The sequence below is a fragment of the Microbacterium testaceum genome (genome assembly GCF_020781835.1).
In the GTDB taxonomy this organism is placed as follows: domain Bacteria; phylum Actinomycetota; class Actinomycetes; order Actinomycetales; family Microbacteriaceae; genus Microbacterium; species Microbacterium testaceum_H.
The window spans coordinates 225,731-283,401 of the sequence record NZ_JAJGNJ010000005.1 but is presented as its reverse complement, the minus strand read 5'-3'; the positions used below and the strand labels follow the sequence as shown (position 1 = coordinate 283,401).

The following is a 57,671-nucleotide window of genomic DNA, read 5'->3' as shown; positions in this document are numbered from 1 at the left end:
GCTGTTCGGCGGACGGCTGGGGACATACCAGTACCTCGACATGCATATGGCGATCGGATCTGCGCTGTCGATGTGGAACAACACTCTGGCCGAGGTGTGACATGAGCGATACGACTCGTCGCGTTTCAGTCAACAACGTTGTCTTTCCCGTCGAGGGCGTCGCGGAGGTCTCATCCCTTTACGTGGACACCGGGACGGGGGATGGATCGCAGCCGGGTGAGGCATACGAGATCCTCGGACGACGCTCGGTGCGCGTCTTCGCGCACAAGCGGATCTCGATGGGGACGTTCTTCAACGCGTTCCCCGCGAGCTTCTGGCAAAGATGGACCTCGGTGCGGGACATTCATCTGCGATTGAAGCTCGAGGGCGAAGGACTCGTCTCCGTCTACAAATCCAGCTCTCGTGGCCGCTCCTCCGCTGTCGCCTCCCAGCACTTCGTCAACGAAACGGTGGAGTTCGATCTTCCCGTGCGCTCGTTCGTGGACGGGGGGTTCTACTGGTTCGACCTCGCGTGCGCGCAAGCCGATGCGACGCTCGTCGAGGCGGAGTGGTCCGTCGAGGTGGACGAAGAGTGGCGGGGCGGCCGAGCGACCGTCGGTATCACCACCTTCAACCGTGCGTCCTACTGCCTCAATCAGGTGCGTACGGTCGCCGAGAACGCGTATGTCCGCGAAGCGCTCGACCGGGTAGTCGTGGTGGACCAGGGCACGGACCTCGTCCAGGATCAGCCCGGTTTCGCGGCGATCGCGGAGAAGCTCGGTGACGTGCTGCACCTCGTCCGCCAGCCCAACTTCGGCGGCTCCGGCGGTTTCTCCCGTGCCATGCTCGAGTCGTTGGCGTCGGAGAAGAGCGACTACGTCCTTCTCCTCGACGATGACGCGATCAGCGAGCCCGAGGCGATTCTGCGTGCCGTGCGCTTCGCCGACTTCGCGGTCACCCCGACGATCGTCGGCGGCGGAATGCTGCATCTGGATGAGCGTGCCGTCCTCTACACCCAGGGCGAGGTGTGGAATGCGCGCAAGTCGTGGATGGCGGCATCCGGTGACAGCGAGTACGACCACGACTTCGTGGAGGACACCCTCCGGGAGACCCCCGAACTCCATCGGCGCTTGAACGCGGACTTCAACGGCTGGTGGATGTGCCTCATCCCCACCGAGATCCTGCGCACCATCGGGCTCTCGCTGCCCGTCTTCCTCAAGTTCGATGACATCGAATACTCCCTTCGTGCGGCACGCCACGGGTTCCCCACGGTCAGCCTCCCCGGGGTGGCCGTGTGGCATCTCGCCTGGCACGACAAGGACCCCACCCGCACCTGGGAGGAGTACTTCATCCATCGCAACCGGGTGATCACCGGCCTCCTGCACTCGGATGTCTCCCGCGGTGGATACCTTCCCCTTCACGCGTTCCTCGGCGACCTCAAGCTGCTCTTCATGCTCCAGTACTCGACGGTTCGGCTGCGTCACCAGGCGCTCGCCGACGTATTCGCAGGACCGTCGAAGCTGCCCGGGTGGCTGGGGACGCGACAGCGGGAAGTGCAGCAGATGCGGTCGGCGTTCGTCGATGCGCGTGTCGTCGAGGATCTGTCCACCCTGCCTCCCGTGCGGCGTTCGTCGCGCGCCTTCCTCGGCGCGGTACGGCGACCGACGAATCCGCTCTCGGCCATCGCGCTCGCCTTGCGCGTCTCGTTTCGACAGGTGATCGTCCGTGAGTCTCCGGGCAGCAAGGAGTACCCGGAACGGGTGATCCCCGCTCCGGACATCACCTGGTGGCGTTTCGCCGACATCGACTCGGCGCTGGTGACGGCACCGGACGGCATCGGGGTCGCGTGGTATCAGCGCGATCGGAAGCAGATGCGCCGCTCCCTCGTGCGCGGCGCGATCCTGAGCCTCAGGCTCGCTCTCCGCTGGAACGATCTGTCGCATCGTTACCGAGCCGAACTGTCCGACTTGGTGTCGCCGGAGGCATGGCAGAAGATCCTCGATCACCCGGCTCGATGACGAGCGGAACGCCGGTCCGCACTCGGAGCACGCCCGGCCGGTCCGGTTCCCGCACCGAGTCGCCGCGATATGCGTACCGCGGCGACATCGATGGTCTGCGTGCGCTGGCGGTCCTCCTCGTCGTCGTCTATCACGTGTGGTTCGGCCGGGTGTCCGGCGGTGTGGACGTCTTCCTGATGCTGTCGGCGTTCTTCTTGACGTGGACAGCGCTCAGGCGGATAGAGGACGGTCCGCGTGTGTCCCCACTGGCACGGATCGTGGGCGTCTTCCGCCGGCTCGTGCCCGCGATGGCGGTGACCCTCATCGCGGTGCTGGCGGTCGTGTACGGGGTGTATCCCGCGTCGCGGTGGCCGGCGATCTGGGAGCAGACGTGGGCGTCAGTGTTCTACGTCCAGAACTGGGCGCTTGCGGGCGACGCCGTCGACTATTACTCCCGGTCAGACATTCCCAGCCCGCTGCAGCACTTCTGGTCGCTGTCCGTTCAGGGCCAGGCGTTCGTGCTGTGGATCCTGATTCTCGCGGCTTGCGAGTACGTCGTCAGGCGCTGGTCGCTCGCCCCGGCTCGCGTCGTGGCCTCGGTCTTCGGCGTGGTTTTCGCGGTGTCCTTGGTCTACTCGATCGTGCGGACCGCAACCGCCCAGGACTCAGCCTATTTCGACACCTTCGCGCGTCTCTGGGAGTTTGCGGCCGGTTCGCTTCTGGTCGTCCTCCTCGCTCGGCTACAGCTGAGCTACGCGCTACGCACCGCATTGGTCCTGGTGGGCCTCGTCGGCCTCGTCGCGACCGGCATGGTCCTGGACGTTCGGGGTGGATTCCCGGGGTTCCTCGCGCTCTGGCCGGTGCTGTGCGCGGCGGCTGTCGTGCTCGGTGGTTCCGGCCAGCGGGCGACGCTGCCCTCGCGAATGCTCGCCTCCCGTGGGATGCGCAGGCTCGGAGCTGACGCCTACGCCCTCTACCTCGTGCATTGGCCGGTTCTTGTCACGTGGATGGTGCTGAAGAAGGACGCCCGGATCGGGGCGGTGGACGGACTCGCCGTCATCGTGGTGTCGCTCGCATTGGCCCGGATGCTCACCGCGTTCATCGACCGCCCCGTACGTGCGTGGAAGCGAGACTCGTCCTCTCTTGCGCCTGCGGTCGCCGTCATCGTGGTATCCGTCCTCGCGGTGACGTCGATGGTCGGCGCCTGGCAGATCACGGTCGCCGTTCACGAGCGGCGTTCGGCTACAGCTGATGTCCGTGACAATCCGGGCGCGGCGGTCCTGCGCAATCCCCTTCTCGCGGTGGAATCGTCCGAGGCGCCCATGCTTCCGTTGCCCACCCAGGTGCACGCCGATTGGGTTCAACTGGACGAGGTCTGTGACGCTCGTCTGGGCGTGGAGCCCGACGAGCCGCTTTACGGGACATGCTTCTTCACCCCTGAAACGCTCTCCTCGGACACCGTGATCGTGGTGGGGGGCGACTCGCACGCGCAGCAATTCACCGCAGCCGTGCTCGAGGTCGCCGCGGATAACGGTTGGGGTGTGGTCACCCTCATCAAGGGGGGCTGTGCCCTCGGTGCGGATGAACCTGAGGACGATCCCGTCGGATGCGGGGAATGGCGCGACTCCGTGCTGGACTACGTCGCACGACTCGCTCCAGCCGCCGTCATGACCGTCGTGACCCGGGCAGATGCCGGTGACGGGGAAGAAGTCGTCCGTCCGGGGATGGACCGCACCATCGATCGCATCCTCTCGGCGGGGATCGACGTGATCGGTCTGCGCGACAATCCGCGTTTCACCTTCGACATGTTCGAGTGCGTGCAGGAGGGCGATCCGGACGCGTGCGCCGTGGCGCGTTCCGCTTCTCTCGCGTCGGTGAACCCGGCGGAAGCTCTCGAACGGGATGGCCTGCACCTCGTCGATCTGACGGACCTGATCTGCCCCCAGGACATCTGTTCGGGGGCGATCGGCAATACCGCCGTCTATCGCGACGACAACCACTTGACGACCCACTATTCGGCTTCGCTCGCGCCGTTCCTTGCTGAGCAGCTTCCCCTCAGCCTCGGGTGAGACCGGCCGCATAGGATTCTTCGATGACCCCCGCCACCGTCGGCGCCCCCGGATCGGCGCGGCGCTCCCTCCACTCGCTGTGGCTGCTGTCGGCGCGCGACCTGCGCGTTCGGTACGCCACGAGCGCGCTGGGATACCTGTGGTCGGTTCTCGACCCGCTCGTGATGAGCGGCATCTACTGGTTCGTCTTCACCCAGGTGTTCCACCGCACCGTGGGGGAGGAGCCGTACATCGTGTTCCTCATCACGGCGCTCCTGCCCTGGGTGTGGTTCAACTCCGCCGTCACCGACTTCACCAAGGCGTTCAAGAAGGACGCGCGGCTGGTCCGGTCGACGTCGATCCCGCGCAGCATCTGGGTGACCCGCATCGTGCTGAGCAAGGGAATCGAGTTCCTCTTCTCGATCCCCGTGCTCGTCCTGTTCGCCGTCTTCGGGGGCGCGCAGGTGTCGTGGGGCATACTGCTGTTCCCCGTGGCGATGCTGCTCCAGAGCGCGCTTCTGGTGGGCCTCGGTCTCATCGTCGCGCCGCTGTGTGTGATGTTCGGTGACCTGGAGCGCACGACGCGTCTGATCCTGCGAGCGCTGTTCTACGCGTCGCCGATCATCTACGGTGTGGGCAACCTTCCCGGGATCTTCGCCGATCTCGCCGCGTTCAACCCTCTCGCCGGTATCTTCACGCTGTATCGCGTCGGCTTCTTCCCCGATCAGTGGGATGCGCTGACCGTGAGCGTCGGCGCGGCCGTGAGCGTCGGCATCCTGGTCGTCGGCATGTGGGTTTTCCCGCGGCTGGAGCGTCCCGTCTTGAAGGAGCTCTGATGGATCGTCCCGCGATCGAGGTGACCGACCTCGGCGTCCGGTTCCGTCGCAACCGTCGCGGCGGTCGCTCGTTCAAGGACCTGTTCGGGGGAGCGGCCCGTCGCACCCGCCCCGACGAGTTCTGGGCGCTGCGAGGCGTGTCGTTCTCGGTGCGACCGGGTGAGGCGATCGGTGTCGTCGGGCGCAACGGGCAGGGCAAGTCGACGCTCCTCAAGCTCGTCGCGGGGGTCCTGCTGCCCGACGAGGGCGGTGTCGAGGTGCGCGGCGGGGTCGCTCCGCTCATCGAGATCACCGGCGGCTTCGTCGGCGACCTCACGGTACGCGAGAACGTCCGCCTCACGGCGGGACTGCACGGGATGCCACGTGCCGAGGTCTCGAGACGCTTCGACGAGATGATCGCCTTCGCCGAGATCGGCGACTTCGTCGACACCCCCTACAAGCACCTCTCCAATGGGATGAAGGTGCGCCTGGCGTTCTCGGTCGTCTCGCAGCTGGACGAGCCGATCCTGCTGGTCGACGAGGTGCTCGCCGTCGGCGATCGGGCTTTCCGCGAGAAGTGCTATCGCCGGATCGACGAACTGCTGGCCGACGGGCGCACGCTCTTCTTCGTCAGCCACAACGAGAAGGACCTCCGCCGGTTCTGCGACCGCGGGCTCTATCTCGACGGCGGGGTGCTGAAGCTCGACGCCCCGATCGCAGAGGTGCTCGACCGCTACAACGCCGACTACGCGACCGGCTGAGCGGGTTCCAGCGGCGGCATCGGCTGCCACGACGCGTCGCGGGAGATCTGCCGGCCGTCGCGCAGACCCCGGAAGAGGTGGCTGGTACCGCGCAGCTTCCGCTCCACCACGACGAGGCGGATGAGCTCCTTCACGAACGTCAGCGCCGTTCCGGCCGTGAAGGGCACCGGCCGGTACACGCCGAGCTGGCGGTAGTACTTCGCCAAGTACGCGCGGTTGCGCATGATGTAGTAGCGGTACGCGTCGCTGGAGGCGTTCATGTGGCGGATGCCCATGTCCCATTGCTTGATCTCGCGGGTGCGCCGCAGGACGAACTCGTTCACGATGACCGAGTCCGTCACGCGGGATGCGAGCCAGCCGTAGAGCTGGTCGTCCCAGTAGATGAAGAAGCGCGGGTCGGGAAGCCCGATCCTCGCGACGACGTCACGGTGGATGAACATGCCCTCGAAGCATCCCGAGTTCATCGGCTTGAAGCCCGAGGAGTCGAACCCTGCCGGGGCGAAGGGAATCGGGATCGCCATCGACTCGGCGACTCGGTACTGCCAGTAGAACTCGCTGCCGTCGTAGTCGTATCGCCGCCCCTGGATACTGCGGAAACGCGGCGTCCATCGGCCCATGCGGTCGAGGCCGTCGGAGACCACCTCGACGTCGTCGTCCATGAGCCAGATCCACTCCGAGCCCATGTCGTAGGCGACGCGCATGCCCTCGCTGAAGCCGCCGGAACCGCCGGTGTTGGTCTCCAGACGGCGGTAGACGAGCTCGGTGGGAAGGCGGTCGCGGAACGACTCGACCACCTCGGTGGTGTCATCCGTCGACGCGTTGTCGATGATGACGAGGTGCCCCGGGGCGGGAGACATCCGCTCGATGCTCTCGAGCAGCCGCGTGAGCAGGGATGTGCGGTTGTAGGTGACGACCACGATGGTCGCGGACGCCGGGTCGAAGGCGGGCTGCGAAGAGGGGCGGGTGGCTTCGGCGTGCGCGGACATAGCAGGCACGATCCTAGCCGCCCTGCCTGCGCTCACTCCGTGACCGCGTCGTCGCGCCGCTCCAACCGCTCGCGCCACGAGCGCGACTGCCCGGCCCGCACCGCGCAGAGGACGAGCAGCAGCAGCCCCGCTCCGGAGAGCACCGAGCTCTCGAACAGCGACACCGTCAGCAGCGCGACGAGCGTCAGCGGGGCCCACGTGTGCACGACGGCGCGCCGTTCTCCCGCCACCAGCCAGGCGCGGGCCAGAGCGAGGGCGCACAGCACGAGGAAGACGATCAGCCCGGCCCATCCCAGCTGGAGAAGCACGTCGAGATAGGCGTTCAGGGCCGAGGCGTGCTGTTGGTCGAGGATGAAGTTCAACGCGCTGAACGGCGCCTCGCCGGGGGCCCAGGGCCCGAACCATCCGAAGCCGACGACCGGGCGGTAGTCGGAGAACCGGAGGATCTCGCCCCACAGGTCGGTGCGCAGCGACAGATCGGCGCGACCGTCCAGCGCCGTGGCGATGGCGGACCGCCGGGCCCAGGCGAAGGCGAGGAGCAGGGCGACGCCGACGCCGAGGCACAACTGCACGACACGGCGTCGGCGCGGGGGGAGGGCTCGCACCAGCGCGAGCGCGACCGCGGCGAGACCGGTCATGACGGCCACCACGATGACCGTGGGCGACCCACTGAGCAGCGCGAGCACCGCCGCGAGGGTCACGGAGGCCACCGCCGTGGCCGGGCGGACCGAGCGCGTGCGCCACTCCACGAGGAACGTCAGCAGCGCGATGACGGTGACGACCCCGAGGTCGTTACGGCTGCCGAACAGCCCTTGCACCGGTCCGAGCTCGGCGATGTCGCCGCGGATGCCGAGGAACGGGATCGGAGTGTCCCACAGGATGCCGCTGAGCACCTCGAGCGCGAGCGAGGCGCCGAGCGCCCAGCGCAGCACGTCGCCGAGTGCGCGCACGCTCTGGTGGGCGTCCCGCACGTGCCCGATGACGATCCCGAGGAACGACACTCCCACCAGCGCCGCCCATCCCGCGGCGCTGCGCGCCGCATCCGTGCTCCACAGGACGCTCGCGCCGGCCCAGATCACGAACACCAGCAATGTCGTGGGGGCGAGGTGGAGCAACTCGATCTCGCGGCGGCGCGCGATGAGGATCGCGCCGCCCAGGAGGCAGAGCCCGACGAGCACCGTGGCGTACGTCACCCCGCCGGCGAGCCCGCGGATGGCGGAGGCCCCGAACACCGCCGCGAACGATGCGATCGTGAACGCCCGGGCCACCTCCGCCGAGGCCAGGAGGAGGCGGGCATCCGGTCGCATGCCGGGGCGTCGGCCGCTCACGACCCCGATCTCTGGAACTCGCCGCGTTCGATCGCGATGCTCTGCTCGGCGGGCCCGACACCCACGAGCGGCGACTGCTTGATCTTCGACCCGAACAGCACCACGAGCATCCACCCCCAGAGCAGGAGCGGAGCGGACTCTGTAAGCCCCTGCACGACGAGCAGGCCGCCGACGAGGGTCGGCACGAGCGTGAGGGGGGAGTACGGGCGGTCCGCGCGCAGGTCCCACCGTGGACGGTCCACCGCGAAGAACCACGAGCGCCAGACGTAGGCGAGGAAGACCAGCGCCAGCAGCACCACCCCGACGCCGCCGAGCTGGAAATACGCGTCCAGCCACATGCTGTGCGCCTGGACCACCGTCTGCCCGTGATCGACGATCCACCCGTCGATGAGGGGCTCCGAGGCCATCCACGGTGTCGAGAAGCCCCAGCCGATGAGCGGATGCTGGTCGGCGCGGGCGAGCACGTCAGCCCAGATCCCCTCGCGCCCGGTCAGGTCGGAACCCCGCCCGAGCACGCCGAACACCCCGTCGCGCCCCCACCACAGCGCCGCACCGCCGCCGAGCCCCAGGAGGGCGTACAGCACGTACCACCGGGTGCGCTCGCCGGGCCGTCGGGCGGTGCGCATGACGAGGACCGTCACCAGGACGAGGACGACGAAGGCCGCGGCGACCACGGTCGTGGCCGAGCCCGCGCGTACGAGGAGGAACGCCGAGACCGCGATCCAGCCCCACAACAGGGAGCGGCGCGGTGCGCCCGCGGCGTAGCGAACGGCGAAGACGATGATCGCCAGGAGCATCGCCGCGCCGAGCAGGTTGGCGTTGCCGAAGATGCCCTGGATGCGTCCGCCGTCGAAGAGGTTGTCGCGCGACCAGTAGACGATCGGATCCATGCGGCCCTCGGGGAGCACGAATCCGGGAAGGAGCGGCCCCCGGACGAACAGCGAGACCGCCAACTCGAACACGAGCGACAGTCCGACGATCCACTTCGCGGCCGAGGCCACCGCGCCCACCACGTCCCGCCACGTCAGTACCGCGCCGATGAACAACCCCTGGAAGGTGGTGACGGCGAGCAGCAACCACGTGACGACGGATGCCGCCGGCCAGGCGCTCCACAGCACCGACAGGCCCGCCCACGCGACGTAGCCGAACGCCAGGAACGGCAGACGCCGCACGGCGACCGGGGGGCGGACGCTCGCCCACACCACGGCCGAGACCACCGCCGAGGCGATCACGACGATCCCGGCGACGGTGGCGCCGAGCGCGTTGACCAGGCCCACGCCGCCGAGAGCGAGCACCAGGACGAAGACGCACCAGGCACGCAGCAGGAGGTGCCCGGTGGTCTCCCGCGGCGGAGCGGTCGGCGGCGCCGAGACCGGATGACTGGTGTGCATCGCCATGGTCTCCTCAGGCTACCCTCCGCGGTCGCGGGCACCGAAGGCTCCGGCGCTAGGCTGGCGCCCGTGCTGATCGAGATCTCGAACACGCCCCGCGATTACGCCTGGGGCAGCCCGACGCTGATCGCGGACCTCGAGGGGAGGACGCCCTCCGGTGCTCCCGAGGCCGAGGTGTGGTTCGGAGACCATCCCGGATCCCCGGCCCTGGTGCATGACGGCTCCGATCGCACGCTCGACGCGTGGCTGGGCGCGTACGCGGCGCAGGCGGGCGTCGCCGCCCGGCTTCCGTACCTGCTCAAGCTCCTCGCCGCCGGTGCGCCGCTGTCCATCCAGGTGCACCCCTCGAAGGATCAGGCCGTCGAGGGGTTCGCCCGCGAGGAGGCGGCGGGCGTCCCGCGCGACGCCGGTCACCGCAACTACAAGGACAACAACCACAAGCCCGAGGTCATCGTCGCGCTCAGCGACACCTTCACCGCACTGGCCGGGCTCCGCGATCTCACGGCGACGCTGCGACTGATCTCCGCCCTGGAAGACGGTGAGGGCGTGCGCGCGCTGCGGGAGCGTCTGCACGCCGCCGACCCCGCGGCCGCGCTGCGAGCGGCGATCGGCTGGATCCTCGGCGAGGCCGACACCGCCCTGGTCGAGCAGATCATCGCGGCCGCGGCGTCTGCGGAGTCGGACGAATTCGCAGACGAACTGACGCTGGCGCGCACGCTCGCCGCGGCCTACCCCGCCGACCCGGGGATCGTCGTGGCTCTGCTCATGAACCTCGTGCAGCTGCGCCGCGGAGAGGCGATCTTCGTGCCGGCGGGGGTGCTGCACGCGTACGTGGCGGGCCTGGGTGTGGAGATTATGGCGGCGAGCGACAACGTGCTGCGGGGAGGGCTGACCCCCAAGCACATCGACGTCGCGGAGCTGCTCGCCCTGGTCGATTTCCGCCCGGCCGAGCCTCCGATCCTCGCTCCCCGCCCGGCGGGTGAGGGGACGGAGGTCTTCGCCCCCGGCATCCGCGACTTCGCCCTCGCACACGTGCGCGAGGGCGATGCCGGCTCCGTGGAGCTCGACGGCGTCGCGATCGTGCTCGCGGTCACCGGCGAGGCCGTGGTGAGCGGCGCCTCCGGGGCGAGCATCCCGCTCGCACCGGGACGGGCGGCGGTGGTCACTCCCGACGAGTCGCCGCTGACCGTCGCGGGCGGCGAGGTGTTCGTCGCGATGTCGGGGGAGTGAGCCGCGACACGCCGGAGAGCGTCGTAAAGCTTCACCTCGCCCTTGAGGGTTTACGATCCGCGACTTGACCAATCGGAATGACACGGGTGTAATTACTCGTACGCATCAGCGTCAGGGGATCGAACGAGGGGGAGGGCGAGATGGCGTCATCGCAGTACCGGTCCGGTGTCCCGGACAACTGGTTCGTCGACCCGGTCGATCTGGGTGTCCCGGGTATCCGTCGTGACATCGACGCGCCCGACGAGAACACCCTCGCCTGGCAGACCGACGCCCTGTGCGCCCAGACCGACCCCGAGGCGTTCTTCCCCGAGAAGGGCGGCTCCACGCGCGATGCCAAGCGCATCTGCACGTCATGCGATGTCCGCTCGGAGTGCCTCGAGTACGCGCTGCAGAACGACGAGCGCTTCGGGATCTGGGGCGGTCTGAGCGAGCGCGAGCGTCGCAAGCTCAAGCGTCGCGCCTGACCCTCGGCATCCGCGAGTCGGCTCCCACGGATCCGCGGCGGATCGGCGCGGCTTCCGCGATCGTGAACCGCCCGGCCTAGGCTGACCACGCCATGCCCGCCCGTGTACACGCCGTCCTCGTGGTCCGCCCCGAAGGCCGCATCCCCGCCGCTCCCCACCTCACGCGCACCCTCGAAGCGCTGGCCGCTCAGACGCGCCCGGTGGACGCGCTGACGATCGTGCTGTGCGGCAACGATCCGGCACTGACCCGGATCGCCGCGGCCTCGGGGGCGGAGGGGGTCATCACAGCCTCAGCGGGCACGCCGTTCGCCGCGGCCACCGCCCTGGCGACGCCGCGCCTGACGGGGGATGCCGTGTGGCTCCTCGCCCAGGACACCGCGCCCGATCGCAACGCCCTCCTGCGCCTCGCGGGCGCGCTCGAACTCTCGTCGTCGCTCGCGGTGGCGGCTCCGAAGCTCGTGGCCTGGGACGAACCGGCGGAGATCGTCTCGCTGGGAGTGAGTCTCACCCGTTACGGCCGCACGGTCGAGCTGGCCGCCGGCGAGCTGGACCAGGGCCAGCGCGACGGCGACGCCGACGTGCTCGGCGCGGACGTGCGAGGGATGCTGGTGCGCCGCGAATCCTGGCGCGCGCTCGGGGGGCTCGACCCGGCCCTGGGCGGTGCCGATGAGGGCCTCGACCTCGGCGTGCGGGCCCGCCTCGCCGGCGACCGGGTGTCGCTGGTGCCCGCGGCCCGGATCGCCGTCGCGGGAGACGGCGTCGCCGCGATGGCCCGCGGACGCAAGCGCGCTCGGCGCCGCGCGTTCGCCGAGCGGACGGCTCAGCTGCATCGCCGGCTCGCCTATGCGCCCGCGGCGGCCGTCGTCCTGCACTGGCTGTCGTTCCTCCCGCTCGCGCTCTGGCGCACCATCGGGCATCTCGTGGGCAAGGTGCCGCACAAAGTGCTCCCCGAGTGGGGCGCCACCCTCCTGGTCATGGCCCGCATGGCCGCCGTCGCCCGCGCTCGGCGTCGTATCCGAACGGTTCGCACGGTCGGCTGGTCCCGCATCGCGCCTCTCCGCGTCTCGCGGACCGAGATGCGCCTGCGGTGGGAGAGCGACGCGGGCGAGAGCGACGCCCCCGTGCGCTCCGAGCTGCGCTTCTTCGTCGGTGGCGGCGCCTGGGCGGTCCTCGCTGCCCTCGCCGTGTCGGCCCTCCTGTTCGCCCCGCTTCTGGCGTGGCCCGTGCTCGGCGGCGGGGCCCTCGCCCCGCTGCGCGCGACGGTCGCCGGCCTGTGGCAGGACGCCGCGTGGGGGGCGCGACCGCTGGGTCTGGATGTCGTGGGCCCGGCGGATCCGTTCTCGGCGCTCCTCGCCCTGATCGGCTCGCTGTCGCCGGCCGAACCGTCTCGCGCGCTCGTGGTGCTGTGGATCCTCGCCCTGCCGCTGGCCGTGCTGGGGGGATGGTTCGCGGCCACGCGCGTCACCGAGTCGTCGTTGCTGCGCATCACCGCGGCGCTCGCGTGGGCGCTGGCGCCGACCTTCCTCGCGGCCATCGTCGAGGGGCGTCCCGCCGCGCTGCTGCTCCACCTGCTGCTGCCCTGGCTGTTCTTCGCCGCCAGCGTGGCGCACCGGTCGTGGGCTCCGGCGGGAGCGGCATCCATCCTGCTCGTCGCCGTGCTGGCCTGTTCCCCGTCGCTGGCGCCGGCGGTCGTGGTGCTGTGGTCGGCCGCTCTCGTCGTGGTGGCGCTCACCGCTCCGCGCGGGATCGCGCGCGTGGTCTGGCTGCTGGTGCCCTCGACCGTGGTCTTCGCGCCGCTGATCTGGACCCAGGTGCGGCTCGGGAACCCGTGGGGACTGCTCGCCGACCCGGGCATCCCGTTCGCGGGCGACGAGGCCACGGCCGATCCGCTCGGGCGAGCGCTGCTGGCGGTGGGATTCCCCACTTCAGACCCCGGGGGCTGGGGCGCGCTGACCGGCGGACCCGTGTGGTGGATCGCGCTGCTCGCGGCGCCGCTCGCCGTTCTGGCGCTCCTGTCGGTGCTGACGCCGCGGTGGATCACGGCGACGGGTCTGCTCGTCATCGCGGCGACGGGACTGACCACCGCGTTCGCCGTCGTCGGCATCGCGGTCTCCTTCGATCACGCGACCCCGGTGGCGCTCTGGCCCGGCGCGGGCCTGAGCCTGGCGTGGCTCGGGGTGGTGGGCGCGGCCGTCACTGCCCTGGATGCCGGGATCGTCGAACGTGTGCGTGTCCTTCGACCGGTCGGAGCGATCCTGACCCTGGTCGCCCTGGCTATCGCGGTCGCCCCGTCCCTGACCGCGATGACGCCGGAGACTCCGCGCGCCGTGCTCACCAACGGACCGGTCTCGACGCTCCCCGCTTTCGTGGCCGCGGAGGGCCGCGGCTCGACGGCGGTGGGCACGATCGTCCTGGATCCGCGTGCCGACGGCCTGCGCGTCGACGTCGTGTGGGGCGGCAGCGCGACGTTGACCGGTCAGAGCACCGTGGAGGCGACGCGGACCCAGGCGCGCCCGGCCGATCAGGAACTCGCGGCGCTGGCCGCCGATCTGGTGACGCCGTCTTCGGGGGACGTCGTGTCGGCCCTTGCGGCGCGCGGAATCGGATTCGTCCTGCTCGAGCCCGGACCCGGAGGCGAGGACGACGTCATCCGCGGCGCGCGCCTGACGGCGGCGACCTCGCTCGACCAGCGCGACACCCTGGACGGCGTCGGAGCCACCGCGCGCGGCGATCTGTGGCGCGTCACCTCCGATGTGCAGCCCCGCGCCGCTCTCGACGTCCATCAGACGCGCTTGCAGCAGCTCGTGGCCGCCGGTTCCATCGCGGTTCTTCTGATCGCGTTGCTGCTGGCCGTCCCCACCGCCGCGTCGCGCCGCGTCGCCCGCCGCACCCCGCGCACCGTCGGGCCCGTCCGGGGAGGTACCCGATGAGCGATCGTCGTCTGGTCCGTTGGGCCACCACCAGCGCTCGCATCGTCGCCGGCAGCGCCGTCGCCGCGGCGGTCGTCGTCGGAGCAGTCGCGGGGATCGCCGCCCCGTGGCCGACCCTGGTCGCCGAGCCGGTGCGCCTCCAGGTCACTCCCGCGCCCTCGGACACGGTGCTGGCCTGCGACGGTCCGGTCTTCGCGCTGGGCCGGACGGCCGAGTCCGCGGGCGCGGTGACCGTTGCGGCCGCGCAGGACACCGTTTCCGGCCCCGACGCCGCCGAAGCCCAGGCGACGAGCCTCACCGGCGCGACCACCGACGGCTCGGGGGATGCCACCGTCTTCCGCGCGCCGCCACGCGACCGTATCGCGACGCCGTATGCGGCCGCGGGTTCGGCGACGGCGGCGTCGGACGACCTCATCGGCTTCAGCGCCTCGGCTTGCCGTCCCCCGCTGGCCGAGTCCTGGCTCGTGGCCGGTGCGAGCACGACGGGTGCGAACGACCTCGTCGTCCTGGGAAACCCCGGAGACGTGGCTGCGACCGTGGAGCTGTCCGTCTACGGAGCCCAGGGGGCGTCGACTCCTCCCGCCGGGTCGGGCATCGTCGTGCCGCCCGGAGGTCAGCGCGTGATCCCGCTCGCGGGTCTGCTGCTCGGCGAGGAGAGCCCGGTCGTGCGCGTCGTGGCCACGGGTGCACCCGTCCGGGCATCCCTGCAGGCGAGCCTCACCCGTGTCCTGCTTCCCGGGGGCAGCGACCAGGCCGCACCGCTCGGGCAGGCGGCGACGTCTCTCGTCGTGCCGGGTGTCCAGGTGCTCACCACCGGGGAGGGGGACGCCGGCACTGTTCTGCGACTGCTCTCGCCGGGTGCGGAAGCCTCGGCGACCGTGACGGTCACCGCCGTGGGTGCCGCCACTCCCGCGGAGGATCCGCGCACGCTGTCCCTGCCGGCGGGGACTCCCACGTCCCTCGACCTCTCCGGACTCGCCCCGGGTGCCTACACCGTCTCGGTCGCGGCGACCCAGCCGATCGTCGGCGCCGTCTGGTCGACGACGGGATTCGGGGAGGGCGCCGACTTCGCCTGGTACTCCCCGGCCCCGGCGTTCACCACCCCGGGTCTCATCGCCGTCGCTCCGGGCGCGGGCGGGTCAGTCGTCTTCGCCGCCGATCCTGCCGGTGGACCGGCGTCGGTCACGCTGACGCCGCAAGCGGGGGGAGCGCCCGTGACCGTCGCGGTCCCCGCCGGGGGCACGGTCGCGGTGCCCGCCGACGCGGGAGTGTACGAGTTGGCCACGGATGCTCCGGTCCATGCCGGGGTGTCGTACGCGGCACCGGGTGCTCTCGCCGGGTATCCGCTGTGGCCGGCGGACGCCGCAGCGGGGGAGCTCACGATCCTGCCGTGATCGGGCGCCCGGCGGTGGGTGCCGTCGCCCTCATCGTGTGACCGTCCGCCTCGCCCCGCGAGGGGGTGCGGGGCGAGCAGCGCGTGCCGGTCTCAGAAGAAGCGGAAGCGCTCGGGGCCCAGATCCCACGGGTCGCGGTCGAGGTACTCGGCGGCTGCGCGGAACACCGCGCCCTCGATCATCATTCGACGATGCAGGTCGTCGTCCACGTGGGGGTGGCCCAGCCGTTCGATCGGGATGCGGTACAGGATGATGCGCTTCTGTTCGCGCAGCACCTGCCAGCGCGGGATCGCGCCGGTCGCCGCGGGCGGCATGATGCCGATCTCGAACGACACGTCGCGCAGGTCGCTCCACGCGGAACGGAGGAACTCGGCCGCCGTGCTGACGGCGACGTCGAACCGTTCGATCCGCGTATCGAGCGGGGGCAGCGGCGGCCGGACGACCGGGCTGCGATTCTCACGGCCGTGACGGCCGTGACGCGAGGGACGCGTGATCGGCCGGGCTTCACGGGGTCGACTACGCATGCGTGCCATCTTACGTTCGTCGGCGGCCGGGACGGTGGGGCCCGACCCCACGACGGAGGGGACGGATGCCGAGCCGGATGCCGTGGACGGCGGGCGGAGTCGATCCGCCCGCCGGTCCGTGGTCATGCCCGCCGGGACGCGAGCACGACGACCTTGCCCGCGGGTCCGTGGTCATGCCGGCCGGGACGCGAGCACGACGACCTTGCCCGCGATACGCCCCTCGCTCGCTTCGGCGTGCAGGGCGGGGAGTTCGTGGAGGCCGATGCGGCGGTCGACCTCCACGGTGAGTTCCCCGGCATCCACAAGGTCGACGATCTCGGCCAGTCGCGCGCGGTCGGCGCGGACGAACACCGTCGCCGCGCGCACGTCGCGCCGCTCGTCACCCGGGGTGGCCATGAATGCGGTCGTGCTGACCACGACTCCGCCGTCGCGCACCAGTGCCACCAGGCGAGTGAACTCCTCGGGGTCGATCGGCGCGAGGTTGAGGAGGACGTCGACCGGTTCGGTCACGGCATCGAACAGGGATCGCGCAGTGTGATCGACGATCTCGTCGGCGCCGGCGGCGCGGACCGCGGCGAGGCTGCGGGGACTCGCGGTCGCGATCACATGAGCGCCGGCACGCCGCGCCAGGCGGATCGCGTGCCCGCCGACAGCGCCGCCGGCACCGACGATGAGCAGGCGCTGTCCGGCGTGGAGTGCTCCTTCGTCGAAGAGGGCCTGCCAGGCGGTCAGCGCCACCGAGGGAAGGGCTGCCGCGTCCCCGAGCGGGACATCGCGCGGAGCGGGCACGACGGATCCGGCCGGGGCGACGACGTACTCGGCTGCGCCGCCGTCGGAGCCCATCGGGAGGAAGCCGACCACCGGCTGGCCCACCTCGAGGTCGTCGATGCCCTCGCCGATCGCGTCGACGACACCGGACACGTCGTAGCCGGGGACGTGGGGAAGCGTGACGGGGATGGGGAGGAATCCGGCGCGCATGCCGTTGTCGGCCGCGTTGAACGCCGAAGCGGCGACCCGAATCCGCACCTGTCCGGCCGCGGGGGCGGGGGTGTCGACCTCCTCCACGTGGAGCACCTCGGGGCCGCCGACCTGGTGGAACCGTACTGCCTTCATGATCTGATCCTCGCGTATGCGCTTCGAATTCGAAGCATATGGGCAAGCTAACACTGCTTCGAACTCGAAGCAAGATAGAATCGAGAAATGACCGATGCACCCGCCCTCAGTCCCCGGCAGCTCGAGGCGTACTTCGCTTTCACCGAGGTGAGCAGCCTGCTGCGCCACGCCGTGGAGAAGCAGCTGCGCGAGGCCGGTGATCTCGGATACGTGCAGTTCCAGCTCCTCGCGCGATTGGGCGATACCCCGGGGGGAGCGCTACGGATGACCGATCTCGCCGACGGCGTGGTCTACAGCCGGAGCGGCCTGACCTACCAGGCGCAGCTCCTCGAGCAGCGCGGACTCGTGACCCGCGCGCCGTCGCCCGAGGATGAGCGCAGCGTCGTGGTGACGCTGACCGACGCGGGGCGGGACACTCTCGCCGCGGTGTTCCCCGGGCACATCGAGGCGGTGCAGCACCTCCTGTTCGCGGCGCTGGACGACGACGACGTCGAGTCGCTCGCCGACATCCTCGGCCGGGCCGCCGCGCGTCTGCGTGCCGACCCGCCGCGCTCGGCCGCGGCGCGGCGTCGCCGGCCCGGCGCCGCGTCCGCCTAGGCTGACCGGCGATGCGCGACAGACTCTGCTCGAAGGTGGGATGTGCCCGCGAGGCGATGAGCACCCTCACCTACGACTACGGCGACCAGATGGCCGCACTCGGCCCCCTCGGTCGTGCCGGCGACCCGCACGCGCACGACCTCTGCGCGCTGCACGCCGACCGGTTGTCGGTCCCGCGTGGCTGGGTCGTGGTGCGACACGAGACGTTGCGGGCCTGAGCCTGAGCCCGGTTCTGCGCGCGCGGGTGGCCGGGGCGTTCGCCTCGGGCAACCCGACGCGACGGGCGTCGCCGTTCAGTCGGGCTCGGTGAGCGCGGCCGCTCGCTCGTTCTCGAGCATCAGCGCCCGGTACTCCCGATCACGACGCGCGGCGGCCGCCGCGCGGACCAAGGTCTCGGGATCGACGGCGGGCAGTGGCGAGACATAGGGTCGCACGGCCTCGGCGAGCCCCGCGGCGACGCGCGCGCGGGCGGCCGGTTCGAGGGCGTCGGCACCGCGGACGAAGCGGGCCATCCGAGCGGCGAGCCGGTCGGGCAGGCGCGACACGTCCGCGACCGCGGCCCAGGCCTCCATCCCCGGCGGGATGCCGGGTGCCGCGGGAGGAAGGGGCCGGGTGCGCGTGCGCTCGGACGCCGTGCCCGCCAGCAGGTCTCCCAGGCGTTGCGCGCGCGGGGTGAACATCCCCACGATCGCAGCGATGCCGCCGAAGGTGAACCACAGCTCGAGCACCCCCACGAGGGCGCGGATGAACGCCTGGCGGAAGCCGGTCGCCCCACCGTCGACGCGCACGATGCGTCCGCCGACCGCCCACCGCCCGAGGCTGCGGCCCCGCGAGAGCGTCTCGACCGCGGTCGGGACGACCACCGTCACGGCCACCAGCAGCACGATCACGCCGATACGGAAGGCGCTGTCGGGGATGGTTCCGCCGGCCACGAGCGCCGTGAGCACCAGCGAGCCGGCCACCAGCAGCGCGATGCCCGCGAGCATGTCGATGAGGCATCCGACCGCCCGGAGGAAGAAGCCCAGCGGCTGCACGTCGAGCGCGACGGCCTCGCCGGTGAGCGTCTCGTCGGCCGCGGCGTGCACGCGCACCGTTCCCGGGGGCGGGACCGGCGAGGATGCCGCGGGGGATGCCATGCGTACAGTTGATCACATGGACCTCGACGCCCTCACGGCCGCACGCCGGCAGGAGTGGGCGCGGCTGGATGAGTTGGGCCGGACGCGCCGGCTGACCGGCCCGGAGATCGACGAGCTCGTTACGCGGTATCGGGCGGCCTCGGCCGACCTGGCGGACATCAAGACCTCGGCGGGGCGCACGCCGCAGGGCGACTACGTCTCGATCCTCCTGGCGCGTACCCGACTGCGACTGACGGGCGTCCGCGAGAACGTGCTGCGGCAGATGCCCCGGTTCTTCCTCCGGCAGCTTCCCGCCGCGCTGTACCGCGTGCGCTGGACGACGCTCGCCGTCGCGCTGGCCTTTGTCCTGGTGGCGACGCTCGTCGCGATGTGGATCTCGTCCGATCCGCAAGCCGTGGCGGCGCTCGGGGCACGCAGCCAGCTGCAGGAGTACGCCGACGAGCAGTTCGTCCAGTACTACCGCGAGAACCCCAACGCGATCTTCGCCGGCACGGTATGGACGAACAACGCGTGGATCGCGGCGCAGTGCGTGCTCTTCGGGGTCACGGGGTTCTGGCCCTTGATGATCCTGATGCAGAACGCCGTCGGCGTGGGCTCATCGGCGGCGATCATGATCGCCTTCGACCGAGCCGACGTGTTCTTCCAGTTCATCCTGCCCCACGGGCTTCTCGAGCTCACCGCGATCTTCGTCGCCGGGGCGGCCGGGCTGCACATCTTCTGGGCCTGGATCGCGCCGGGTCGGCGCACCCGTGCGGCGGCGCTCGCCGCGGAGGGACGCGCGCTGGCCACCGTGGCGGTGGGGCTCGTCTTCGCGCTCGGCCTCTCGGGGATGGTCGAGGGGTTCGTCACGCCCTCCACCCTGCCGTGGCAGGTGAAGATCGGGATCGGCGCGGTGGCCCTGGGCGTCTTCCTCGCCTACATGCTGGTCCTGGGGCGCCGCGCGACGCTCTCGGGTGAGACGGGGGATGTGACCGAGTACGAGGGCGGCACGCCGACGCTCACGTCGGGCTGAGGCATCCGCGATTTCCATTGTTCCCCGGCGCGTCATTTTTGATCTACTCAAAAGAAGCTAGGGTGGGACCATGCTCGACGATCGGACGGATGCCGTGGACGCGCTTCTGCGCGGCGCGGGGCTGCGGGTCACTGCGACCCGCGTCGCGGTCCTGGGGGCCTTGCGCTCCCGCCCGCACGCCACAGCCGACGACGTCTTCGACACCATCCGGGGCACTCTCCCGGGCACCAGCATGCAGTCGGTGTACAACGCCCTCGGCGACCTCGCCGATGCCGGGTTGGCGCGACGCATCGAGCCGGCCGGGCACCCCGGCATGTTCGAGCTGAGGGTCGGAGACAACCACCATCACGTCGTCTGCACCGGTTGCGGCCGGGTCGACGACGTGGACTGCGTCGTGGGGGCCGCACCGTGCCTCCACGTGCCGGAGGGGAGCGGTTTCCTGATCGAGACCGCCGAGGTGACGTTCTGGGGGATCTGCCCGGACTGTCGAGCGCACTCCGAAGCCGATGAACCGAGAGGATCCCGATGAGCGACGCTTTGAACGGGTGCCCCGTCTTCCACGACGGCGCCGCCCCCGACGACAACCGACTGCCAGTGGGCGAAGCCCCCGCCGACAGCGAGCCCGCAGGCGCCCTGCCCCACCCGACCCAGGGGTCGGCCAACCGTGTGTGGTGGCCCGAGTCCCTGAACGTGAAGATCCTCGCCAAGAACAACGCGCAGCGTGACCCGCTCGACGAGGGCTTCGACTATCGCGCCGCCTTCGAGGCCCTCGACCTCGCCGCCGTGAAGAAGGACATCCAGCAGGCGCTGACGACCTCGCAGGACTGGTGGCCCGCCGACTTCGGTCACTACGGCCCCCTCATCATCCGCATGGCCTGGCACAGCGCGGGCACGTACCGCGTGACCGACGGTCGCGGCGGCGCCGGTGCCGGTATGCAGCGATTCGCTCCGTTGAACAGCTGGCCCGACAACGTCAACCTCGACAAGGCCCGCCGTCTGCTGTGGCCGATCAAGAAGAAGTACGGCCAGTCGATCTCCTGGGCCGACCTGATGATCCTGGCCGGCAACGTCGCGCTCGAGGACATGGGCTTCCCCACGTTCGGCTTCGCCGGCGGCCGTGCGGACGTCTGGGAGCCCGATGACGACGTGTACTGGGGTCCCGAGACCACGTGGCTCGGCGACGAGCGCTACACGGGCAACCGCGAGCTGGAGAAGCCGCTCGCAGCCGTGCAGATGGGCCTCATCTACGTCAACCCCGAGGGCCCCAACGGCAACCCCGACCCGCAGCTGTCGGCGCACGACATCCGCGAGACGTTCGGCCGCATGGCCATGAACGACGAGGAGACCGTGGCGCTCATCGCCGGCGGCCACACCTTCGGCAAGACGCACGGCGCGGCCAGCGACAGCCACGTCGGCCCGAACCCCGAGGCCGGCGACATCGAGGACCAGGGCCTCGGCTGGAAGAACGACTTCGGCACGGGCAAGGGCGACGACACGATCACGAGCGGTCTCGAGGTCACGTGGACGTACCACCCCACCCGCTGGGACAACGAGTTCTTCCACATCCTCTTCGCGTACGAGTGGGAGCTGTTCCAGAGCCCCGCGGGCGCCCACCAGTGGCGTCCGAAGAACGGCGCCGGTGCCGACATGGTGCCGCTCGCGCACTCCGACGGACGCCGTGAGCCGCGCATGCTCACGAGCGACCTCGCGCTGCGCGTCGACCCCGCGTACGAGAAGATCTCGCGTCGCTTCGCCGAGGACCCGGCCGCGTTCCAGGACGCCTTCGCCCGCGCGTGGTTCAAGCTCACCCACCGCGACATGGGTCCGCGTGTGCGCTACCTCGGATCCGAGGTGCCGGCCGAGGTCCTCGACTGGCAGGACCCGGTGCCCGCCGTCGACCACCCGCTGATCGACGCCGCCGACGCGGCGGCGCTCAAGCAGCAGATCCTGGACAGCGGCCTGTCGGTGCAGCAGCTCGTCACCACGACGTGGGCCGCCGCCTCGACCTTCCGCGGCAGCGACAAGCGCGGCGGTGTCAACGGCGCGCGCATCCGCCTCGAGCCGCAGAAGAGCTGGACGGTCAACAACCCCGAGCAGCTGGCATCCGTGCTCTCGGTGCTCGAGAACGTCAAGGCCGAGTTCGACGCCCAGGCCGAGGGCGGTAAGAAGGTCTCGATCGCCGACCTGATCGTGCTCGCCGGCAACGCCGGCGTCGAGCAGGCCGCTCGCGCGGGCGGCGTCGAGGTCGAGGTGCCCTTCACGCCCGGCCGCACGGACGCGACGCAGGAGCAGACCGACGTCGACTCGTTCCGGTGGCTCGAGCCCGTGGCCGACGGCTTCCGCAACTACGCCTCGCGCGAGACGCGTCTGCCCGCCGAGTTCCTGCTGCTGGACAAGGCGAACCTGCTGACGCTCACCGCCCCCGAGATGACGGTGCTCGTCGGGGGCCTGCGGGCCATCGGCGCGAACTGGGACGGCTCGGACTGGGGCGTGTTCACGGCGACCCCGGGTGCGCTGACCAACGACGTGTTCGTCAACCTCCTCGACCTCGGTACGACGTGGAAGCCGCTGGATTCCGGCAAGCACGCCTTCCAGGGCACGAAGGACGGTTCGGGCGAGAAGGTCGGCATCGGTACCCGCGTCGACCTCGTGTTCTCCTCGAACTCCGAGTTGCGCGCCCTCGCCGAGGTGTACGCCTCCGACGACGCGAAGGAGAAGTTCGTCCGCGACTTCGTCGCGGCGTGGCGCAAGGTCACCGAGCTCGACCGGTTCGACCTGGTCTGAGTTGCGGCATCCGGAAGGCCCGTCCCCCGTGGGGCGGGCCTTCCGTCGTTCGACGTCGGCAGTGCCGGGGAATGTCCCACATCGTGCGGCCGTGCACGCGCGCGAGCAGCGGAAAGTGGGACATGCACCGCGACATGTGGGACGAGGGTCGTCGTGGTGGGCAGCTCTCCGAACGGATGGATGCCGAGAACGCCGCCTCAGGCGAGGGCGAGGCGGCGCAGGCCCTCGTCGATCGAGACGGCGGGCGTCCATCGCAGATCGCGGCGGATCTCGGTCTGATCGAACCAGTGCGCCGTCGAGAGCTGCTCGGCCAGGAACCGCGTCATGGGCGGCTCGTCCTGTCCGGGTCGCACGGCCCACACGCGCTCGACGAGCCCTCCCGCCGCCCTGGCGAGGCCGGCGGGAACGCTGAACCGCGGCGGGCGGACACCCGACGCGCGACAGATCCCGGCGAGCAGGTCGCCGACGGGGCGGGGTTCCCCGTTGGTGAGCACATACGCGCGGCCGCTGACCTCGTCCACGCGGGCGAGCGCCGCGACGATGCCGCTCGCGGCGTTGTCGACGTAGGTGGAGTCGATGAGCGCCGTGCCCCCGTTCAGCAGCGGCAGCCGTCTCCGCCGCGCGCGGTCGACGACGCGGGCGATGAGCTGCGTGTCGCCCGGACCCCACACCAGGTGCGGCCGGATCGCGACGAGAGAGAGCGCATCCCCGGCGCGCGAGAGCGCGAGGAGCTCGGCCTCGGCCTTGGTGCGGGCGTACTCGCCGCGTGCGCCGACGGGATCCGCGGGCTCCGCACCGACCCCGGCCAAGGCGTGCCCGGCGTGAGCGACGGACGGCGAGGACACGTGCACGACCCGCGAGACGTCGGCTGCGGCGGCAGCGTCCAGGAGCGTCCTCGTGCCCTCGACGTTGACGGCGTGGAACTCGGTCGGGTCGCCGGCGAGCGAGACCTTGGCCGCCAGGTGCACGACGGCGTCGACGCCGGCGAGGGCGGCGGCCGTGGCACCGGGATCGGTCACCGAGCCCAGACGGTCCTCGGCGCCGGGCACGCCCGAGGGACGCCGCTGCAGGGTGCGCACGTCGTGTCCGGCGGACTGTAGGGCGACGACGACCGCGCGTCCGAGGAAACCGGACGCGCCGGTGGCCAGGACTCTCACGGTGCCGTCGGCTTCGCGCCGGCGAGCACGCGCGCGGCCCACGCCGCAAGCCGCGAGCGGTCGATCTTGGAGTTGTGTCGGATGTCGGTGGGCAGCGTCGGCACGACGAGGACGGCCGCGATCCGCTGGTCCGTCGCCGCGCGCACGACCTCGGTGAGACCCGCGGATGCCACGCCCGCGCGCCGCACGCCGGGCTCGCGTTCGAGGACGACGACGACCACCTGACGTCCGACGGGCCCGACGCCGACGGCTGCGGCACGGGCGACGCCCGCGACGGCCTCGACGTCCTGCTCGATGCCGACGGGCGTGACCGGCCCCGCGGCGGTCGTGATGACGTGGGGGAGGCGTCCCTCGATCCACAGCCGTCCCGCCGCGTCGAGGTGCCCCACGTCGCCGGTGCGGTGCCAGCGGCCGCGGAGATCGCGGAGATCGCGGGTCGCCTCGCGGTCGGTGAGGAAGAGTCGGAAGTATCCGCGCTTGAGGTGGGGCGCGCTGAGGACGACCTCGCCGGTAATGCCGGCGTCCGTGGTGGGGGCACCGGTCGCGCGCCCGTCGGCGTCCAGCGCCGCGATCCGCACGCGTCCGCGGCCGATAGGGGCGCCCACGCACACCCCGCGGTCGCCCGAGGCCGCGGCATCCTCGATCTCCGGCAGCGTCACGTCGGCCACGAGCAGGCACTCGGTCATGCCGTAGGGGGTGTGCGCCGTCGCGTTCGGCATGAGGCGCTGCGCCTCGCGCAGGAGGGCTGTGCCCACCGGGGCTCCGGTGGACAGGAACGTGCGGACCCGTCCGAGCGCGGCGCGGTCGTCGGGGGAGAGTGCGCCGGCGGTCGCCACGACGTTGCGGACGGCGGCGGGGGAGAGGAACACGATCCGTGCGTCCGAGGCCCGCACGGCCGCCGCGACCGCCGCGGCCGTGAGGGTCCGCGGCGCCGACACGTCCATGTCGGGCGTCGCCGACCGCGTCCCCAGTGCCGGTCCGAGGAGCGCGAACGGGGCGAATCCGGTCACCAGCCCGGTGTCCGGACCCACGTCGAAGTGGGCGGCGAGGGCATCGCGCAGCGCGGACAGCTGCCGGTGCGTGTAGACCACGCCCTTCGCCGGTCCCGTCGACCCCGAGGTGAAGAGGATCGCGGCGTCGGCATCCGCCGGCGGCGGGGAGGGCAGGACCCTCCCGCGACCGGCGCGCGCGATGTCGGCGAGACTCGCTTCGACGCCGAGGGCGCGCATCGCCGCCGAAGGCAGAGCCGCGACCGAGAGACGGCGTCCCGGCCAGCCGAGGGCGCGCGCGGCGGCGAGCCCGGCGACTTCGCCGATCACCAGATCCGGAACCGCACCGCGGACCGCGCGGGACAGGCCCCGGATGCCGAGCCCCCGGTCGGCGACGACGACGACCGCACCGATGCGCAGGCACGCGTACAGCACGGCCGTGAGAGTGGGGCCCGGGGGCACCAGGAGCGAGACCCTGTCGCCGGCCCGGACACCCAGCGCGTCGAGACCGGCCGCGAGCTCATCGACGCGGGCCGCGAGCTGCCGCCAGCTCACCCGCAGCGGGGCCCCGCCGGAACGCGTCGCCATGTCGATGACCGCGACCTCGCCGTCGTCGCGTCGGGCCGACAGCGCCTCCCACAGGGGCGCCGGGGCGATGTCGTCGGTGTCGACCGTGTCGGCGGTGCGGACCGCCGGGGAGCCGACATCGGTCGCGACCTTCTCCGCCAACCAGTCGAGCACGGCCTCGGCGTAGGGACGCTCTTCCGCGACGAGATGCCCGGCGCCCTCGTAGCGGTGCACATCGGCGTGCGGCAGCCGGCGGACGAGGTCGTCGAGGTGTGCCTCGAGGAACACGGGGTCCTTCGGTCCGCGAAGCAGCAGGGCCGGGACCTCGAGGTCGCGCAGCCCGTCGGCCAGTCGCCGCAGCGCGGGTGTGCTCTCGTCGGCGGCTGTGGCGGGGATGTCCGCGACGAAGCCGCCGATGCCACGTCGCCGCGCGGCCGTGGAGTACGGGGCGCGGAAGGCCGCGCGCACCCCGGGGTCGAGGTCGGCCAGGGCGAGGGTGGTGTCGAGGAACGCCGTCGTGCCCGTCGTCCCCGCCGCCAGCACTCCGCGGGCCGTGGCGACCCGCAGCGGGAACGGCAGCGGTGCACCCTCGGCATGGTGCACGGCGGTGTTGAGGGCGATCACGCCGGCGAGACGCTCGCGGTTGTGCACCGCCCACCCCAACGAGACGGGGCCGCCCCAGTCGTGTCCGATGGTGACGATCGGGGTGCGGATGCCGAGCGCATCGACGAGACCGGCCAGGTCGGCGATCCGCTGCGCCAGCGATCGCCGCACCTCGGTGCGGTCGGAGAAGCCCATCTCCAGCTGGTCGACCGCGACCACGCGCCACGCGGGCTCGCCCGCCTCCGCGCGAACGAGGGAGGAGTTCACCAGCGCCCGCCACAGGTACGACCAGGTCGGATTGCCGTGGACGGCGATCACCGTGCCGATGGGATCGATGCCGCGCTGAGCGAGGGCGGTGCCGGTGTCGAGGACGTGCCACGTGCGCCGGGATCCGGCATCCGCCGCGGTGCCGTCGACCTCGATCAGTCGGGACAGGGCGGGGTCGAGCCCGGGGAGTCCGGGCGGGGGGAGGGTCGCGGACAGCTCCGTGACGGTCACCAGGCCAGCTCCAGCATCCCGGTGTTCAGCCCGGAGCCCACTCCCATCAGCAGGACGCGGTCGCCGCGGCGCAGGGTCTTCTGCTCGTCGGCCAGGGTGATCGGGATGGACGCGGGGCCGACGTTGCCCAGGTGCGGGTAGGTGACGGGGACGCGGCTGCGATCGAGCTTCGCGGCGCGGACGATCGCGGAGGTGTGCACCGATGAGACCTGGTGCGTGACGTAGCGGTCCATGCCGGTCCAGGAGAACTCGCCCTTGGCCTCCTTCCACGCGGACACGACGAGGTCGAGGCCGCCCTTGAGCAGCGCCTTTGCGTCGGTGAACATGCCGTCGACGCTGCCGACGCACAGGTCGTAGAACTGCGTCGCCGCGCGCGTGACACCGCCCACGATGCGGTGGCCCTCGGGATGGTCGCTCGCGCGTCCGAGGACCGCTGCGGCAGCGCCGGAGCCGAGCGTCAGCGACGCGAACTCCTGCATGAACGCGTCGCGGTCGAGGTCTTCCCGCACGAGCCGGTTGATCGTGTTGACCTGGATCTCGTCGGCATCCTCGCCGTTGACGATGAGGGCGTACTTGACCTGGCCGGACTGGATCATGCCCGCGGCCAGGCTCATGCCGTTGATGAAGCCGAGGCACGCGTTGGCGACGTCGAAGTTGATCGCGGAGCTCGGCAGCCCGAGGCCGTGGTGCAGCCGCACCGCCACCGAGGGCTCCAGGTGCTTGCGCGTGACGGAGGTGTTGATGATGAGGCCCACCTCGCTCGGGTCGACACCCGCCTCGGCCAGGGCCTGCTTGCCCGCGGCGATCGTGGCTTCGTCGGAGGACTCGCCCTCGGCCCAGTTGCGACGCTCCACCACGCCGGCGACCCGTCGAAGCAGACCCGGCTTCAGCCGCAGACGCGACAGCGCGGGGGCCAGCCGCTCCTCGATGTCGTCCGACGTGGTCACGCGGCTGGGCAGCACGCTGGCGACCGAGACGAGGGCCACGTCATCGAAGCGGGTGGTGGCGTTTCCTGGCAAGAGAGCTCCCGCATCCTGTGCGTAGACGGCCGAGCCGCGCGCGCGAAGGGACACGCCGGCGGCTGGAAGGGTATCCCCCAGGATAAGCCGCGACGTATACGACCGGGCGCATGGGGGAGGGTGTGCTACGGACACGGATGCCGGGGGCCGTCGTCTCAGAGGCGACCGGCCGCCTTCAGCGCGAGGTAGTGGTCGGCCACGAGCGGCGGCAGATCGTCGGCCGAGGCAGCGACGGCGTCTCCGCCCGCGCGCACGACGGCCGCCCGGACGCGGTCGGCGTCGGACCGCGCACGCTCGATGGCCGCGGCGGCGTACACGGCCGCGGCATCCTCGCGTTCGGGAACGTCGCCGGGACCGTCCGTGGCGGTCGCCACCAGGAGGCGGGAGCGCGCCGCCACGGCCGGCAGGGACGCGAGGAACGCGCGCGCGGCCTCGGGGTCGTCGGCGGCCGTGAGCAGCACCACCAGGGCCGGACGCTGCGTCAGGCCGCGCACCTGGGCGAAGGCGGCATCCCAGTCGGTGTCGATCAGCTGCGGCTCCACGGGTGCCATGGCGTCCACGAGGGCGGGCAGGAGCGGCGCGCCGTCGACGCGGGTGACGCGAGCCCGGGTCACCCGATCGAACATCAGAAGGTGCACGTGGTCGCCCGCCCGGGCCGCCAGGGCCGAGAGCAGCAGGGCCGCCTCCATGGCCGCGTCGAGTCGGGCGCCGTCGCCCACGCGCGCCGCCGCGGTACGCCCCGTGTCGATGACGATGACGACGTGCCGGTCGCGTTCGGGCCGCCAGGTGCGCAGCATCGTCGTGCCGGCCCGAGCGGTGGCGCGCCAGTCGATCGAGCGCACGTCGTCGCCGCGGACGTACTCGCGGAGGCTGTCGAACTCCGTGCCCGCGCCGCGCACCTGCACCGTCGTGTTGCCATCGAGTTCGCGCAGCCGCGCCAGCCGCGAGGGCAGGTGCCGTCGCGATGTGAACGGCGGGAGCACGCGCAGACGCGCGGGGATCGCCAGCAGGGTCTGCCGCCCGGCGAGGCGGAGCGGGCCCTCGGACCGGATGACGACGAACTCGCTGCGCAACTCGCCCCGGCGCCGGGGCAGCAGCGGGAGCGACGCGGCTCGCCGTTCGCCGGGAGGGACGACCAGACGCAGTCGCTCCGTGGGCGCCCCCGCGGTGGGCTGCCACGCGTCGCGTACGCGCGCGCGCAGCGTGCGACGACCGAGATTGCGCACGCTCAGCTCGGCCGCCACCGGCTGGTCCCGCAGCGCCCGTTCGGGCAGGCGCCGCGAGATCTCGAGCGTCCGGGCGTCCGCGGCGAGGAGGACGTCGGCCGCGCCCAGCACCGCGCACAGCAGCACCCACACGCCGGCCACGGCCCAGGGGCCGGCGCCTGCCGCCGTGAAGAGGATCAGCGGGACGACCCCCAGCGCGACGAGCAGGGCCAGACGGCCGGTGACGTACATCAGAGCGGGACGCGGGTCTGCTGCAGGACCGAGGTGAGGACGGCATCCACCGAGACACCCTCGATCTCGGCCTCGGGGCGCAGGCGGATGCGGTGTCGCCACACCGGCACGAGCATCGTCTGGACGTGATCGGGCGTGATCGCGGGGTAGCCGCCGAGCCACGCCCAGGCCTTGGCCGCCGCGAGCAGCCCCGTCGAGGCACGGGGACTCACCCCGAGCAGCACCGAGGGGCTCTGTCGCGTCGCGCGGGCGAGGTCGACGACGTAGCCGAGCACGTCGTCGGCGACCGCGACGGATGCCGCCGCACGCTGCGCCGCCAGGATCTCGGTCGGCGTGATGACGGCATCCATCCCCGCCTCGCCGAGGCGCCGCGGGTCGAACCCGCCGGCGTGCCGGCGCAGGACGTCGACCTCGGCATCGCGTCCGGGCAGGTCCACCACGAGCTTCAGCAGGAAGCGGTCGAGCTGGGCCTCGGGGAGCGTGTAGGTGCCCTCGTGCTCGACGGGGTTCTGGGTGGCGGCGACGAGGAACGGGTCGGGGAGGACCCGGCTCACGCCGTCCGAGGAGACCTGGCGTTCCTCCATGGCCTCGAGGAGCGCCGCCTGCGTCTTGGGGGGTGTCCGGTTGATCTCGTCGGCGAGCAGCACGTGCGTGAACACCGGACCGGCGCGGAACTCGAACTCGCCCGAGCGGGCGTCGTAGACCAACGAGCCCGTGACGTCGCCGGGCATGAGGTCGGGCGTGAACTGCACGCGCCGCGTGTCGAGACCCAGAGCGCGGCTGAACGAGCGGACGAGCAGCGTCTTGGCGACACCCGGGACGCCCTCCAGCAGTACGTGTCCGCGGGCGAGCAGCGCGATGAGGAGGCCGGTGACGGTGCCGTCCTGTCCGACCACGGCCTTGCCGACCTCGGTGCGCACCCGATGCATCGCCTGCCGCAGGTCGGCGTCGTCGGGGAGGGGAGAGCCGAGAGGACTGTCGGTCATCGGGGGGTCCTTTCCGTTCGGAGGGTCGCGCGCACGCTCGTCTCGAGATCGCGAAGGCGATCGCTGGCCGCGACGAGATCGCGGTCCGTGCGGGGGAGATCGTCGATCAGGATGCCGTGCACCACCGCGCGATCGGCGCCGAGCCGTTCGGCCACGGCGTCGGCGATGTGCTCGGGCGGGGTGCGGGGGGACAGGCCGAGCAGACGCACGAGACGGCGGCGGGTGGCCCGCCGAAGCTCGTCGAGCGCGTGTGCGGCGTCTCGCGAGGCGGCATAGAGGCGGGCGCGGCCCTCGGTGGTCTCGCTCGCCCGTACCGTGACGGGCAGACGCTCGGCGACCAGCGGACCGAAGCGCCGCCCGCGCCAGAGGGCGGCGGTGAGGCCGGCGAGCAGCAGCAGCACCAGGGCCGGCGTCACCCAGGCCGGGGTGAGATCCCCGATCGTGGGTGCCGCGACACCGGTGTCGGCATCCGCTGGGGACGGCACGTACCAGACCAGTGTGGGGGACCGGCCCAGAAGACCGACGGCGAGCGCGGCGTTGCCGTCGAGGGGGAGGGCGCGGTTGGTGACGACCGACAGGCCGTCGACCGCCGTCACGGTCGCCTCGCCGTCGCCCCACGCGAGGACACCGAATCCGTCGTCCGCGGGGTAGCAGCCGGCCACGTCCGCCCCCGGGGTGAAGAGCTGGCCGATCCGGGTGGGGCCGGCCGCGCGTGCGACCGGCAGATCGCACGCGCCGTCCACGGCGCGGTCTTCGGCGACCCCCGCGAGCGAGGAACCGCGCACCAGGACGTCGAGGCTGCGGGAGCGCGGCTCGATCAGCACGGTGTCGCGCGCCTTCGCCCCGAGTCTGCGCAGGGTGCCGTCGGAGAGCATCGGTGCGTCGCGCATGACGAGGGTCCCCCGATCGGCGGCGAGCTCGCGCTCGGCGGCGGCGAGGTCGCGTGCGACGACGACGCGCACGCCCTGCTGCTCGAGCAGGCGCACGAGGGCGCGCGTCCCGTCCGGCGCCGGTGACTCCGGATCGAGGGTGTCGCGCGGGGTCCACCCGCCGAACACGAGCGTCGTGCCCAGAAGCGCCACGATTGCGAGTGCGGCGACGAGGGCGATCCACCCGGCGGCGGCGCTCCGGCGGCGAGGGGGCGACGCGGTGACAGCGGTCACGGGGCGACCGCCGGGGCACCCGGAAGCACGACCCGGGCGCGCACGGATGTGTCGTCGAGACGGGCGACGAGACCGTACGTCTCGGCGGTACCGGGACGGCCGAGGTAGCGCACGTCGTCGAAGACGCCGGCGCCCTCGGCGGCGGGACCGGCGAGCCCGGGCAGGGCTTCACCGACGGATCGGGAGAACGCGCGCGCGGTGGCCCCCGGTGGAGGATCGACGATGCCGCGCTCGGTGAGACCGCGCGCGAACGCGCGGAAGCGCAGCACGACCGCGTCGTCCCAGGCGCCGTGTTCGGCGGCCGCTGCAGCGTCCGCGCGCAGCTCGTCGGCGGAGCGTTCGTCGTCGTCGTCGAACAGCGCCCGCGCCGCGGGCCGTGCCCGGACGACGCCGCGGGGCCGTCCCCAGATGAGCACTCCCACGACGATGGCCGCGACGACGATCACGGCCAGGACGACGAAGGCCCACGGCCCCCAGTCACCCGAGGCGGGGGCCGTGAGGAGCCCCTCGAGGAAGTCGCGCACGGCACGGGCCGCGCGGTCGAACGCGGTCGGCTCGGCGGCGCGGTAGATCGGATCGGCGAGCTCGCGCTGGGCCCGGTCCCGCGCCTCGTCGGCGTCGGGGAGCAGCGGCACGAAGCCCGGCCGAGACCACAGCAGGGGGTTCACGATCCCCGGGGCGGGCTGCCGGGTGCGGCCCACACGGTCGGGTCGGGCGGCGTCGGCGGTGCCGCCTGCGCGGGCGCGGCCGGTGCGGGCCAGTCCTGCGCGGGCGGTGCGGGCGAGGCCGGTGACGGCGCGGCGCCGGCCGGGGGCCACTCCGGCGCGGGCGCCGCGGGGGCGGGCCAGACCGGCGCGGCCGCGCCGACGGCGCCCGCCCACGCCGGGGCGGGCGCAACGGTGCGGCCGGCTCCCACCCGGAAGGGGTCGGGCAGCGCCGACGCGCCGGAGTCGCGCGCCTCGACGTAGGCGGACAGGTCGTGGTCCAGACCCTCGACACGCATGCGGGCGTCGACGTACACCAGGACGGCGGAGGTCGACTGCACCACCACGGCGACGCACTGCACGAGCAGAATGCCGATCTGTCCGACGAGCTGGATCACGACGAAGGCGACCAGAGTGCCGGGGCCGTCCGCTCCGGTGGGCGCGACGATCGTCGAGATCCCGCCGGACAGCAGGCTGAGAGGGATCGAGATGACCTGCGCGACGAAGCCGAACGCGAGCGAGATGATCACGATCACGCCGAACGTGGACCAGAACCGCCGACGGGTCAGCACCCACGAGCGGACGATGGCCCGGCGGATGCCGACGCCCTCGAGGATCATCGCGGAGGGGACGAGGAAGAGCTTCGTGGCCAGCCACAGGTAGAGGGGAATGAGTCCGAGGGCGAACAGCACTCCCGCGACGATCCCGAGGGGAAGGGACGCCAGGCCCAGGAGCACGGCGATCCCTCCGAGCACGGCCAGGACCACCGTCGCGGCGACCAGCGTCAGCAGCGCGTATCCGACGAGCCGGAGGAACACCGGGCGCACGCGACGCCAGGCATCGCGCAGTGTGGGCTTCTCGGCGACCACCGCGGACGCCACCTCGGCGACGACGACCGCTTGCACCAGCACGCTCAGCGTTCCGGCCAGGGCCCCCAGCACGAGGGCCGCGACTCCCGTGAGGGCGATGGACCCGGCGAGCACGGCGTCGAACTCGTCGCTGCCCTCGACGAGGGTGTCCAGCCGCGCGAAGCTGGCGATCGCCACCGCGGCGAGCGCCGCGGTCACGACGAGGTAGGCCACCGTCTGCACGACGAGGGCGAAACCGAGCAGCACGCGCGGGTTGTGGCGCAGAGCCACGAAGGAGCGGCCGAGGATGGTGCCGAAGCCGTACGGGTGCAGGGGCACGATCCCGGCGCGCGAGGCCGGCGTCCAGGCGGGGTACGCGGTCACGATGGCGCCTCCTCGGCGGTGGGCTGTGTCCTTCATCGTGTCACACACCCCCGACACGCTCACCTCGCTCGCGGGCACGTCGACTACGCTCGGGGTGATGCGCCCTACCCGCGGTGCATTGCCCGTTTCCCGCGGGGCCGAGACGGAAGACGTACACCCGATGACTTCACGGATCCTGGTTGTCGACGACGACACCGCGCTGGCCGAGATGATCGGCATCGTGCTGCGCACCGAGGGATTCGAGACGGTGTTCTGCGCCGACGGTGCCCAGGCGGTCGAGGCGTGGCGCACCGAGCGGCCCGACCTGATCCTCCTCGACCTCATGCTGCCCGGCGTCGACGGCATCGAGATCTGCACGCGCGTGCGGGCGGAGTCCGGCATCCCGATCATCATGCTCACGGCCCGTACCGACACCGCCGACGTGGTGAAGGGGCTCGAGTCCGGCGCCGACGACTACATCGTCAAGCCGTTCAACCCGAAGGAGCTCGTCGCCCGCATCCGCACGCGACTGCGTCCCGCGCCGGCCCCGGTCGACGAGACGCTGCGGATCGGCGATCTCGTCGTCGACGTCGCCGCCCACGAGGTGCGCCGCGGCGAGACCCCGATCGCCCTGACGCCGTTGGAGTTCGAGCTCCTCGTCGCCCTCGCCGAGAAGCCGCAGCAGGTGTTCTCGCGCGAGATGCTGCTGGAGCAGGTGTGGGGTTACCACTACAAGGCCGACACCCGCCTCGTGAACGTCCACGTGCAGCGGTTGCGCGCCAAGATCGAGGCCGACCCCGACAACCCGCGCATCGTGACGACTGTTCGCGGTGTGGGCTATCGCGCCGGCGCGGTGGCTTGAGGTCCTCGTGACCGGCGCGGCGCGAACGCTCCCGGTCCGGCGGGTGGGTCTGCGGACGGACTGGCGCCGTATGCGTGATCGCGTGGCCACCCTGTGGCGGCGCTCCCTGCGGTTCCGCACGATCGTCATCACGGTCGCCCTGACCGCCGCGACGATCCTCGTCACCTGCGTCGCGATGGCCCTCGTCATCCAGAACGAGCTGTTCACGGCACGGAAGGACCAGGTTCTCCTGGAGGCGCAGCGCGCCACCGCGGCGGCCCAGGCCACGCTGGACGCGGCGGTGGACTCCACCGATCCCGCGGCGGCTCAGACGCTGATGAACGGCATCGCCACGCGCCTGTCGCAGCAGTCCTCGAGCGACCTGATCGCCCTCTACCGGATCGGCCCGCCCTCGCCGCTGGCTCCGCAGCCGTTCATCTCTCCCGCGTTCGAGTCGGGGATCGTCACCGATGCGCTGCGCACCCAGGTGCAGTCCACCCCCGACCTGCAGTGGTGGCAGTCGGTGGCGCTGCCCTCCGACGACGGCCGTGAGGTCCCCGGCATCCTGGTCGGTCATCAACTGCGGTTCCCGGCCGAGGACGGTGTCGATTACTACGAGCTGTACATGGGGTACGACCTCACCAGCGCCGCCCAGACGCTCGCGTTCGTGCAGGTGCTGCTGTGGGTGGTCGGGCTCGTGCTCGTCGTGCTGATCGGGGCGATCGCGTGGGTCGTTCTGCGGTCGGTGACGACCCCGATCGCGGATGCCGCCGAAACCAGCGCCAAGCTCGCGGCGGGTGACCTCGGGGTGCGGCTCCCCGTGCGCGGCGAGGACGAACTGGCCACGCTGAACCGCTCGTTCAACGCGATGGCCGACAGTATCGAGTCGCAGATCAAGGAGCTCGCCGAACTCTCGCTCGTGCAGCAGAGGTTCGTGTCCGACGTCTCGCACGAGTTGCGCACGCCGCTGACCACGATCCGCCTGGCCGCCGACATGATCAACGATCAGCGCGCGGAGTTCGAGCCGACCACGGCGCGCGCCGCCGAACTGCTGCACGCGCAGGTGCAGCGATTCGAGGTGCTCCTGGCCGACCTGCTCGAGATCAGCCGCTACGACGCCGGGTCGGTACAGCTCGAGCTCGAGCCGACGAGCATGGCGCATCTGGCCGAGGACGTCATCGCGTCGATGGAGCAACTCGCCCACCAGCACGGCAGCGATGTCCGTCTGGTCGCGCCCGGTGGCTACACGCCCATCGACCTGGACGGGCGACGCGTGCGCCGCATCGTCCGCAACCTCCTGGGCAACGCGATCGAGCACGGCGAGGGACGCCCGATCGTCGTCTCGGTCGACAGCGACCGGGATGCCGTCGCCCTCAGCGTCCGCGACTTCGGTCTGGGGATGCGTGCCCAGGACGTCGAGCGGGTCTTCGATCGGTTCTGGAGAGCCGATCCTTCGCGCGTGCGCACGATCGGCGGTACGGGCCTCGGGCTCTCGATCGCGCTGGGGGACGCGCGTCTGCACGGGGGCACGCTGTCGGTGTGGTCCGAGCTCGGACACGGATCCAACTTCCTGCTCACCCTTCCGCGCGACGGACGCCCGCTCACCGGCTCGCCCCTGCCGCTCGTCCCGGAGGACGAGCAGGGGGGCGCGCTGGAGGCGCTGGGATTGACCCAGCCCATCTCGCTCGGACGAACGGGGAGGACACCCTCGTGAAGCGCTCACTCGCCGGGCTGAGCCTGCTGCTGGTGCTGGTCCTCAGCGCCTGCACGGGTCTGCCCACGACCGGTTACGTCAACCCCGGTCGCGGTCCGCAGGGCGACGAGGCGCAGGAGTTCGCCTTCGTGCCCGACGGTCCGCAGGACGACGCGTCGCCCGCCGAGATCGTCGAAGGGTTCCTGCGGGCGGGCTCCGGTCCCGCCGACGACTGGGCCACGGCGAAGCTCTTCCTCGCCCCGGGAACCCAGTGGGACCCGCGCGCCCGCGTCACGATCGACCGGCTCGCCGATCGTCGAGCCACCGCGGTGCCCGACGGCTCGTCCGTCGGGGTGCAGCTGTCGACGGTCGCCGGGGTGGATGCCGACGGCGCCTACTCCCCGGCCGTCAACGGCGCCACCGAGAACCTCTCGTTCACGCTCGCGCGCGTCGACGACCAGTGGCGCATCACCTCCGCGCCCGACGGCGTCGTGCTGTACGAGGAGGTCTTCCCGACCGTCTACCAGGCGGCGACCGTGGCCTACTTCGACCCGACGTGGAGCTTCATCGTCCCCGACGTCCGGTGGTTCCCGCGTCCGCTCGTGGCCAGCCGCGTCACGACCGCCCTCGTGGACGGACAGCCCAGCGCCTGGCTCGCCGGCGCGGTGCGCAGCGCATTCCCCGACGAGCTGTCGCTGGTGGGGCGCTCGGTGACGCTGTCCTCGAGCGGTGTCGCCCAGGTGCAGCTGCCGCCGGCGGCGCTGAGCCTGGATCGCACGACGCTCGACCGCATGCAGACGCAGCTGACGCGGAGCCTCGTCACCGCCGGGATCAGCGACGTGGAGATGACCGTGGACGGTGCCCCCATCGCCGCGACGGAACTGCCGGTGAAGGTCACGCGTGTCGACCCGTCGCCCGCGGTGCTGACCGGCGCGGGCGAGTTCGGCGTGCTCAGCGGCGAAGCGGTGGAGACCATCCCCGAACTCTCGGACGCGGTGGAGTCACTGGCTCCCGTGAGCATCGAGCTCGAGGCGGACCGCAGTCTCGCCGCCGTCCTCACCCAGCAGGGGACCGTCGCCAGTGCCCTCATCGACGGGGGCACATTCCTCCTCGACGACCGCCCGGGTCTTCTCCCGCCGTCGATCGACGCCGAGGGCGAGATCTGGAGCGTTCCGCGCACCGCGCCCTCCCAGCTGCGCGCCTACACGCCGCAGGGCGTGCCGCGTGAGATCGGCAACGCCTGGCCGGATGCCTCCGAGGTGCTGTCCTTCCAGATCTCGCGCGACGGCACGCGCGTGGCCGCGGTCGTCACGGTCGCCGGCGTCCGCGAGGTGTGGCTGGCCGGAGTCGTCCGGGAGGGCACGACGGTCAATCTCGGCCCGCCGCACGTGCTGTCGTTCTCGGAGCCCGGGGCGTTCGATCTCGCCTGGCTCGACGACACCACGGTCGGGGTGCTCACCGCCGTCGACGGCGACGCACGCCTGGACGAGCTGAGCGTCGGCGGCCGCGGCACGGTCGGTCCGGTTCCCGAGAACGCCGAGGCGATCGCCGGCGGCAGCGCGAGCGTGCGCATCCTCGACGACACCGGACGTCTGTTCAGCCGTCGCGGAAGCTCATGGACCCTGGTCGCCAGCGACATCCGGGTGCTCGCCGTGCAGCAGGGCACGACGTCCTGACCCCTCCTCCCGGGTGGGCCGGTTGCTCGTTCCGTCCCCGGATCGTGCCCGCGTGCGCGTTCGGCGACGACGCGTCACGGCATCCTTTCCGTATGACATCACCCGTGCCGCTGCCCTGGTCTACCGGGGTACGCGCGGCGCTGTTCGACGGGCTGGCGTTCTGGTTCCCTGTGGCCTGCGCGGGCTGCGGCGCGCTCGACGTCGACGTGTGCGAGGGATGCCGTGCGGCCCTGGCCCCTCGACTTCGGCGGCGAGATCTCACCCCCGGCGTCGAGGTCATCAGCGCGCTGGAGTTCGCGGGCCCCACCGCCCGCATCGTCCGAGCGTTCAAGACCGACGGCCGCACGGGCCTGGCGCGTGTGCTCGGAGTCGCTCTGGCCGCCGCGCTCGCCGCGGCACCGGTCGGGGCGACGGTGACGACCGTGCCGGCGTCGCGGGCGTCGGATCGCCGCCGCGGCTATCGTCCGGTCGACCTGCTCGTGCGCCGGGCGGGTGCGCGCCCCGTTCCCCTGCTCCGGATGACGCGTGCCTCGGCCGATCAACGGGGGCTCGGGCGGGAGGGCCGTCGGGTGAACATGGCCGGTGCCCTCACGGCGCGCGCCCCTCTGTCCGGGGCGGTCGTCGTGGTGGACGACGTCCTCACGACGGGGGCGACGCTTCGCGAAGCCGTCCGGGCAGTGCAGGACGCGGGCGCCGAGCGGGTCGTCGCCGTGACGCTCGCGTACACGCCGATGCGCGGGGAATCCATATCCGAATCGGAGGTGATTGACACGTGACAGGTCGGCGTCGACGCGACTACCGTGGGGATGACTGAAGGCGACGGCTGTTCCGCCCTTAGACCGGGCGGAACCCGGAACAAGGAGGTCACGGATGGACACCAGCATCGTCGGCGTGGGAGTCGGTATCACCGACCGATTCCGCTCGGTGGTCGAAGAGAAGGTCAGCCGGATCGAGCACCTCGCGCCTCGCGCGACGACGCTCGAAATCAAGGTGACGCATCGCTCCTATCGCAATGGTCGGATGGAGGACGACACCGTCGAGCTGACCCTCGACGGGAAGGGCCCGGTGGTCCGCGCCGAGGCCACCGACACCGACAAGTTCGCCGCCCTCGATCTGGCCGTCGACAAGATCTCGGAACAGGTGCGTCGCGCGAAGCAGAAGCGCGTCGACGCGCGCAACCATCCGCGTGGTGCCAAGTTCGAGAAGGGGACGGGCGAGCTCGCCGGCATCGACGTGCAGCCGGCGTCGGTCGACGTGCTGCAGGCCGTCGCGACCGGGTCCGTTCCGGTGCAGGCCGATGCGGCTGAAGAAGAGGAGTACTGCCCCGTCGTCATCCGGCAGAAGCAGTTCGACGCCGAATGGATGACCGTCGAGGAGGCCGTGGACCGGATGGAGCTGGTCGGCCACGACTTCTTCCTCTTCATCGACGCGCGATCCGACCACCCCAGCGTGGTTTACCGCCGTAAGGGGTGGGACTACGGCGTGATCGCCCTGGGCACGCAGGCGTCGCCGGAGGTCGCTGTCGCGTCCTGATTGGCGAACCAGCAAAGGGGCCCCGTCCGACGGACGGGGCCCCTTTGCTGTCGCGGGGGATGCTCAGCCGTCGAAGATGTCACCGAGCAGGGAGCCGATGACGAGACCGCCGAGCATGCCGCCGACCATGTTCCCGCCGCCCATGCCGCCGCCGCGACCGTAGCCGCCGCGACCGTAGCCGTTGCCGCCCCAGTCGTCGGGGCGCGACTGCTCGATGTCGCGCTGCGCCAGCTGGAGGGACTCGGATGCCAGCGCGCCGGCGCGACGCGCGGTGGCCAGGGCCGTCTCGCGCTGATCCTCCGCGATGGGACCGAGGGGGAGTCCGGCGCGGAGCCTCTCGGCCTCGACGAATCGCGTGCGTGCGTCCGCGCCGATCCAGCCGCGGTGACCGGTGATGAGGCCACGGGCGACGGCGAGCTGACGATCGGCGTCGTCGACGGCGTGATCGACCTGCTCTTGCGAGGGCACGGGCCGCGCCGCGCGTTCCCGGGCGAGATCCAGATCGGCGTTGGCCTGGCGCAGCGAGGACAGGGCGCCGAAGGGGTCGGTACGGGCACCGGCCGCGGGAAGCGCCGCGAGCTCTCGCTCCAGCGTCGCCATCGCCTGGAGCACGGTCGGTGTCTGCGGTCCGCGGCGGGCCTCGACGAGGTCGTTGCGGGAGTCATCGACGACGGCCGCGAGCGTCGACTCGGCGCGCAGGGCCTCGATCTCGAACGTGTCGACGGCATCCAGCAGCGATTCCGCTCGGCGCACCGCCTCGGTGGCCGCCTCCAGGGCCACCGACGCCTGCTCGCGCTGACCGGCCTCGCGGCGTCGCTCCGAGACCCCGGCGGTGTGGACGGCGAAATCGAGCAGCTGCTGGATCTCCTCGGGGTTGCCCGACACCTGTCGCAGAGCGGAGGGACTGTAGCGCTGAGCGAGCCGCTCGACGATCTCGCGGGCGTGGGGGACCCGTTCGGCCAGCCGATCGCGGTCGGCGCGTACGCGGGCGAGGGTCTCGGGTGCCCGCCGCACCGCGTCGATCTTGGGCTGCAGCACGCCCGTGCGCTCCTCGAGGAGGTCTTCGGCCCACTCGGAGAGCTGGATGATGCGCGCGTTGCGCGTGCGCAGCTCCTCCTTGGTGTCGGGGATCTCGTCGTGATTGAGCTGGTGGAGCTGGAAGGCCTCGGCCAGATGCACCTTCACCGACTGCAGTGCCGCCGCCAGATCCTCGGTGGCCTTGTCCCCGAGCTCGGCCCGGGCGAAGTCCAGCTCGTCGGAGGTCAGGCGGACGCGCTCGTCGGCGGCGACGATGGCGAGCTCTGCGCGGCGTGCCAGATCGGCGTCCGCGGCATCCTGCTCTTCGCGCTTCCTCTTACCCCAGAAACCGGCCATGGGTCGATCCTAGGCCGGGCGCCCGCGCGTGGGCCGGGTGTTCGCTCCCGGCGCGAGAGGAGGGGGCGAAAGCCAGCGGGCTCGCAGGTCACGAACGGGTAACACGGATAACATGGGCCTGTATGCCTGTGCGCAGGCCGGCGTCCACGGGGGCGCCGCACCCGACAGATGGAGATGCTTCGTGGCCAATCCGCTCGAGAAACTGCTGCGCGCCGGAGAGGGGCGCGTCCTTCGCCGACTGCAGGGCGTCGTGAAGGCGACCGGTGCCCTCGAGGAGGACTACGAGCAGCTCACCGACGAGGAGCTCCGCAACGAGACCGTCGAGCTGCGCGCCCGATACGAGGCCGGCGAGACGCTGGACCAGCTCATGCCCGAGGCGTTCGCCGCCGTCCGGGAGGCGGCCAAGCGCACGCTCGGACAGCGTCCCTACGATGTGCAGATCATGGGCGGTGCCGCCCTGCACCTCGGCAACATCGCGGAGATGAAGACCGGTGAGGGCAAGACCCTGACGGCGGCTCTTCCGGCCTACCTCAACGCGATCGCGGGCAAGGGCGTCCACGTCATCACCGTCAACGACTTCCTCGCGAGCTACCAGTCCGAGCTCATGGGCCGTGTCTACCGGGCCCTCGGCATGACGACCGGCACGATCGTGTCCGGCCAGACGCCCGACGTGCGCCGTGAGCAGTACGAGGCCGACATCAGCTACGGCACCAACAACGAATTCGGCTTCGACTACCTGCGCGACAACATGGCCTGGCGCAAGGAGGACCTCGTCCAGCGCGGTCACTTCTTCGCCATCGTCGACGAGGTCGACTCGATCCTCATCGACGAGGCGCGCACCCCCCTCATCATCTCGGGACCCGCCTCGGGCGAGGCCAATCGGTGGTTCACGGAGTTCGCCAAGCTCGCGCGCACCCTCGAGGCCGGCGTCGACTACGAGGTCGACGAGAAGAAGCGCACGATCGGCGTGCTCGAGCCCGGCATCGAGAAGGTCGAGGACTACCTCGGCATCGACAACCTCTACGAGTCGGCCAACACCCCGCTCATCTCGTTCCTCAACAACTCGATCAAGGCCATCGCCCTGTTCAAGCGCGACACCGACTACGTCGTGATGAACGACGAGGTCATGATCGTCGACGAGCACACCGGCCGCATCCTCGTCGGGCGCCGGTACAACGAGGGCATCCACCAGGCCATCGAGGCCAAGGAGGGTGTGCCGGTCAAGGCCGAGAACCAGACCCTCGCCACCGTCACGCTGCAGAACTACTTCCGCCTGTACGAGAAGCTCTCGGGCATGACCGGTACCGCCGAGACCGAGGCGGCGGAGTTCATGTCGACCTACAAGCTCGGCGTGGTGCCCATCCCCACCAACAAGCCGATGATCCGCAAGGACCAGCCCGACCTCGTCTACAAGAACGAGACGGCGAAGTTCGCGCAGGTCGTCGAGGACATCGCCGAGCGTCACGAGAAGGGCCAGCCGGTTCTGGTCGGCACGACGAGCGTCGAGAAGAGCGAGTACCTCTCGCGGCTGCTGTCCAAGAAGGGCATCCGCCACGAGGTGCTCAACGCCAAGAACCACGCGCGCGAGGCCGAGATCGTCGCGCGAGCCGGTCGCCTCGGCGCCGTCACCGTCGCCACCAACATGGCCGGTCGCGGTACCGACATCATGCTCGGCGGCAACGCCGAGTTCCTCGCGGTGTCGGAGATGAAGGCCAAGGGCCTCGACCCGGTCGAGACGCCCGAGGCGTACGAGGCCGAGTGGGATTCGGTCTACCAGGCGGTGCGCGACACGGTCGCCGAAGAGGCCGCGAAGGTCACCGAGGCGGGCGGCCTGTACGTGCTGGGCACCGAGCGGCACGAGTCGCGTCGCATCGACAACCAGCTGCGCGGACGTTCGGGCCGCCAGGGCGACCCCGGCGAGAGCCGTTTCTACCTGTCGCTCACCGACGACCTCATGCGTCTGTTCCAGTCGGGGGCCGCCGAGGCGATCCTCGCCCGCACCAACTTCCCGGACGACGTCGCGATCGAGTCCGGTCTCGTCTCGCGCGCGATCAAGAGCGCTCAGTCGCAGGTCGAGGCGCGCAACGCCGAGATGCGCAAGAACGTGCTCAAGTACGACGACGTCCTCAACCGCCAGCGCGAGGCCATCTACGCCGACCGTCGACACATGCTGCAGGGCGACGACATCGCCGATCGCGTACAGCACTTCATCGAGGATGCCATCACCGCGATCATCGACGACCACACCTCCAGCGGCCACACCGAGTCGTGGGACTTCGACGCGCTGTGGACCGAGCTGAAGACCCTCTACCCGGTGAGCGTCACGATCGACGAGGTCGTGGCCGAGGCCGGCGGCAACAAGGGTCGCATCACGCCCGAGGGCCTCAAGCGCGAGATCATCTCCGACGCCCGCATCGCGTACGAGAACCGCGAGCAGACGCTCGGCGCTCCGGCCCTGCGTGAACTCGAGCGTCGCGTCGTGCTGCAGGTGCTCGACCGCCGGTGGCGCGAGCACCTCTACGAGATGGACTACCTCAAGGACGGCATCGGCCTGCGCGCCATGGCCCAGCGCGACCCGCTCATCGAGTACCAGCGCGAGGGCTACCAGATGTTCCAGTCGATGATGGGGCAGATCAAGGAGGAGTCGGCCGGGTTCCTCTACAACCTCGAGGTCGAGGTCCGTAAGGGCGATGGCGAAGAGGGCGCCCATGTCGAAGCGAAGGGTCTCGCACCCGCGGCCGTCGAAGGCCAGCGTCTGGAGTACTCCGCCGCGAACGACGCCGGCGAGGTCGAGGTGCGCAACGACCGCGGTCAGGTGCAGCAGGCGGCGACCAACCGTCTGCGCCAGGCCGGGCAGACCGCCGCTCCGACGGCCGAGGCCGCGCCCACGGGCCCCCGCGGCGCCTTCGGGCAGCGCACCGGAGCCCCTGAGCCGGTTGCGAACAATCGCGCGGACCGCCGCGCCGCCGGCAAGAAGAAGTAACGTCCACCCCCGGATGCCGTGCCCCCCGCCGACTCGCGGGGGCACGGCATCCGTCGGTTCGGGGAGGGCCACGCGTGGTCGATTGGCCGGTTCGGCCCGGGGATATCCTGAGGCGATGAGCCCGTTGCGCCCCCTCGATCAGTCGTCGAAGTTGAAGGACGTCCTCTACGAGATCCGCGGGGAGGCCCTCGTCGAGGCCGATCGACTCGAGGCCGAGGGGCATTCGATCCTCAAGCTCAACACGGGCAACCCGGCGATCTTCGGTTTCGAGGCGCCGCATCAGATCGTGCGCGACATGATGGCCTCCGTGCCCCACGCGCACGGCTACAGCGACAGCCGCGGCATCCTGTCGGCCCGCCGTGCGGTGGTCTCGCGTTACGAGGAGGAACCCGGGTTCCCGCACGTCGACCCCGATCACGTGTACCTGGGCAACGGTGTCTCCGAGCTGATCACGATGACGATGCAGGCCCTGCTCGACGAGGGCGACGAGGTGCTGATCCCCGCGCCGGACTATCCGTTGTGGACGGCGATGACGAGCCTGGGCGGCGGGACGCCCGTGCACTACCTGTGCGACGAGTCGCGCGAGTGGCAGCCCGACCTCGAGGACATCCGCTCGAAGATCACGCCGCGCACGAAGGCCATCGTGGTGATCAACCCCAACAACCCCACGGGAGCGGTGTACTCGCGTGAGGTGCTCGAGGGGATCGCGGCGATCGCCCGCGAGCATTCGCTGCTCGTCCTCGCCGACGAGATCTACGACCGCATCGTTTTCGACGACGCTGTCCACATCCCGATGGCCACCGTCGCCCCCGACCTGCTCGTGCTGACCTTCAACGGCCTGTCCAAGACGTACCGGGTGGCCGGTTACCGGTCGGGCTGGCTCGTGATCACGGGGCCGAAGGAGCACGCCGCCGGTTTCCTGCAGGGCATCAACCTGCTGGCATCCACGCGCCTGTGCCCGAACGTCCCCGCCCAGTTCGCGGTGCAGGCGGCGCTGTCGGGCGTGCAGTCGATCGATGCGCTCGTGGCCCCGACGGGACGTCTGCACGAACAGCGGGATGCCGCATGGAAGGGGCTCGAGGCGATCCCGGGCGTCTCGTGCGTGCTGCCGCGCGGCGCGCTGTACGCGTTCCCGCGCTTCGACCCGGAGGTGTACGAGATCCCGGACGACGCCCAGTTCGTGCGCGACTTCCTCGTGGCCGAGCACGTGCTCATCGTGCAGGGATCGGGCTTCAACTGGCCCACGACCGACCACGTGCGGATCGTCACGCTCCCCGAGGCCCGCGTGATCTCGGATGCCATCGAGCGCCTCGGCAACTTCCTCGCGTCCTGGCGGCCCTGACAGCCCGTCATAGCAGCGCGAGCGCGGTCACGCGCCAGCGGCCGTCGAGACCTTCGATCCGGAGGGCGATCGCCCGCGTGCGGGTGCGCGCCGAGGCGATGACCGTGGCTTCGACGACGCCGTCCGCGGGGGAGAAGAGGTGGACGGATCGGATCTCGTGCACGTCTCGGGGTGCCGGCATCCGACGGGCGCTGCGGGCCCGCGCTGCCAGGCCGGCCCGCACGACGACGGCTCGGTAGACCTCCTCGGTGGTCCAGCGCGCCAGTTGCTCGGCCTCCCGTACGCCGGCGAACACCTCGAGGACGCCCCGCACGACGTTGCGGGTGAACACCTCGGCGGAGGGGAGGCGGTCGGACGAGGTGCGTTGCGGAGCGAAGAAGGCGTCGGATCGGGCCGCCGCTGAGGCATGCTGCGAGCCGTACGGGAGGGGAACGGGCATGGGGGACTTCCGTGAGGGGTGCCGGTGGAACAGTGGCACGACCGTAGGACGACCCGAGTGAGGGAGGCGAGGCGCGGCTGAGCGTGCCTCAGGGAGGCGCCGCGGGTGAACACCGCGGGGGATCGGGCGGGGTGGTGCACGTCGCCCCGGCCTACGGCTCGGGGAAGCCGGCGCCCGGCGACGGCTCCCACAGCGCGCTCGGTCGCGCGTTCTCGGCCTGATCGTCGAGGTACGCCTCGATGCTGGCGACCTCGATGCGCCACCTCCGCCGCTGCCGGTCCGCACGCCGCGCACGACTCCCTCGGCGACGAGCGCGAGCACCGCCGCGACATCGACCTCCCCCATCCGGGCAAGGATTCCGGGTCCACGAACCGGTCTGGAGGTGAGGGTGCCTCCGGCACGCGATCATCATGTCCCCCGAGTTGCCGGGACGGGCGTTTCACCCGCGCTCTTCACCCACCCACCCGCGGCCGACGACCGCCCCCGCGGATTCCCGGGCCTGGCGGCATCCCCGTGTTCGGCGTCGTCCCGGCGCGGCGGTCTTCGCGGCTTAGGGTGAGAGGGTGTCGACACTCAGCGAACTCGTCTACGCCCAGGGCCGCTCCAGCGAGGCCGACATCGAGTGGTTGCATCGGCTCGCCGGCGACGGTCAGCTGCTGGCCGACCTCGCTTTCGCCGACATCGTCATCTGGGTGCCGACCCCCGACGACTCCTTCGTCGCCGTGGCCCACACCCGGCCCGGCGGCGCGGCGACACTGTTCTACCGCGACATCGTCGGCGACCGCGTGCGGCCGCAGTGGCGGACGCAGGTGCGCGAGGCCTTCCAGAGCGGGAGGATCGTCGACTCGGCGTCCCCCGACTGGTTCGAGGAGACGCCGACGCGCGTGCGCGCGGTGCCGATCGTGCGCGAACTCTCGCGCGAGGGGCACGCGGTGACGACGGTCGGTGTCCTCACCCGCCACACCAACCTCGGGGAGACGCGCACGCCCTCGCGTCAGCAGATCACCTTCAACGACTGCGCCGACGACCTGTTCGGCATGATCGCCTCGGGGGAGTTCCCCGACCTCAAGGCCCCGACGTCTCCTCGTCGCGGCGCCCCGCGCGCCTCGGACGGTCTCATCCGCCTCGACGTCGACGGCATCACGACGTTCGCGAGCCCCAACGCGCTCTCGGCGTTCAACCGGATGGGTTTCGACGACGAGCTCGAGGGGGAGTCCCTCGCCGAGGTGACCGAGCGGATCCTCCCCGCCAAGCGGCTGGACGTCGACGAGTCGCTGCCGATCGTCGTCACCGGGCGCGCGCCGTGGCGCGCCGACATCGAGGCCCGGGGCGTGCAGGTGTCGCTGCGGACGATTCCGCTGCGCGACCGCGGCACGCGCATCGGCGCGATCGTCCTGAGCCGCGACGTGACCGAGATCCGCCACCAGGAGCAGGAGCTCATCACCAAGGACGCGACGATCCGCGAGATCCACCACCGCGTCAAGAACAACCTGCAGACCGTGGCATCCCTGCTCCGGATCCAGGCGCGACGCACGCACTCCGACGAGGCGCGGGATGCCTTGACCCAGGCCATGCGGCGCGTGTCGGCGATCGCGGTGGTCCACGACACCCTGTCCGAGGGGCTCGCGCAGAACGTCGACTTCGACGACGTGTTCGCCCTCGTGCTCAAGCTCGTCGCCGAGGTCGCCGCCGCGCCCAATACCCGCGCCCGTACGCGCACCACCGGCCGCTTCGGAACGCTTCCCAGCGAGTACGCCACGCCGCTCGCGCTCGCTCTCACCGAGCTTGTCACCAACGCCGTCGAACATGGCCTCGCCGGGCAGGAGGGCGACGTCGAGATCTCTGCCGAGCGCAGCGACGAGACGCTGGAGGTGCGCGTGCGCGACACCGGCGTGGGCCTGCCCGAGGGGCAGGTCGGCCGCGGGCTCGGCACGCAGATCGTGCGCACCCTCATCCAGGGAGAGCTGGGGGGAACGATCGACTGGCACACGCTGATGGGCAACGGCACCGAGGTGACGATCGAGATCCCGCTGCGCTACATCGACCGCGTCACCGCCTGACGCCCTCCGCGGCGTATCCTCAGCGATCCGCTGGCGCTCCGTGGGTCCGGGGCGGCGGTGCGGAGTTTGCGCGGATCGCTGAGTGTGTGCGGCGCGGCCGGGTGCTCGGCGCGGGCGTCGGCTCCGGCGTATCGTCCGTGACTCGCGTACCCTCAGTCGGGCCGAGGGCTGCCGCGCTGAGGGTGCACGGATCGCCGACCGAGCGCGGCGCGGTGTCCTGCCCGGAAACGACGAAACCCACCCCCGGAGGGGTGGGCTTCTCGACGTCGCTGCGGCGTCAGGACGCGCGGCGGGCGCGTGCGGCGCGACGCTTGAGGGCGCGACGCTCGTCCTCGGACAGACCGCCCCAGACACCCGAGTCCTGGCCGGACTCGAGGGCGTACTGCAGGCAGACCTCGGTGACGGTGCAACGCGCGCAGACCGACTTCGCCTTCTCGATCTGGTCGACCGCCGGGCCGGTGTTGCCCACGGGGAAGAACAGTTCGGGGTCGACGGTCAGGCAGGCTGCTTTGTCGCGCCAATCCATAGGGGTGCTCCTTGTTGCAGAAAGATATTCGTTGGCGGGCACCGGGGTTCGGGTCCGGTACCCTGGTGGGATACGCGAGCGATCGCTCGCCCCACGTCGCTGTGGGAGCACACGGCTTTTTCCATGCTCCCACAGCGCTTCCGGCCGATCAAGAGGTAACCGGCAGGTTTCCAGGATGCAACGCCGGGGAAACACTTGTCGGGAAGGATCGCGGTTCATGCCGGTTCGTCTTCTGGCCGCGCTCGTCCTCGGGCTCGAGGCGATCGGCGTTCTGGCGCTCGCCGGGTGGCAGGTGGTCGCGCTCGTGGGCGGCGACACCGACTCCGTCGTCAGTTCGATCGCGCTCATCGTGCTCACCGTCATCGGTGCCGCGGCCATCGGCGCCTTCGCCGTGGCCACCGCGCGCGACGTCTCCGCAGGCCGCTCGGGCGGCATCGTCACCCAGTTGCTGATCCTGTCGGTCGCGATCGGTGCGGTCACGGGGGAGTGGGCTGCCCCGACCACAGCGCTCCTGATCGCGGCGCCGGCGGTCGTCGGCCTCGTCCTGCTGGCACTCGCCGTGCGGGCGGCCGCACCCCGCCGCCGCGACGACGTCTGATCCGCGGAATCACGCGCGCGAGACGCCGGGTTCCGGCATCCGTTCCCCGCGTCGGTTGCGGGTGCGGGGCGTGATCTCCCGTCCGGGCCGGGCATCCCACGCCCCGAACCGCACGGCTGCGGGGTGACGAGACCGTGTCAGGCCGCGGCGAGACCCAGCGTCTTGCGCAGGCGGGCGACGTGGCCGGTGGCCTTGACGTTGTACTGCGCTTCGACGATGCGGCCCTCTTCGTCGATCACGAAGGTCGAGCGCAGGACGCCGGTGACGGTCTTGCCGTAGTTCTGCTTCTCGCCCCACGCGCCGTAGGCCTCGTGCACGGCGTGATCGGGGTCGCTCAGCAGCGGGAAGGTCAGGCCGTCGCTGTCGCGGAAGGCGCGCAGCTTCTCGGGGGTGTCGCGGGAGACGCCGAGAACGGTGTAGCCCGCGCCCTGCAGAGAGGCGAGGCTGTCACGGAAGTCGCACGCCTGCGTCGTGCAGCCCGGCGTCTGCGCAGCGGGGTAGAAGTACAAGATCACGCGGCGACCGCGGAAGTCGCCGAGCGAGACGGGGTGCTCGTCCTGGTCGAGCAGGGTGAAATCGGGGGCGGCCTGGCCGGCTTCGAGGGTCGTCACCCCTCCAGCCTAGAACGCTCGATCGACTGGAACGTCGTGAGAAGCCTCTGCAGCGAATCCAGTCGCGCCGCTCCGCCCGGACCGAGGCGACCGGATGCCACCGCCTCGATGATCGCGCAGTCCGGGGCGTCGGGCAGATGCGTACAGCCGCGCGGGCACTCCTGGGCGATCTCGGCGAGGTCGGTGAAAGCGGCGAGCACGTTGGCGGGGTCGACGTGCCCCAGCCCGAAGGATCGGACGCCGGGGGTGTCGATGACCCAGCCCGACCCGGCGGGCCCGCGGTAGCGGAGCGAGACCGCCGACGACGAGGTGTGGCGTCCGCGGCCCGTCACCTCGTTGACGTGGCCGATCGCCCGCTCGGAGCCCGTGAGGGCGTTCACGAGGGTCGACTTGCCGACGCCGGAGTGCCCGACGAACACGGTGGAGTGCCCCGCCAGGGCCTCCCCGATCCGCTCGAGCGGCATGTCGCCCTGGCCGCTGGTGAACACCCGCAGGTCGACCCCGTCGAAGTGCGCGAGGAACTCGCTCGGGTCGGCGAGATCGGTCTTGGTGACGACGAGCAGGGGACGGATGCCGGCATCGAGGGCCGCCACGAGGTAGCGGTCGACCAGCCGCTCGCGGGGTTCGGGGTCGGCCGCGGCCACGACGATGAGCATCTGGTCGGCGTTGGCCACGATGACGCGCTCGACCTGGTCGGTGTCATCGGCGCTCCGGCGCAGCAGCGACGTGCGCTCCTCGATGCCGACGATGCGGCCCAGCGTCCCCTCGGCGCCGGACAGGTCGCCGACCACCCGCGCCCGATCGCCGTTGACGATGGGCTGTTTGCGCAGCTCCCGCGCACGCGTGGCGAGGACTCGGCGCTCGTCGGGGCCGTCCTCGTCGACGAGGACCGTGTAGCGGCCACGGTCCACGCCCAGGACCCGCGCGATGCGCGCGTCGGCGTGCGCGGGGCGACGCTTGGTGCGTGGCCGGTTGGCCTTCGGGTTCGGGCGGACCCGGACCGACGACTCGTCGAACTCGAGGTCGTCGTCGTCGGCCGCGTCGTCGAGCCAGCTCACGCGTCAGCCCGTGGCATCCGTGCCCAGCATCGTCTGCCAGAGGGCCGCGAACTGCGGGAGGGTCTTGGCCGTCGTGCCGATGTCGTCGATCACGACACCGGGGACGCGCAGCCCGATGAGCGCGCCGGTGGTGGCCATACGGTGATCGTGGTGCGCCTTCCACTGGCCCCCGCGCAGCGGCGCCGGGACGATGCGGATGCCGTCCTCGAGCTCGTGGGCCTCGCCGCCCAGACCGCGGAGGTTGCCCACGAGCGCGGCGATACGGTCGGTCTCGTGCCCGCGGATGTGCCCGATACCGTGCAGTGTCGTGGGGCCGTCGGCGAAGGCCGCGAGACCGAAGATCGTCGGAGCGAGCTCGCCCGCAGCCGACAGATCCAGCTCGGCGCCGAGGATCGCCTCGCCGGCGGTCACGGTGAGCGCGCCGCCGCGCCGATGCACGTGGGCGCCCATCTCGCCGAGGATCTCGGGGAGCAACGCACCCGGCTGGGTGCTGTGGGCGGGCCATCCCGTGACCGACACCGATCCGCCCGTGACCATCGCCGCCACGAGGAAGGGGGCGGCGTTGGAGAGGTCGGGCTCGATGGCGACGTCCTTCGCGCGGATCGGTCCGGCGGGGACGATCCACTCACCCGCGGCGGGGCGCTCGACGTGGACGCCACGGCGCGCGAGGGCCTCGACGGTCATGTCGATGTGCGGGATGCTCGGCAGTCGCGTCCCCACGTGACGCAGGTGCAGTCCGACGTCGAAGCGGGGGGCGGCGAGAAGCAGCCCCGAGACGAACTGGCTCGACTGGCTCGCGTCGATCTCGACCTCACCGCCGCGCACGTGCCCGTGCCCGCGGACGGTGAAGGGCAGCGTCCAGCTGCCGCTGTCGTCGATGTCCACGCCCACCTCGCGCAGCGCCGAGACCATCGCGCCCATCGGGCGGTGCAGGGCGCTCTCGTGCGCGGTGACGTAGACGTCGCCCCGAGCGAGGCCGGCGACGGGGGTGACGAAGCGCATGACGGTGCCGGCCTGACCGCAGTCGACGGTCGTGCCGCCGGTGAACGCCGCAGCGGGGGTGACGCGCAGGTCGGGCCCGTACGGCGATCCCTCGTCGAGCTCCTCGATACCGACGCCGAGGGCCCGCAGCGACTCGATCATGCGCGCCGAGTCGTCCGAATGCAGAGGTGCCTGCAGCACGCCCGGTCCGTCGGCCAGGGCGGCCAGCACCAGCTCGCGGTTGGTGAGCGACTTGGATCCGGGCACCGTGACGGTGGCATCCACCGGTCCGACCGCGACGGGCGCGACCCACTCGCCGCGCGGTGCGGCGGTCGGGGAGAGGGGGGAATACCCGTGGGCGCTCATCGGTTCCTACCCTACTGAAAGGGGGACGACACGTGACTGCACTTCTCGAGCGTCCGGTTCTGCGCTGGGCCGAACAGGTGCCCGACGTAGACTTGCGCCTGATGGACGACACGGCAGATGCGACGGAGCCTCGCGCGCAGTTCGAAGAGCAGGCACTGCCCTTCATGGATCAGCTCTACGCGGCGGCGATGCGTATGACGCGCAATCCGGCCGATGCGGCCGACCTCGTGCAGGAGACCTTCGTCAAGGCCTTCGGTTCCTGGTCGACCTTCACGCAGGGCACCAACCTCAAGGCGTGGCTCTACCGCATCCTGACGAACACCTACATCAACACGTATCGCAAGAAGCAGCGCGAGCCGTACCAGAGCGCCATCGACGATCTCGAGGACTGGCAGCTCGGCGGTGCCGAGTCCACCACGGCCACCAGCGCCCGTTCGGCCGAGGCCGAAGCGATCGACCACATGCCGGCATCCATCGTGAAGGATGCGCTGCAGTCGATCCCCGAGGATTTCCGGTTGGCGGTGTACCTCGCCGATGTCGAGGGCTTCGCCTACCAGGAGATCGCCGACATCATGAAGACCCCGATCGGCACGGTCATGAGCCGCCTGCACCGCGGCCGGCGGCTGCTGCGTGACCTGCTGTCGGACTATGCGAAGGAGCGCGGCATCCAGGCCGCGACGGGAGTGAAGAAATGAGCGACTGCGGCTGCGACAAGGCACGGCGCGACCTCGAGGAGTACCTCCGCAACGAGGTGTGCAAGACCGAGGCGAGCGACATCCGCGAGCACCTCGAGAACTGCCCGGGATGCCAGGACGAAGCGCTCGTGGCGCGCACGCTGACGGAGGTCGTCGCGCGCGCGTGCAAGGAGACGGCGCCGGACGAACTGCGCGATCAGGTGCTCGCCCGACTGCGCTCCATCCAGGCGACCCACTGACGCCGCCCGGGCGGCGGGGCCCGAGCCTCCGTAGGCTGGGGCCATGGGCACCACTCAGACCTCGAATCTCCCGCTCGATCCCGACTCGACGGCGGCGCTGGCAGCCACCGGACTCGAGTACGCGCTCGTCGACCCCGACGGTGAGGGCTTCGAACCCTTCCTGAGATCGGTGTCGCGCGGGTTCCTCGGTGAGGAGCCGTCCGCGGACGAGGTGGAGAGTGCGCGCACGGCATTGCGATCCCGGCGGATGACGGGGGTGTTCGATCGCGCGGGGGCGGTTCCGACGGCTCCCGTGGCGACGGTCGACTCGTGGGCGAGCGAGCTGACGGTCTCACCCGGACGGACGCTTCCGCTCTGGTCGATCAGCGCCGTGACCGTCGCACCGACGCACCGGCGCCGCGGCATCGCCACGGCGATGCTCACCGGTGAGCTCCGCACCGCCGCCGCGGCGGGCTACGCCCTGGCGGGGCTCACCGTCACCGAGGCCACCATCTACGGGCGCTGGGGCTTCTCGCCCGCCGCATGGGCGTCGCACGTCACCGTCGACACCCGCCGGGCGCAGTGGACCGGGCCGGCCGCTCCCGGGCGTCTGGATTTCGTCCCGCGCGACAGCCTGCCCGAGCGCCTCGCCGCCGTCCACGAGCGCATGCGCGTACGCCGCCCCGGCGCCGTGCCGGGATGGGAGGGCCGCTGGCGGGGCATCGCGGGCCTCACGCCCGACGCGCCCGATGCCAAGAAGGTCCGCGCCGTGGCCTATCGCGACCGTGAGGGGGTGGAGCGCGGCATCCTGGTCTACACGATCGCCGAGCGCGAGGAGTACACCGCGCACGAGTTGCAGGTGCGCGTCCTGTTCGCCGACGGCGACGAGGCGCTCGCCGCTCTGTGGCGCTTCGCGCTCGAGCACGACCTGGTCGGGCGGGTCACGGCCGAGCTGCAGCCCGCGGTGCCGCCGGTGCAGTGGATGATCTCCGACCGCCGGGCCGTCCGGGCCACCCTCACCGACCATCACTGGCTGCGCGTGCTCGATGTGCCGGGGGCACTGGCATCCCGTGCCTACGCCGGTCCCCTCGACCTCGTGCTCGGGGTGGACGACCCGCTCGGGTTCGCCGACGGGGCGTGGCGGGTCCGCATCGACGCGGAAGGGGAGGCCGCCGTGGAGCGCGTCGACGCCGAACCCGACGTGCGGATGCCGGTGGGCTCCTTGGCCTCGCTCCTCCTCGGCGGCGTGCGGGCGACCGAGCTCGCCGTCGCCGGGCTCGTGCAGGGTGAGGAGACGCACCTCGCCGCGATCGACGGTGCGTTCGCACCCGCCGCCGCGCCGCTGCTGGACATCTGGTACTGAATACCGCCGCATAGGGTTCCCGAGTAGCATCCCCGCCGATGTCCGACGCGCCCGCCGCCTCCGCCGCCCCGCAGCGCGGTCGGCGCACGCGCGAGCGGGCGGGTGCGTTCCTCCGCGCGACCGGCCGCTACGCGATGACGCATCCGGTGTCGATGGCGTTCGTCGTCTCGGTCGTCTCGGCGGCCGCGCTCACCGGCACGCTCTGGGGAGAGGACGCCTCGGTGTGGGGTGCCGGGCCATTGGCGACATTCGGCGCCGGGCGGTGGTGGACGCTCGTCACCGCCCTCGTGATCCCCGACTCCCCGGTCGATGCGGTCGTCTCGGTGACGCTGGGTGTCACGGTGCTCGCCTACGCGGAGCGTCTGCTGGGGTCGCGGCGTGCGGCGGTGCTGCTGGGGGCTCTCGGCCTCGCCGGACTGCTCACCGGGATCGGTCTGCACGCCGCGGCCTGGGCCGTGACCGACCTGCGTCCGGTGGTGGCCGCGGAGGTGCCCGTCCTCGACCCGACGACGTCGATCGCCGGCGTCGTCCTGGCGGCGACGGCCTTCGCGCCGACGCTGTGGCGTCGTCGTGTGCGGCTGGTGGGCTTCGCGACGCTGGCTCTGTTCGCCCTCTACGCCGGCGACGCCGACTCCTGGTACCGCCTGAGCGCCGCCGTGATCGGCCTCGTCGTCGGGGAGATGCTCGCGCGCGGACGGGAGCGGCGCGCCTGGCACCGCAGCTCCACCCGCGAGACCCGCACGTTGCTCGCGCTCGTGGTCGCGGTCGTCGGCAGCGGGCCGCTCGTCGCGCTCATCAGCGGCGGCGGGCGCGGACCGCTGTCCCTCGTCGTCGACGCCTACACGCAGTACGACGACGAGCTGCTGGCGCGGTGCGGCCGCGTCTCCTCCTCCGTGTGCGACGAGCAGCTGGCGCTGCTCATGACGCGCGGGTTGGGTCCCGCGCTGCTGGCCGTGACACCCCTCGTCCTCATGCTCGTCGCCGCGTGGGGGCTGCGGCTCGGGCGCCGTGCGGCGCTGGTGCTCGCGGTGCTCACGCTCGTGGCATCCGCGGTCATCCCCGTCGTCTCGCTGCTGGACGGCCGCCTGCGCATCGACCCGTGGGTCGACGGCAGCGGCGCCGAGTACATCCTGTGGGCGGTGGCGACGGTGGTGATCCCGGTGACGCTCGCGATCGTCCTGGTCCTCGCCCGAGACCGATTCCCGATCCGCGCGACGCGCGGTGCTGCCCGGACGGTCGCCGCGGTGATCGGTGCTGCCTTCCTCGCGTGCGCGACGACGCTCTTCGTGATCGAGGCTCTCGGGAGACGGTCGTTCGATCGCGACCCGTCGGTGCTCGATCTCGCACTCCTGACCCTGCGGCGCTTCCTGCCGCCGGCGTACACCAACCCCGTCGGCGCCGCCACCTTCCCGCACCACGGTCCGGCGCTCTTCGCCTATCAGTGGGTGGGCGTGCTGTTCTGGGCGATCGCCATCGCCGCGCTCCTGTGGATGTTCCGCCGGACACAGCGCCCCGACCCGGGAGATGCCCGCCTCTATCGAGAGCTGCTGCTCCGCGGCGGCGACACCCTCGGGTTCCTGGGCACGTGGGCCGGCAACCGCCACTGGTACTCGGACGACCGCGCGTGCGCGGTCGCGTACCGCCTGGTGGGCGAGGTCGCCCTCGCCGTCGCGGATCCGCTCGCGCCGGAGGGCCGCCGGCCCGAGACGCTGCGCGCCTTCTCGGACTTCTGCGTCGAGCACGGCTGGATGCCGGCCTTCTACAGCGTTCACGACGACACCGCGGCCGACCTCGAGGCCCTCGGATGGCGCAACGTTCCCGTGGGGGTGGAGACGGTCATGGACCTGCCCGGCCTGACGTTCGCCGGCAAGGCGTGGCAGAAGGTGCGGCAGCCGCTCACCCGCGCCGAACGCGAGGGGTACACGGCCGTCTGGACGCGCTGGCACGAGCTCACCGTGGCGCAGGCGTCCCAGGTCGTCGCCATCGACGAGGAGTGGGTGGCCGACCGCGCTCTGCCCGAGATGGGCTTCACGCTCGGCTCGCTGGAAGAGCTGCGCGACCGCGATGTGCGTCTGCTCCTCGCCGTCGGACCGGAGGGGCGGATCGAAGCGGTCACGAGCTGGATGCCGAGCTGGACCGACGGCGCGGTCACCGGCTGGACCCTCGACTTCATGCGCCGTCGGACAGACGGCCCCAACGGCATGATGGAGTTCCTCATCGCGAAGGCCGCCCTGCAGCTCCAGGCGGAGGGAGCGGTCGTGCTCAGCCTCTCCGGCGCCCCGCTCGCGGAAGCCCCCGACGCCCCGATCGACGGTGACCCCGCCCCGCTGCGGGCCCTGCTGCGGTGGCTCGCCGAAGTGCTCGAACCGGCCTACGGATTCGCCTCGCTGTTCCGTTTCAAGGGCAAGTTCCGGCCACGCTACCGGGCGCTGACGCTGGCCTACCGCGATCCGTTGCACCTCCCCGCCATCGGTGCCGCAGTGGGTCGCGCCTACGTGCCCGATGCCTCCCGTCGCGAGATCGTGGCGCTGGCCCGAACCGCGTGGGAGGGTCGCCGGTGAACCGCTTCGTGCTGTCGTTCGAGCTCATCGACTCGCCGCTGCTGACCGTCTGCGTCGTCGTGGCAGGCCTCGGGGCGCTGGGGGTCGTGCTGTGGCGGCCGCGGCGGGTCCTCCGCACGCTCGTGATCGCGCTGGCGGCCGGGCTGGCGATGTACGTCATCGCCCGGCTGCTCGAGCACATCGACGCCTTCCAGGGGCCGCTCCCGGTCGGCGCCGCCCTCTGGGCGGCGGGCGGGATCGCGGTCGCCGCGGTCGGCGTCGTGGGCATGTGCCGGCGTCCGTGGGCGCGGCGGGCGATGGGCGCCGTCACCGTTCTGGCCGCGCTCCTGGCCGCTGCGCTCGGCGTCAACGCGTCGTACGGGGTGACGCACAACCTCGCGGCGATCCTCGGGGTCCAGGCCCTCGACCCCGCCACCCTGCCCGCGCAGGACGGTGTCGTCGACGGCGACCCCGCCACGCTGTTCCAGCGCTGGGAGCCCCCGCCCGGGATGCCGGCGCACGGCACGGTCAGCGCCCTCACGGGCGGAACGCGCATCCCGACGGGTCAGTTCGCCGCGAGGGATGCGTCGCTCTACCTGCCGCCCGCGGCGCTCGTCCCCAGCCCGCCCGCCCTGCCCCTCCTGGTGTTCATGATGGGTCAGCCGGGGTCTCCCGACCCGACGGCGCTGGCGAAGGCTCTCGACGCCTTCGCCGCGAAGAACCGCGGCCTCGCACCGATCGCCGTCGTCGTCGATCAGCTCTCCGCCCCCGAGAAGGACCCCGTCTGCGTCGATTCGGCGGCGTACGGGGCCGTCTCGACGTACATCAACCAGCTCGTGCCGCAGTGGGCGGCGCAGAAGCTCAACGTCGTACAGGATCACCGGTATTGGACCATCGGCGGCTTCTCGAACGGCGGCGCGTGCGCGGCGCTGTACGGCGCCCAGCATCCCGACACGTGGGGCCAGCTGCTGGACGTGTCGGGCAACGAGTTCCCGGGCTCCGAACACGTCGATGAGACCGTGCGGGTGGTCTTCGGCGGAGACGCGACGGCGTTCGCCGCGACCAAGCCCGCGGCGGTGATGGCGGCCGCCCCCGCGGGCACCTACGCGGGTCATACCGCCGTCTTCACGTGGGGCGGGGACGATACGACCTACGGTCCCGGACAGCAGTCCAACGCGCAGGCGGCCCAGTCCGCCGGTTTCACGACCCTGACGCACGTCGTCGAAGGAACCGGGCACACCGGCGAGGCGCTCGACGGCGGACTGGCGTTCGGAGTCGACGCGCTGGGGCCGGTCCTGGGCCTCGCGCCACCGGCATCCTGAGCCCGGGACGGCGACGGGGCCCGGTCGATGACCGGACCCCGTCGCGATGTGCCGAGGATCAGCGGGCGAGTGCCGCCTTCATGATCTCGGCGTGCTCGTTGGCGTGCACCTTGGGCGAACCGGTCGCCGTCGAGGCGGCCGATGCCCGCGAGATGACCCGGATGCCGCGTCCGCCGAGCTTGTCGGCGACCTCGAGCGCGATGAAGGGCCACGCGCCCTGGTTCTCGGGCTCGTCCTGGACCCACACCAGCTCGGCGTTCGGGTACGACTCGACCACGCGCGCCAGCTCCGCGAGCGGAGCCGGGTAGTACTGCTCGAGGCGCACGAGCGCGATCTCGGGGTTGGGGTTCTTGTCGAGCTCGGCCCGCAGGTCCCAGTGGATCTTGCCGGCGTGCAGGAGCACACGCTTCACGGCGCCGCGGTCGACGGCGCGGTCGTCGTCGAGGACCGGTTCGAAGCGGCCCTCGAGGAAGTCCTCGACGGGGCTCGTCGCGCCGCGCAGACGCAGCATCGCCTTCGGCGTGAACACGATGAGCGGCCGACGCGGGCGCTGGTAGGCCTGTCGGCGCAGCAGGTGGAAGTACGACGCGGGAGTGGAGGGGCGGGCCA

Annotated in this window: 49 protein-coding genes (2 of these 49 running past the window's edge); 28 read left to right on the top strand and 21 right to left on the bottom strand. The window is 71.6% G+C overall.

Annotated features, from left to right (window positions below; all coding sequences use genetic code 11):
- The 5 genes in view from glf to LL239_RS09830 are tightly spaced (at most 23 nt apart) and all read left to right on the top strand, a layout consistent with a single transcriptional unit that may run on beyond the window.
- Nucleotides 1–100, top strand: partial view of a UDP-galactopyranose mutase gene (glf, locus tag LL239_RS09850; RefSeq protein WP_228163258.1) — the end only. It extends 1,043 nt beyond the left edge of the window; 100 of the gene's 1,143 nt are visible here — the last part of the coding sequence; the start codon falls outside the window, past its left edge; it ends in the stop codon at nt 98–100.
- A gap of 1 nt (nt 101) precedes the next feature.
- Complete coding sequence (locus tag LL239_RS09845) at nt 102–1,997, top strand: glycosyltransferase (RefSeq protein ID WP_228163257.1); 1,896 nt, start codon at nt 102–104, stop codon at nt 1,995–1,997.
- Nucleotides 1,964–4,045, top strand: coding sequence for an acyltransferase family protein (locus LL239_RS09840; RefSeq protein ID WP_228163255.1), 2,082 nt, complete (start codon nt 1,964–1,966; stop codon nt 4,043–4,045). The genes LL239_RS09845 and LL239_RS09840 overlap by 34 nt, the downstream gene beginning before the upstream one ends.
- Before the next feature lie 23 nt (nt 4,046–4,068).
- The gene (locus LL239_RS09835) at nt 4,069–4,860 is read left to right on the top strand and encodes an ABC transporter permease (RefSeq protein WP_228163254.1); all 792 of its coding nucleotides are present in this window, start codon (nt 4,069–4,071) and stop codon (nt 4,858–4,860) included.
- Complete coding sequence (locus LL239_RS09830; protein WP_228163253.1) at nt 4,860–5,600, top strand: ABC transporter ATP-binding protein; 741 nt, start codon at nt 4,860–4,862, stop codon at nt 5,598–5,600. The genes LL239_RS09835 and LL239_RS09830 overlap by 1 nt, the downstream gene beginning before the upstream one ends.
- Here the strand turns inward: LL239_RS09830 and LL239_RS09825 are convergent.
- Genes LL239_RS09825 through LL239_RS09815 form a run of 3 tightly spaced genes read right to left on the bottom strand, consistent with a single transcriptional unit; the run spans nt 5,585 to nt 9,311 of the window.
- A complete protein-coding gene (locus LL239_RS09825; protein WP_228163251.1) occupies nt 5,585–6,586 on the bottom strand; it encodes a glycosyltransferase family 2 protein in 1,002 nt (333 codons plus the stop codon). The two genes, LL239_RS09830 and LL239_RS09825, sit on opposite strands and share 16 nt — an antisense overlap.
- Nucleotides 6,587–6,618: 32 nt before the next feature.
- Nucleotides 6,619–7,914, bottom strand: coding sequence for an O-antigen ligase family protein (locus LL239_RS09820; RefSeq protein WP_228163250.1), 1,296 nt, complete (start codon nt 7,912–7,914; stop codon nt 6,619–6,621).
- Complete coding sequence (locus LL239_RS09815) at nt 7,911–9,311, bottom strand: O-antigen ligase family protein (RefSeq protein ID WP_228163249.1); 1,401 nt, start codon at nt 9,309–9,311, stop codon at nt 7,911–7,913. Before LL239_RS09815 ends, LL239_RS09820 begins: the two co-directional genes overlap by 4 nt.
- A 63-nt stretch (nt 9,312–9,374) precedes the next feature.
- Between LL239_RS09815 and manA the strand changes: the two genes are divergently transcribed.
- From manA to LL239_RS09795, 4 genes are all read left to right on the top strand, one after another.
- Complete coding sequence (gene manA / locus LL239_RS09810; RefSeq protein WP_228163248.1) at nt 9,375–10,535, top strand: mannose-6-phosphate isomerase, class I; 1,161 nt, start codon at nt 9,375–9,377, stop codon at nt 10,533–10,535.
- Nucleotides 10,536–10,675: 140 nt separating this feature from the next.
- Nucleotides 10,676–10,999 (top strand): WhiB family transcriptional regulator, encoded by a 324-nt coding sequence (locus tag LL239_RS09805; protein ID WP_228163247.1) that lies wholly within the window; start codon nt 10,676–10,678, stop codon nt 10,997–10,999.
- A 92-nt stretch (nt 11,000–11,091) separates the two neighbouring features.
- Nucleotides 11,092–13,929, top strand: coding sequence for a glycosyltransferase (locus LL239_RS09800; RefSeq protein ID WP_228163246.1), 2,838 nt, complete (start codon nt 11,092–11,094; stop codon nt 13,927–13,929).
- Nucleotides 13,926–15,323, top strand: coding sequence for a DUF5719 family protein (locus tag LL239_RS09795; protein ID WP_228163245.1), 1,398 nt, complete (start codon nt 13,926–13,928; stop codon nt 15,321–15,323). The genes LL239_RS09800 and LL239_RS09795 overlap by 4 nt, the downstream gene beginning before the upstream one ends.
- Before the next feature lie 92 nt (nt 15,324–15,415).
- Here the strand turns inward: LL239_RS09795 and LL239_RS09790 are convergent, their stop codons facing one another.
- The gene (locus LL239_RS09790) at nt 15,416–15,847 is read right to left on the bottom strand and encodes a hypothetical protein (RefSeq protein ID WP_228163244.1); all 432 of its coding nucleotides are present in this window, start codon (nt 15,845–15,847) and stop codon (nt 15,416–15,418) included.
- Between the two features lie 171 nt (nt 15,848–16,018).
- Nucleotides 16,019–16,960 carry an NADP-dependent oxidoreductase gene (locus LL239_RS09785; protein WP_228163243.1) on the bottom strand — a complete coding sequence of 314 codons (942 nt, stop codon included), beginning with the start codon at nt 16,958–16,960 and terminating at the stop codon, nt 16,019–16,021.
- An 87-nt stretch (nt 16,961–17,047) separates the two neighbouring features.
- On the opposite strand from LL239_RS09785, the gene LL239_RS09780 reads away from it, so the two are divergent.
- Together LL239_RS09780 and LL239_RS09775 are read left to right on the top strand one after the other, a co-directional pair.
- Nucleotides 17,048–17,557: a MarR family winged helix-turn-helix transcriptional regulator gene (locus tag LL239_RS09780; protein WP_228163242.1), complete on the top strand. Its 510-nt coding sequence runs from the start codon at nt 17,048–17,050 to the stop codon at nt 17,555–17,557.
- 11 nt (nt 17,558–17,568) lie between these two features.
- Entirely contained in the window at nt 17,569–17,775 is a 207-nt protein-coding gene (locus LL239_RS09775; RefSeq protein ID WP_022878762.1) for a DUF3499 family protein, read from the top strand.
- 75 nt (nt 17,776–17,850) lie between these two features.
- On the opposite strand, the gene LL239_RS09770 is transcribed toward LL239_RS09775, so the two are convergent.
- Nucleotides 17,851–18,693 carry an RDD family protein gene (locus tag LL239_RS09770; RefSeq protein ID WP_228163241.1) on the bottom strand — a complete coding sequence of 281 codons (843 nt, stop codon included), beginning with the start codon at nt 18,691–18,693 and terminating at the stop codon, nt 17,851–17,853.
- A gap of 16 nt (nt 18,694–18,709) precedes the next feature.
- Between LL239_RS09770 and LL239_RS09765 the strand changes: the two genes are divergently transcribed.
- The 3 genes from LL239_RS09765 (at nt 18,710) to katG (ending at nt 22,489) form a co-directional block, all read left to right on the top strand.
- Nucleotides 18,710–19,705: a stage II sporulation protein M gene (locus LL239_RS09765; protein WP_228163240.1), complete on the top strand. Its 996-nt coding sequence runs from the start codon at nt 18,710–18,712 to the stop codon at nt 19,703–19,705.
- A 70-nt stretch (nt 19,706–19,775) separates the two neighbouring features.
- Nucleotides 19,776–20,234 (top strand): Fur family transcriptional regulator, encoded by a 459-nt coding sequence (locus LL239_RS09760; protein ID WP_228163239.1) that lies wholly within the window; start codon nt 19,776–19,778, stop codon nt 20,232–20,234.
- A complete protein-coding gene (gene katG / locus LL239_RS09755; protein WP_228163238.1) occupies nt 20,231–22,489 on the top strand; it encodes a catalase/peroxidase HPI in 2,259 nt (752 codons plus the stop codon). Before LL239_RS09760 ends, katG begins: the two co-directional genes overlap by 4 nt.
- A 197-nt stretch (nt 22,490–22,686) precedes the next feature.
- Here the strand turns inward: katG and LL239_RS09750 are convergent, their stop codons facing one another.
- From LL239_RS09750 to LL239_RS09715, 8 genes are all read right to left on the bottom strand, one after another.
- Nucleotides 22,687–23,646, bottom strand: a complete 960-nt coding sequence (locus LL239_RS09750) for an NAD-dependent epimerase/dehydratase family protein (protein ID WP_228163237.1) — start codon at nt 23,644–23,646, stop codon at nt 22,687–22,689.
- Entirely contained in the window at nt 23,643–26,303 is a 2,661-nt protein-coding gene (locus tag LL239_RS09745) for an alpha/beta fold hydrolase (protein ID WP_228163236.1), read from the bottom strand. The genes LL239_RS09750 and LL239_RS09745 overlap by 4 nt, the downstream gene beginning before the upstream one ends.
- Nucleotides 26,300–27,322: a 3-oxoacyl-ACP synthase III gene (locus tag LL239_RS09740; protein WP_228163278.1), complete on the bottom strand. Its 1,023-nt coding sequence runs from the start codon at nt 27,320–27,322 to the stop codon at nt 26,300–26,302. Before LL239_RS09740 ends, LL239_RS09745 begins: the two co-directional genes overlap by 4 nt.
- Nucleotides 27,323–27,477: 155 nt before the next feature.
- A complete protein-coding gene (locus tag LL239_RS09735) occupies nt 27,478–28,779 on the bottom strand; it encodes a DUF58 domain-containing protein (RefSeq protein ID WP_228163235.1) in 1,302 nt (433 codons plus the stop codon).
- Nucleotides 28,779–29,765 carry an AAA family ATPase gene (locus LL239_RS09730; RefSeq protein ID WP_228163234.1) on the bottom strand — a complete coding sequence of 329 codons (987 nt, stop codon included), beginning with the start codon at nt 29,763–29,765 and terminating at the stop codon, nt 28,779–28,781. The genes LL239_RS09735 and LL239_RS09730 overlap by 1 nt, the downstream gene beginning before the upstream one ends.
- Nucleotides 29,762–30,928, bottom strand: a complete 1,167-nt coding sequence (locus tag LL239_RS09725) for a DUF4350 domain-containing protein (protein ID WP_228163233.1) — start codon at nt 30,926–30,928, stop codon at nt 29,762–29,764. Before LL239_RS09725 ends, LL239_RS09730 begins: the two co-directional genes overlap by 4 nt.
- Entirely contained in the window at nt 30,925–31,596 is a 672-nt protein-coding gene (locus LL239_RS09720; RefSeq protein ID WP_228163232.1) for a DUF4129 domain-containing protein, read from the bottom strand. The genes LL239_RS09725 and LL239_RS09720 overlap by 4 nt, the downstream gene beginning before the upstream one ends.
- The gene (locus tag LL239_RS09715; protein ID WP_228163231.1) at nt 31,593–32,864 is read right to left on the bottom strand and encodes a glycerophosphoryl diester phosphodiesterase membrane domain-containing protein; all 1,272 of its coding nucleotides are present in this window, start codon (nt 32,862–32,864) and stop codon (nt 31,593–31,595) included. The genes LL239_RS09720 and LL239_RS09715 overlap by 4 nt, the downstream gene beginning before the upstream one ends.
- A 160-nt stretch (nt 32,865–33,024) precedes the next feature.
- Here LL239_RS09715 and mtrA point away from each other — a divergent pair, with 160 nt between their 5' ends.
- The 5 genes from mtrA (at nt 33,025) to hpf (ending at nt 38,586) form a co-directional block, all read left to right on the top strand.
- A complete protein-coding gene (mtrA, locus tag LL239_RS09710; RefSeq protein WP_228163230.1) occupies nt 33,025–33,705 on the top strand; it encodes an MtrAB system response regulator MtrA in 681 nt (226 codons plus the stop codon).
- A 70-nt stretch (nt 33,706–33,775) separates the two neighbouring features.
- Nucleotides 33,776–35,398 (top strand): MtrAB system histidine kinase MtrB, encoded by a 1,623-nt coding sequence (mtrB, locus tag LL239_RS09705; RefSeq protein WP_228163229.1) that lies wholly within the window; start codon nt 33,776–33,778, stop codon nt 35,396–35,398.
- Nucleotides 35,395–37,053: an LpqB family beta-propeller domain-containing protein gene (locus LL239_RS09700; protein WP_228163228.1), complete on the top strand. Its 1,659-nt coding sequence runs from the start codon at nt 35,395–35,397 to the stop codon at nt 37,051–37,053. The genes mtrB and LL239_RS09700 overlap by 4 nt, the downstream gene beginning before the upstream one ends.
- A 92-nt stretch (nt 37,054–37,145) precedes the next feature.
- Nucleotides 37,146–37,829: a ComF family protein gene (locus LL239_RS09695; RefSeq protein WP_228163227.1), complete on the top strand. Its 684-nt coding sequence runs from the start codon at nt 37,146–37,148 to the stop codon at nt 37,827–37,829.
- A 94-nt stretch (nt 37,830–37,923) separates the two neighbouring features.
- Nucleotides 37,924–38,586 (top strand): ribosome hibernation-promoting factor, HPF/YfiA family, encoded by a 663-nt coding sequence (gene hpf, locus LL239_RS09690; protein WP_228163226.1) that lies wholly within the window; start codon nt 37,924–37,926, stop codon nt 38,584–38,586.
- Between the two features lie 63 nt (nt 38,587–38,649).
- Here the strand turns inward: hpf and LL239_RS09685 are convergent, their stop codons facing one another.
- Nucleotides 38,650–39,960, bottom strand: coding sequence for a hypothetical protein (locus LL239_RS09685; protein WP_228163225.1), 1,311 nt, complete (start codon nt 39,958–39,960; stop codon nt 38,650–38,652).
- 181 nt (nt 39,961–40,141) lie between these two features.
- Between LL239_RS09685 and secA the strand changes: the two genes are divergently transcribed.
- A complete protein-coding gene (gene secA, locus LL239_RS09680; protein ID WP_228163224.1) occupies nt 40,142–42,943 on the top strand; it encodes a preprotein translocase subunit SecA in 2,802 nt (933 codons plus the stop codon).
- A 115-nt stretch (nt 42,944–43,058) separates the two neighbouring features.
- On the top strand, nt 43,059–44,285 hold the full coding sequence (locus tag LL239_RS09675) for a pyridoxal phosphate-dependent aminotransferase (protein WP_308218574.1): 1,227 nt from the start codon (nt 43,059–43,061) through the stop codon (nt 44,283–44,285).
- Between the two features lie 7 nt (nt 44,286–44,292).
- On the opposite strand, the gene LL239_RS09670 is transcribed toward LL239_RS09675, so the two are convergent.
- A complete protein-coding gene (locus tag LL239_RS09670; protein ID WP_228163223.1) occupies nt 44,293–44,724 on the bottom strand; it encodes an Rv3235 family protein in 432 nt (143 codons plus the stop codon).
- A gap of 563 nt (nt 44,725–45,287) precedes the next feature.
- Between LL239_RS09670 and LL239_RS09665 the strand changes: the two genes are divergently transcribed.
- Nucleotides 45,288–46,784, top strand: coding sequence for a sensor histidine kinase (locus tag LL239_RS09665; protein ID WP_228163222.1), 1,497 nt, complete (start codon nt 45,288–45,290; stop codon nt 46,782–46,784).
- Between the two features lie 277 nt (nt 46,785–47,061).
- Here LL239_RS09665 and LL239_RS09660 read toward each other — a convergent pair whose 3' ends face one another.
- A complete protein-coding gene (locus LL239_RS09660) occupies nt 47,062–47,310 on the bottom strand; it encodes a WhiB family transcriptional regulator (protein ID WP_013583608.1) in 249 nt (82 codons plus the stop codon).
- Nucleotides 47,311–47,527: 217 nt separating this feature from the next.
- Here LL239_RS09660 and LL239_RS09655 point away from each other — a divergent pair, with 217 nt between their 5' ends.
- On the top strand, nt 47,528–47,908 hold the full coding sequence (locus tag LL239_RS09655; protein ID WP_228163221.1) for a histidine kinase: 381 nt from the start codon (nt 47,528–47,530) through the stop codon (nt 47,906–47,908).
- A gap of 137 nt (nt 47,909–48,045) precedes the next feature.
- On the opposite strand, the gene bcp is transcribed toward LL239_RS09655, so the two are convergent.
- The 3 genes from bcp to aroA are packed head-to-tail and all read right to left on the bottom strand — an operon-like array spanning nt 48,046 to nt 50,924.
- Entirely contained in the window at nt 48,046–48,519 is a 474-nt protein-coding gene (gene bcp / locus LL239_RS09650) for a thioredoxin-dependent thiol peroxidase (RefSeq protein WP_228163220.1), read from the bottom strand.
- Complete coding sequence (rsgA, locus tag LL239_RS09645; RefSeq protein ID WP_228163219.1) at nt 48,516–49,577, bottom strand: ribosome small subunit-dependent GTPase A; 1,062 nt, start codon at nt 49,575–49,577, stop codon at nt 48,516–48,518. Before rsgA ends, bcp begins: the two co-directional genes overlap by 4 nt.
- A 3-nt stretch (nt 49,578–49,580) precedes the next feature.
- Complete coding sequence (aroA, locus tag LL239_RS09640; protein WP_228163218.1) at nt 49,581–50,924, bottom strand: 3-phosphoshikimate 1-carboxyvinyltransferase; 1,344 nt, start codon at nt 50,922–50,924, stop codon at nt 49,581–49,583.
- A gap of 101 nt (nt 50,925–51,025) precedes the next feature.
- Here aroA and LL239_RS09635 point away from each other — a divergent pair, with 101 nt between their 5' ends.
- The 5 genes from LL239_RS09635 to LL239_RS09615 are packed head-to-tail and all read left to right on the top strand — an operon-like array spanning nt 51,026 to nt 57,062.
- Entirely contained in the window at nt 51,026–51,619 is a 594-nt protein-coding gene (locus LL239_RS09635) for a sigma-70 family RNA polymerase sigma factor (RefSeq protein WP_228163217.1), read from the top strand.
- Nucleotides 51,616–51,858, top strand: a complete 243-nt coding sequence (locus tag LL239_RS09630) for a zf-HC2 domain-containing protein (protein WP_228163216.1) — start codon at nt 51,616–51,618, stop codon at nt 51,856–51,858. Before LL239_RS09635 ends, LL239_RS09630 begins: the two co-directional genes overlap by 4 nt.
- A 43-nt stretch (nt 51,859–51,901) precedes the next feature.
- Complete coding sequence (locus tag LL239_RS09625) at nt 51,902–53,200, top strand: GNAT family N-acetyltransferase (protein ID WP_228163215.1); 1,299 nt, start codon at nt 51,902–51,904, stop codon at nt 53,198–53,200.
- A 38-nt stretch (nt 53,201–53,238) separates the two neighbouring features.
- Nucleotides 53,239–55,761, top strand: coding sequence for a bifunctional lysylphosphatidylglycerol flippase/synthetase MprF (locus tag LL239_RS09620; protein ID WP_228163214.1), 2,523 nt, complete (start codon nt 53,239–53,241; stop codon nt 55,759–55,761).
- Nucleotides 55,758–57,062 (top strand): alpha/beta hydrolase, encoded by a 1,305-nt coding sequence (locus tag LL239_RS09615; RefSeq protein WP_228163213.1) that lies wholly within the window; start codon nt 55,758–55,760, stop codon nt 57,060–57,062. The genes LL239_RS09620 and LL239_RS09615 overlap by 4 nt, the downstream gene beginning before the upstream one ends.
- A 58-nt stretch (nt 57,063–57,120) precedes the next feature.
- On the opposite strand, the gene LL239_RS09610 is transcribed toward LL239_RS09615, so the two are convergent.
- Nucleotides 57,121–57,671, bottom strand: partial view of a multifunctional oxoglutarate decarboxylase/oxoglutarate dehydrogenase thiamine pyrophosphate-binding subunit/dihydrolipoyllysine-residue succinyltransferase subunit gene (locus LL239_RS09610; RefSeq protein ID WP_228163212.1) — the end only. Its footprint extends 3,118 nt past the window's final position; 551 of the gene's 3,669 nt are visible here — the last part of the coding sequence; its start codon lies off the right edge, out of view; its stop codon occupies nt 57,121–57,123.

Bases quoted from the DNA above. Each gene is read 5' to 3' on its own strand.
- LL239_RS09845 (WP_228163257.1), top strand. From the start codon at position 102: ATGAGCGATACGACTCGTCGCGTTTCAGTCAACAACGTTGTCTTTCCC.
- LL239_RS09840 (WP_228163255.1), top strand. From the start codon at position 1,964: ATGGCAGAAGATCCTCGATCACCCGGCTCGATGACGAGCGGAACGCCG.
- LL239_RS09835 (WP_228163254.1), top strand. From the start codon at position 4,069: ATGACCCCCGCCACCGTCGGCGCCCCCGGATCGGCGCGGCGCTCCCTC.
- LL239_RS09830 (WP_228163253.1), top strand. From the start codon at position 4,860: ATGGATCGTCCCGCGATCGAGGTGACCGACCTCGGCGTCCGGTTCCGT.
- LL239_RS09825 (WP_228163251.1), bottom strand. From the start codon at position 6,586: ATGTCCGCGCACGCCGAAGCCACCCGCCCCTCTTCGCAGCCCGCCTTC.
- LL239_RS09815 (WP_228163249.1), bottom strand. From the start codon at position 9,311: ATGGCGATGCACACCAGTCATCCGGTCTCGGCGCCGCCGACCGCTCCG.
- LL239_RS09805 (WP_228163247.1), top strand. From the start codon at position 10,676: ATGGCGTCATCGCAGTACCGGTCCGGTGTCCCGGACAACTGGTTCGTC.
- LL239_RS09800 (WP_228163246.1), top strand. From the start codon at position 11,092: ATGCCCGCCCGTGTACACGCCGTCCTCGTGGTCCGCCCCGAAGGCCGC.
- LL239_RS09795 (WP_228163245.1), top strand. From the start codon at position 13,926: ATGAGCGATCGTCGTCTGGTCCGTTGGGCCACCACCAGCGCTCGCATC.
- LL239_RS09790 (WP_228163244.1), bottom strand. From the start codon at position 15,847: ATGCGTAGTCGACCCCGTGAAGCCCGGCCGATCACGCGTCCCTCGCGT.
- LL239_RS09785 (WP_228163243.1), bottom strand. From the start codon at position 16,960: ATGAAGGCAGTACGGTTCCACCAGGTCGGCGGCCCCGAGGTGCTCCAC.
- LL239_RS09780 (WP_228163242.1), top strand. From the start codon at position 17,048: ATGACCGATGCACCCGCCCTCAGTCCCCGGCAGCTCGAGGCGTACTTC.
- LL239_RS09775 (WP_022878762.1), top strand. From the start codon at position 17,569: ATGCGCGACAGACTCTGCTCGAAGGTGGGATGTGCCCGCGAGGCGATG.
- LL239_RS09770 (WP_228163241.1), bottom strand. From the start codon at position 18,693: ATGGCATCCCCCGCGGCATCCTCGCCGGTCCCGCCCCCGGGAACGGTG.
- LL239_RS09765 (WP_228163240.1), top strand. From the start codon at position 18,710: ATGGACCTCGACGCCCTCACGGCCGCACGCCGGCAGGAGTGGGCGCGG.
- LL239_RS09760 (WP_228163239.1), top strand. From the start codon at position 19,776: ATGCTCGACGATCGGACGGATGCCGTGGACGCGCTTCTGCGCGGCGCG.
- katG (WP_228163238.1), top strand. From the start codon at position 20,231: ATGAGCGACGCTTTGAACGGGTGCCCCGTCTTCCACGACGGCGCCGCC.
- LL239_RS09735 (WP_228163235.1), bottom strand. From the start codon at position 28,779: ATGTACGTCACCGGCCGTCTGGCCCTGCTCGTCGCGCTGGGGGTCGTC.
- LL239_RS09730 (WP_228163234.1), bottom strand. From the start codon at position 29,765: ATGACCGACAGTCCTCTCGGCTCTCCCCTCCCCGACGACGCCGACCTG.
- mtrA (WP_228163230.1), top strand. From the start codon at position 33,025: ATGACTTCACGGATCCTGGTTGTCGACGACGACACCGCGCTGGCCGAG.
- mtrB (WP_228163229.1), top strand. From the start codon at position 33,776: ATGCGTGATCGCGTGGCCACCCTGTGGCGGCGCTCCCTGCGGTTCCGC.
- LL239_RS09695 (WP_228163227.1), top strand. From the start codon at position 37,146: ATGACATCACCCGTGCCGCTGCCCTGGTCTACCGGGGTACGCGCGGCG.
- hpf (WP_228163226.1), top strand. From the start codon at position 37,924: ATGGACACCAGCATCGTCGGCGTGGGAGTCGGTATCACCGACCGATTC.
- LL239_RS09685 (WP_228163225.1), bottom strand. From the start codon at position 39,960: ATGGCCGGTTTCTGGGGTAAGAGGAAGCGCGAAGAGCAGGATGCCGCG.
- LL239_RS09675 (WP_308218574.1), top strand. From the start codon at position 43,059: ATGAGCCCGTTGCGCCCCCTCGATCAGTCGTCGAAGTTGAAGGACGTC.
- LL239_RS09670 (WP_228163223.1), bottom strand. From the start codon at position 44,724: ATGCCCGTTCCCCTCCCGTACGGCTCGCAGCATGCCTCAGCGGCGGCC.
- LL239_RS09660 (WP_013583608.1), bottom strand. From the start codon at position 47,310: ATGGATTGGCGCGACAAAGCAGCCTGCCTGACCGTCGACCCCGAACTG.
- LL239_RS09655 (WP_228163221.1), top strand. From the start codon at position 47,528: ATGCCGGTTCGTCTTCTGGCCGCGCTCGTCCTCGGGCTCGAGGCGATC.
- aroA (WP_228163218.1), bottom strand. From the start codon at position 50,924: ATGAGCGCCCACGGGTATTCCCCCCTCTCCCCGACCGCCGCACCGCGC.
- LL239_RS09635 (WP_228163217.1), top strand. From the start codon at position 51,026: ATGGACGACACGGCAGATGCGACGGAGCCTCGCGCGCAGTTCGAAGAG.
- LL239_RS09630 (WP_228163216.1), top strand. From the start codon at position 51,616: ATGAGCGACTGCGGCTGCGACAAGGCACGGCGCGACCTCGAGGAGTAC.
- LL239_RS09625 (WP_228163215.1), top strand. From the start codon at position 51,902: ATGGGCACCACTCAGACCTCGAATCTCCCGCTCGATCCCGACTCGACG.
- LL239_RS09620 (WP_228163214.1), top strand. From the start codon at position 53,239: ATGTCCGACGCGCCCGCCGCCTCCGCCGCCCCGCAGCGCGGTCGGCGC.